Origin of the sequence: Sphingobium sp. JAI105 (genome assembly GCF_015752145.1) — a bacterium.
Classification (GTDB): domain Bacteria; phylum Pseudomonadota; class Alphaproteobacteria; order Sphingomonadales; family Sphingomonadaceae; genus Sphingobium; species Sphingobium xenophagum.
Map to the genome: position 1 here is coordinate 1,590,568 of NZ_JADOUC010000001.1, position 54,622 is coordinate 1,645,189.

Sequence of the window (54,622 nt, forward strand, 5' to 3'; positions counted from 1 at the left end):
CGATCATCCGCACGGAACTAGGGGGCTATCGACTGGAGCCGGCCACGCTGATCCTGCCGCAGGGCAAGGTCGATCTGGCCGGGCGGTCTGGCGACAGCACGGCCATGCAGATGCGGTTCAAGGATTTTGACCTGGCGATCATCAACATGGCCTCGCCAGGACTGGGTATTGGCGGCAAGGCGACCGGGACGATCGACTATGTGCAGACCGGCAATGCTTTCCCGACCGCGACCACGCGGCTCGCCATCGCCGATTTCCGGCGCTCCAGCCTGACCGCCGTGTCCGATCCCGTGTCGATGAGCATGGAGGGCAAGCTGTCCAGCGCGGGCGGCGACCTGCGCGGGCTGATCCGGCGCGGTTCGTCGACGCTGGGACGATTCGTGGCGACGCTCGCCCCGCCCGGCCCCGGCAACAGCTGGAGCGAGCAGTTGCAGGCGGCGCCCTTGGGCGGTGGCATCCGCTATGCCGGACCGGCCGACATTCTCTTTTCCTTCGCGGGTCTTGCCGACCAGCAACTGACCGGCGGGCTGGCGGTAGCAGCCGATTTCAGCGGGCGACTGGCCGATCCGCGTATCAACGGCGTCGCCCGCGCCAATGCGCTGACCTATGAAAATGAGACGTTCGGCACGCGGGTCACCCAGATGAAGCTCGATGGCCGCTTCACCAACGATCGGCTGGAGTTGCGCGACTTTTCCGGCCGGGCCGGCGACGGCACGGTCCAGGCGTCCGGCACGGTGGGCCTTGCCGCCGACAGCGGGTTCCCGATGAATATCGCCATCAAACTCGACCGCGCCCGGCTGGCCCGAAGCGAAGCAATCACCAGCGTCGTCAGCGGGACGCTGGCCATCACCAACAGCGCGGCCAATGGCGGCCTGATCAAGGGCGACCTGAGCCTGCCCGAAACCCGCTACAGGGTCGCCTGGCAGGGTGGCACCGAGATTCGCCAATTGCAGGGCGTGCGGCGCAAGGGCGAAGGCGCGGACATTCTGGACCAGCGCCAGGCCGCGCGTCAGGCGGCGGCAAAGCCCGCTGACTGGAAGCTCGACATCCGGGTGCGGGCCGACAATGAAATCTATGTCACCGGCATGGGGCTGGATTCGGAATGGAAGACAGCGATGCGGGTGACCGGCACCACCGCCAATCCGCGTGTGGTCGGCAAGCTGGAAGTGCTGCGCGGACGCTATAGTTTTTCGGGCAAGCAGTTCGACCTGGAACAGGGCGTCATCACCTTTAACGGACCGATGCTGAACCCGGTGCTGGCGATCAAGGCGCAGACGCGAATCGACACGGTGACGGCGGGCATACAGGTGACCGGATCGGCGCAGCAGCCCGACATCGCGTTCATTTCCAATCCCACCCTGCCGCAGGACGAAATCCTGTCGCGCATATTGTTCGGCGATAATGTCGCCAACCTGTCGGCGATGCAGGCGGTGCAGCTGGCGGCGGCGCTCAACGGCTTGCGCGGCGGCAGCGGCGGGTTGAACCCGATGGGCAAGTTGCAGGGCGCGTCGGGAATCGACCGCATCGGCATTGTCGGCGGCGATGAAACGACCGGGCGCGGCACGAGCCTGGCGGTGGGGCAGCATATCTCCAACAATGTCTATGTGGAGGTGATCACCGATTCCAAGGGCTTTACCGCCACCCAGCTGGAGATTGCGCTGTCCAGGACGCTGAGCCTGTTGTCGAAGACCGGGACCAATGCCGGATCGTCGGCGAACCTGCGCTATTCCAAGGATTATTGAGCGGAGCGCGGGCATCGCGCTCTTGAGATTGTCGGTTCGGGCCGAACCTGTCGAGGCCCTGTCCTTACATCAAGCAGGACGACGCTTCGACAGGCGCAGGGCGAACGGGGATGGGCTGCCTATCCCTCGTCCACGCGCGAGACGAGGATCGACTGGGCGTTCATCATGGCGTTGCCAAAGGCGGTCATGAAGGCGATGTCGGTGGCGTCGCGGCCGACGGCGATGCGGACCATGGTTTCGACCGGGGCGAGGCCGGTCGAATCGACGATGTGCCACGCGCCGTCGAGCCAGACTTCGACAACGGCATGGAAATCCGGCGGATCAAGGTCGAGGGCATAGACCGAGACGAGCCGGGCCGGAATATCGCGGGAGCGGATCAACGCGGCGGTCAGATGGGCATAGTCGCGGCAGACACCCTGCTGGGCAACGAAGGTATCGGCGGCGGTGGTCGTGCCGTCGGAACTGCCGGGCACATAGATGAGATTGTCGTGCACCCAGTCGCGCAGCGCCGTGACCAGCGCGCCGCCCTCCAGATCGGGGAAATGGCCGCAGACGAAGCTGACGAAGCGGTCAGCCTCGCAATAGCGGCTGGGCCAGATGAAGGGCAGCACATCCTCCGGCAGGCTGGGCAGCGGGCTTTTGGCGAGGCTGGCAAGGTCGATCGCGGGGCGGTCGACATCGACAGTGGCACGGTAGGTGCTGAGCATCCGTCCGGTGCCGGTGCGGGTCCAGGTGCGCCGGCCAACGCCGCTGCCGCCCACCTTGTTGGTCAATGGCCCGGCATTGTTGATGATGTGGGACTGGCTGACGATGCGCTGATCCGGCAGCGCGGCGGCTTCCACCGCCAGCAGCACATCGGTCGGTTCGGCGAAGTCATAATCCAGTATCGCCTCGATCGCGACGCGCATGATGGGAGCCTTTCAAAAGCGGGAAGGAGACGCGGTAACGCGCCAGCCGCCATTAGGGTGCAGAGCATTGCGAGGGCGCAGGCAGGGCGCAAGTGCCAGATCCGCTGAACCGCTTAACTTCGCATATTTCCCGGCAAATCGGACATTATCTTGCGCTGGCCCGATCCTATCGGAAAGTCGGCGTTGATGGAGCCGGACGGTAAAAGGCCCGCTGCGCAGGGGGTGCGCGGCGGGCCTTTTCAGTGCGTGAAGCGAGGGGCGGACGAGTTGCGCCAGAGATCGTTCCGGCTGATCGGGCCGGACGAGCATCTGCGCTTATTCGTCATCATCCTCCGCTTCGGGTCCGGCCATCAACGCTTCGGCAACCTCTTCGGTCTTGCCCCGGATCGCCTTTTCCAGACGATCCGCCATCTCAGGATGCGTTTTCAGAAATGTCTTGGCGTTTTCACGACCCTGGCCGATGCGGACAGAGTCGTAGGAGAACCAGGCGCCCGATTTCTCCACGATCCCGGCCTTGACGCCCAGATCGAGGATCTCGCCGATCTTGGAGATGCCTTCGCCATACATGATGTCGAATTCGACCTGCTTGAACGGCGGGGCGACCTTGTTCTTGACCACTTTCACGCGGGTCGCATTGCCGACAATATCTTCGCGATCCTTGATCTGGCCGGTGCGGCGAATGTCGAGGCGGACCGAGGCGTAGAATTTGAGCGCATTGCCGCCAGTCGTGGTTTCCGGATTGCCGTACATCACGCCGATCTTCATCCGCACCTGGTTGATGAAGATCACCATGCATTTGGAGCGCGAGATCGAGCCGGTCAGCTTGCGCAGCGCCTGGCTCATGAGGCGCGCCTGAAGGCCGACATGGCTGTCGCCCATTTCGCCTTCGATTTCCGCCCGCGGCACCAGCGCGGCGACCGAGTCGACCACCAGCACGTCGATGGCGTTGGAGCGCACCAGCGTATCGACGATTTCCAGCGCCTGTTCGCCCGTGTCAGGCTGCGACACGATCAGTTCGTCAATGTCGACGCCCAGTTTCTTGGCATAGCCCGGATCGAGTGCATGTTCCGCATCCACAAAGGCGGCGGTACCGCCATTCTTCTGCGCTTCGGCGATGGCGTGCAGCGCCAGCGTGGTCTTGCCCGAACTTTCCGGGCCGTAAATCTCGATAATTCGCCCCTTGGGCAGGCCGCCAATGCCAAGAGCGATGTCGAGGCCGAGCGAGCCGGTCGAGATGGCTTCAATCTCGATCTTTTCCCGGCTGCCCAGCTTCATCGCAGAGCCTTTGCCAAAGGCCCGGTCGATCTGGGCAAGCGCGGCGTCCAATGCTTTTTGTCTGTCCATAGTCCCGTTCTTCTTGGAATCGATGAGTGTGAGCATAGCGGACATCGGCCTAATCCCTGTCAAGCGGACTGCGTCGATTCTCTCGGCGCCTGGCGATGATGTATCCTGTTTGTTCTAATAGAACAAGAGGGGAACGGAAATTTCCTATTCGCCCAATATTTTTCCCAACGCCCGCTCGACCGCGCCGATGGTGAAGGGCTTGGCAAGCGTGGGGCGGTCGGCATGATGGGTCGGCAGATCGTCGGCCATGCCGCCCGTCGCAAAGACGAAAGGCACGCCTTTCTGGACCAATATGTCAGCGACGGGCCAGCTTTTCTCACCCTGCAAATTGCAGTCGAGCAAAGCCGCGTCAAAGCCGCCGTCGCGCGCATGGGCGCAGGCTTCGTCGACCGAAGCGGCGACCGCATGCAAGCGATAACCCAGCGCGTCGAGATAATCTTCCAGCATCATGCCGATCATCGCTTCATCCTCGACGATCAAAATGCTCTTGCCGTCCGACATGCCGTGGCGATCCCCTGTTGATACGCGCATGCGCTAACCCATCGGTGCGGGAATGGACAGGATAATTACCTTGATCAAGCACAACTTATTCGAGGGTCATTCCGCCACGGGTCGCGTCGCCAGTGCGTCCCGCGCCGCTTCGGCCAGTTGATTGACCGAGAAGGGCTTGGGGAGGAAAGCGACGTTGGCGATGTCGATCGACTTGCGCAATTGCTCCTCGGCATAGCCCGACATGAACAATACCGGCAGGTCGGGGAAAGCGCGACGCGCCTGCGCCACCATGGCGGGGCCGTCCATATTGGGCATCACCACGTCGGAGATCAAAAGGTCGATCGCGACATCGCCCGCCAACACTTCCAGCCCCTGTTCGCCGTCGCTGGCGGTCAGCACGGTATAGCCCTGCCGCACCAATGCCCGTTCCGCGACGGCACGGACCATGTCCTCATCCTCCACCAGCAGGATGGTGCCGGTGCCCCATGTCTCGCTGCGTCTGACCGGCGGCTTGACCGGCGCGACGTCATTCGCATCGGAGCCGGCATAGACAGGCAGGTAGATGACGAAGCTGGCGCCGCGCCCCAGTTCGGATTCGGCAAAGATGTAGCCGCCCGACTGCTTGACGATGCCATAGACGGTGGACAGGCCAAGGCCGGTCCCCTTGCCCAGTTCCTTGGTGGTGAAGAACGGCTCGAAAATCTTGGCCAATATGTCGGGCGGGATGCCAAGCCCGGTGTCCGATACGCGCAGCGCGGTATAGTCCCCCGCCGGCAGGATTTGCTGGCGCATTTCGCGCACCTTGATCGCGGGCACGGCATAGGTCTGGATATTGAGCGTGCCGCCTTCGGGCATGGCATCGCGGGCATTGACCGCCAGATTGACGATCACCTGTTCCAGCTGGCCGGGATCGGCGCGCACCGCGCCCAGATTGCGCCCATGGCTGACGTCCAGCTTCACATTTTCGCCCAGCAGGCGCTTCAAAAGATTGGAGACGTCCGCCACGATGTCAGGCAGTTGCAGGATCTGGGGCCGCAGCGTCTGCTGGCGCGAAAAGGCGAGCAATTGCCGGGTCAGGCCAGCGGCGCGATTGCTGTTCGACTTGATCTGCTGAATATCGTCATAGTCGCTGTCGCCGGGCGTGTGGCGCATCAGCATCAGGTCGCAATGGCCGATGATCGCGGTCAGGATGTTGTTGAAATCATGCGCGACGCCGCCCGCCAACTGGCCGATCGCCTGCATCTTGGTCGCCTGCGCCACCTGCCGCTTGAGCTTGGATTCCTCGCTATTATCCTTGAGCGAGAGGAGCACCGCCGCCTCGCCCAGCCCGCGCACGCCAGCCAGGCTCAATGCGATCGGCTCGTCAGGCTGGTCCCGCATACGCACGGCTATGTCGCCCGACATTTGCGGCCCCACGGCAAAGCGCCGCACCGCGTCGGCCACCGCCGCCTGATCCTCGCGCACCACCAGATCGCCGGGATAGCTGGGCTTGTCGCCGGGTTTAAGGCCCGCGACCCGCGCAAAGGCATTGTTGAGGAACAGCACCCGCCCGTCGCGGTCGGCCATGGCCAGGCCAAAGGGCAGCAGCGACAGCAGGGTTTCGATGTAGGAAAGCGCCGACGTGCCACCGCCGCCCGCCGGTTCGTCGATCAACAGCAGCAGCATCGGCCCGTCCTGCGCGCTGACCTGCGCCGACATGCCGTTGCCCTGCGTCACCCGCTTCAACGGCACCTGTAGCAGGCGCAGCGGCAGGCCGCCCTGCTCTTCGCGCGCCAGGAACAGCCGCCCCTTGTCATCCACGCGCATATGGCCGGCGAAATCGCGCCCGGTGATATTGGCGTCGATCCGCCCGGCGGCGCGCAGCAGGAAGGCACCATTGGCGGCGCGGATGCGGCCTTCGCCACCGATCATCACGGCCATCACGCCTGCCTCGCCCAGCTGGCGGCCCGCTTCGCCGGTCAGGAAGCGGTTGACGTCGTCCAGCGCGCTGGGCTGGCGCACCGGGGCAAAGCGCCAGAGCAGATAATCCTCGGCCCGGCCGGTACGCACCACCTCCGCATCCAGCCGCAGCGCGCCTTGCGCGATCCCGCCGACCTTCGCCTCCCCATCGCGCCAGGCGGCACGGGCAGCGACCGACAGGCTTTCGGTGAGCGCCGGATCGCCGGTGATGCCGGGCGGGGTGGGATAACCGGCGAACCATTCGCCAAACAGGTCGCTGGCGCAAACCAGCCGCCCGGCGCGATCGGTAACGGCGATCGCCATGCTGGATGCGTCAGCGGCGGCGCGGGCGACCGTCCAGTCGGGGATCGCTTCCTTGTCGGAAAGTTGCGGCGGATAAAGGCGGCGATACCAGGCCATGAGCGCCGCGATGGTGAGGACGGTGGCCGCAAATCCGCCGGCCAGCAGCCAATTGTCGATCGCATAGAAAATCAGCCCGGCCGAAAGCGCCGCCGCCAGCAGCAACAGCGGCAGGGCAAAACCCGATCGCGACTGGGTCAGCCACGCATCCCCATTGCTGTTCACCCGCGCGGCCATGGGCGGCCCTTCCCTTGCATCGACACTGTCAAACCCGCTTGCCCATCCTAGAGGACAGGAGCTGGTTTCTCCAATGCGCTGCTTTTATGGGCCTTGCCAATCCTCAATTTGCGCGCCTTCCATTTGCGGCCCATGCGATGACGCCAGACCCAGTCGGCGATGACATAGCCGATGGCGGCCGCAACGATCGAGATGATCGAGAGACCCAGCAGCAAGGCGGGCGCTGCTTCGGACACCAGCCAGGCGGCCCATTGGCCAATCGTGGCATGATGATCCACCAGCGTCATGAAGCCCGATGCGTCCGCGCTGCGGCCCAGCATCCAGTTGCCGATATAGACCGACAGCCACAGGATCAGCGGCGTGGTCGCGGGATTGGACAGGAAGGTCATGGCCGCCGCGACAGGAATATTGGCGCGGAAGGGCAGCGCCAGCAGCGCCGCGCCTGCAATCTGCACGCCAGGGATCAGCAGGAAGATGCCGACCAGCAGTCCCAGTGCCACGCCGCGGGGCACCGAGCGGCGCGTGAAGCGCCACAGCGAGGGTTCCAGCACGCGGTGCGCGACGGGCGCGAGGAACCTGTTATGCTCCAGGCTTTCGCGCGTCGGCGCATTGTCGTGCCACCAGCGGCTGAGGCGGTTGTCCATGGCTCAGCCCTTGTCCCGCATGATGCGCTGCTGGTCGCGCTTCCAGTCGCGGTCCTTGATCGTTTCGCGCTTGTCGTGGTTCTGCTTGCCCTTGGCCAGCGCCAGCTCGATCTTTGCGCGGCCCTGGCTGTTGAAATAGACCATCAGCGGCACCAGCGTCATGCCCTGCCGCGACACGGCGCTGTGCATCTTGTGGATCTCCCGCTCGTGCAGCAACAGCTTGCGGGGGCGTTTGGGTTCGTGATTCTGGCGATTGCCGTGGCTGTATTCAGGGATGTTGCTGTTCACCAGAAACACCTGATTGCCCTTCACCTCGGCATAGCTTTCGGCGATCGACCCTTCGCCGCCGCGCAGCGCCTTCACCTCTGTCCCCTGCAGGGCGATGCCCGCTTCGAACACATCTTCGATGAAATAGTCAAAGCGCGCGCGCCGGTTTTCGGCGACGATCTTTTTCTTGTCGAAGGTAACGGGACGGGGGCGGGCCATTAATCTACTTTTTCATCCGTTCGGTTCGAGAATCCTGAGCCTGTCGAAGGGCGAGAAGCCTTCCCGCGCAGTTCTCGACAAGCTCGAACCGAACGGAGATGGGCCTTCTATACCAGCCCCGCAATTTCCAGCGCGCGGTCGACCGCGGCCCGGCTGGATTCCGACGGCCAGGTGATTGGCAGGCGGACGTCGCCGGGCATGTCGGGCCGCACGCGCGTAAGGGCATATTTAACAGGCCCGGGTGAAGAATCGCTGAACAGGGCATCATGCAAGGGGTAAAGACGATCCTGCAACGCCAAGGCACCATCCCAGTCATGCGCGGCGCAGGCCGCCTGGAAATCGGCGGTAAGACGCGGCGCGACATTGGCGGTGACGGAGATGCACCCCTTGCCACCCATGGCGTTGAATCCCAATGCGGTTTCGTCATTGCCGGAAAGCTGGCAGAAATCCGGGCGGCAGGCGAGACGCTGTGCGCTGACCCGCCCCAGATTCCCGGTGGCGTCCTTGATCCCCACGATCGTCTGAAATTCTTCCGACAGGCGGTGGATCACCGGCACGCCGATGTCGGTGATGGTGCGGCTGGGGACGTTGTAGAGGACGATCGGCAGCGAGCAGCGTTCGGCGAGATAGGCGAAATGCTGATAGACGCCGTCCTGATTGGGCTTGTTGTAATAGGGCGCGACCACCAGTGCGGCATCCGCCCCGGCCCCTTGCGCGGCATACATATGATCGAGCGCGATCCGCGTGTCGTTGGAGCCGCAGCCCGCGATCACGGGCACGCGCCCGGCAGCCTGATCGACGCAGATGGCGATGACGCGATTATGCTCCTCGACCGTCATGGTCGCGCTTTCGCCGGTGGTGCCGCAGGGGACGAGCGCGCTTGATCCTTCGGCGATCTGCCAGTCGACCAGCGCGCGAAACGCCGCCTCATCCACCGATCCGTCGCGAAACGGGGTCACCAGAGCCGGAATCGAGCCGGAAAACATGATTAAACTCCTTCAATTCTCCGGCCGGCCGGGGCATGATCAGTCAAGCGGCGCGCTATAGCGCGTCATTCAGGCGCTGATAAGGATGCATTTGCGATAATGTCCAGCATGGCGACGCCCCGAATGATTGAAAGTTACATTATCCGTATGCCCCTTGTTGCACTGTTGCTGTTTACCGCCGGCGCAAGCGCCCAGACCGAAGGCCCAGCCCCCGCGTCAGCGCCCGCCGACCCGCCCGGTGCCGTGGTCCAGCCGCTGCCCGCGCAGGATACGCCGGGCGCGCAATGGAACAGGGTGGCGTCCCGCGTCGGCATGGCCAGCGACGGCACGATCGGCGCGACGATCGACCAGTGGCGCGCGCTGCAGCAAAGCGACGGGCTGGGCTTTTCCACCTATGCAAGCTTCATCACCGCCAATCCGGGCTGGCCGGGTGAGGACAGGATGCGGCGGCTGGCCGAAACCGGCATCAATCCCGACAGCTACGATCCCCGGCAGGTCACGGCCTTCTTCGCCCGTTTCCCGCCGCGCACCGCGACCGGCCACGCCCGCAACGCCACCGCGCTGATGCAGATGGGGCGGATGGACGAAGCGCGGGTCGCCGCGCGCAATGCCTGGATCGGCGGCAGCCTGAGCGCTGCGGACGAAGCGCGATTGCTGTCCCTCTTCGGGGCCGGCCTGACGCCTGCCGATCACGACCTGCGCGCCGACATGCTGCTGTGGGCCAACGACACGGTCGGGGCGACGCGCATGCTGGCCTATGTCTCGCCGGGCAGGCGCGCTGTCTATCAGGCGCGCATCGCCTTCCGCCGCAAGTCGGCCGACGCTGCGATGCTGATGCAGGCCGCCGAACCGGTCGGCGCAAGCGATGCAGGCTTTGTCGCCGACAAGGCATTGTGGCTGCGCGACAGCGGCAACTGGGTCGCGGCACGCCAATATCTCGCCAATCGCGGCCCGCTCAGCTATCGCCCGACCAACGTCGAGAAATTCTACGAAATATTGCTGGGACAGGCGCGCGCCGCGGCCAATGACAGCCAGTGGAGCTTTGCCTGGGGCATCGCCAGCAAGATTGACGATGCCGTGCCGCCGGGCGTCGACCTGTCCGACCAGCCGATCGGGGTACGGGACGATTATACCAGCCTGGCCTGGCTGGCCGGGACGACCGCCTTTTACAATCTCAATCGTCCGACCGACGCGGTGGCGATGTTCCGCCGCTATGCCGATGCGGCCAAATCGCCCCAGACCAGGTCGAAAGGCTATTATTGGGCCGGTCGCGCCGCGCTTCAGGCGGGCGACGCCGCCAGCGCCAACGGCTATTTCACACAGGCGGGCGTCTATCCCGACCAGTTTTACGGTCAACTGGCGCTCGAACGGCTGGGCCGCCCGATCCCCGCACCCGCCACGGTCGAGCGCCCGGTGCCGATTTCCGCCGCCGAACGCGCCGCGTTCGACCAGCGATCCGTCGTGCGCGCGGTCAAGGCGCTGGGGCAGATGGGCTATTGGCAGGATCAGGGCAAATTCGCCCGCGCCATCGCCAACAATGCCGACAGCGACACCGATCATTATCTCGCGGCGGAACTGGCCGAAAAGATCGGCCGCACCGACATGAGCGTCATGGTCGGCCGTCGCGCCGTTTCCAGCGGCCTGACCGGCTATGGCGAAAGCGCCTTCCCGCGCGTGCCCGTGCCGCCCACGGCGCAATATAACTGGACCATGGTGCATGCCATCGCCCGGCAGGAAAGCCAGTTCGACAAGCAGATCGTCAGCCATGCAGGCGCGCGCGGGCTGATGCAGCTGATGCCCGGCACCGCGCGCGAACAGGCAGGCAAGCTGGGGCTTGGCTACAACCCCGCCTCGCTCAACGATCCCAGCTACAACATCATGCTGGGTTCGGGCTATTTCCAGCGGATGCTGGACTATTATGGCGGCAGCTATCCGCTGGCCGTCGCGGCCTATAATGCCGGGCCGGGCAATGTGAACAAATGGATCGCCGCCAATGGCGACCCGCGCCTGCCCGGCGCGGACATGCTTCGCTGGATCGAGCAGATCCCTATCTTCGAGACCCGCAACTATGTGCAGCGCGTGCTGGAAAATGCGGTCGTCTATGAAGCAATGAACCCGGAACGGGCGAAATTCCGCGGGACCAGCGCGGTGCTGAGCCGCTATCTGGGGAAACAGACGCCGGGGTAATAGCCCTATCGCCGCCCCCTTCGCCCTGAGCGAAGCGCAAGGCTTCGACAAGGTCCGCCCGAACGGTTATGGGATCGAGGGATGACGACCCCCTATCCCAATTATATCTCGCCCGAAGGCTTTGCCAAATTGCGCGCGGAATATGACCATTTGCTGGGAGTCGAGCGCCCCGCCATCGTCGAAGTCGTGAGCTGGGCGGCGGGCAATGGCGACCGCAGCGAAAATGGCGACTATCTCTATGGTCGCAAGCGGATGCGCGAGATCGACTTTCAGCTGAAGCGCCTGTCCAAGAAGATGAAGGACGCCAAGGTCGTCGACGCGCGGCAGCAGGGCGACAAGAGCCGCGTCTATTTCGGCGCGACCGTCACCATCGCCGATGAGGATGACAATCACCGCATCGTCACGCTGGTCGGCAATGACGAAACCGACATCGAGGCTGGCCGGATCGGCTGGTCCTCCCCCATCGCCCGCGCCCTGCGCGGCGCGGCCATCGGCGACTTGCGCCGCGTGATGCTGCCTTCGGGCGAGAAGGAATATGAGGTGATGGCGATCCGCTATCCGGACTGAGCCGCGCTTGCGCGGTGCAAGGCGCGCGCCCGCTGCCCGATAGCAAGCCACCCATGGCGGGCGTCACGACAGGATGCCGCGCCGCCCGGTCATGGCGAACAGAAGCGAGACGGCGTCTAGTCGTGCGGGCGCAGCGAGCGGTTGAGGCTTTCGAGCACTTCAGCGATTGGTTCGGTCACGGTCACGCTGCGGCCTTCGCCAAAGCGGATGCGCGTGCCGTCATTGACCGACGAGACGAAGGTGACTTGCGACGCGTTGACGGCGGTTTCAGTGCGGTCAGTGCCCACGAACATGACGAGCATGGCTTCCTCTCCTTTTTATGGACGCACAGCCTATCGCCATTTGCGCGCGACGCCAGAGGGATTTCTACGGATCGTCAGGTCGCGCCGATCGCCATGATGAAGCCGCCCGCGCGCGCTTCCAGCCGATGAGCCTCCCCGGCCAGTCTTTGCGCCACCGACTGCATCGCGCGCGCACCCAGCACGGTCGCGTCCGCATTGCCGCTGATCGCCTGCGCGCCGGAGCGGATATGGTCGCTCGACGACCCTGCCTCCGCCACACTTTCGGCGATGGCGCGGCTGAAAGCGGCCTGGCGGGCGACCGCGTCGAACAGCGAAGCCGACAGACGGTCGGCGCGGGCCATGGCCGCATCCATATGCATATGACCCGCCGCCACATCAGCGACCGTCGCGCGGACATGTGCGATCCGCCCGGCTATGCCCGCCGCGGCATCGCGCGTCTGTTGGGCCAGCGACTTTACCTCGCGCGCGACCACGGCAAAGCCCTTGCCCGCATCACCCGCCCGCGCTGCCTCTATACTGGCATTGAGCGCCAGCATCGCCGTCGCGCCCGCGATGCTGTCGATCAGGGCGACGACTTCGCCGATATTTTCCGTCTCGCTCCGCAGCGCCTCGCCCTGCGCCATGCCTGCGCGGCTGCGCGCGGCGGCATCACGCATCGCTGCACCCGCATCGCGCGCCTCGCTCTCCATCGCCTGGAAAATCTGACCCAGTTCGACGCCGCCCGCCGCGATGCTCGCCAGCCGATCGGCCGTCTGCGCCGCGGCGACCGCCATCGCCGCACTGTCCGCGCCATCGCCCGCTGCGCGCTCCGCCGCCTGCGTTGCGAGCGCCGACAACTGGTCGGCCATGGCCACCATGTCCGCGATCAGCAGCGCGACATCGCCCTGAAAGCCAGCACTTTCGCGCCGTATCTGCTCGACCCGTTCCGATCGCGCCAGCGCCACCTGCGCGTCGCGCTGCGCCGTGAGGCGCAGTAGCAGGGTGCCGTCCAGTACGCCTGCATAGCGCCCCTCGTCCGTGACGATCAGCCCTTCGCACCCGGTCCCCTGCGCGGCATAGAGATCGACCAGCCGATCGAGCCCCGCACCCCGGTCCACAAGGGCACAGGGGCGGACATGATCGTCCAGCCGCCCGCCGAAACTGGGGTTGCGCAGCAAGGCATGGCCGAAGGGGTTGAACAGGATGCGGCGCATGTCGCGCTCATAGATCGCGCCGACGGGCCGGTCGCGCGCGTCCAGCACCGGCAGCAGGCGCAGGGTGGAATCCCGCTGGAAGCAATCGACCGCCTCACTGAGCGGACGCCCCAACCAGATAACCGGCTTGTCCTGCGCTAGGGGCAGGCTGACCAAGCCGGGCGCGTCCGGCGGGATTATGGGGGCATGAAACATGGCCAGAGCCTTAGCCGCCCAATGGTAAACGAGCCGTTAGAATTTCATGACAATTTTGTTACAAGTGACTGTTTTCACTGAATTTTATGCGGATTTGGCGGGGCTATAGCCAAAGGCGTCCTGCGCGAGCTTGACGACCGCCGGGTCCGCCGCCGGGAAATCCATCGGGACGAGTGCTTCCAGTCGTTCCGCCACATAGGTCAGCGCAGCGATGCGACCGCTCTTGCGGTGATTATTGTCAATGACATGCCAGGGCGCATGTTTCGTGTCGGTCTTTTTGAACATGGCGTGCATCGCATCCAGATAGTCCGCGCGCCTGGCCCGGTTGCGATAGTCGTCCGCGCCGGTTTTCCAGCGCTTCCACGGGACGTCCAGCCGCTCGGCCAACTGCTTGTCCTGCGTTTCCTGAGTGATGTGGACGAAGAGTTTGACGATGTTCATGCCAGCGTCGATCTGCTGCTTTTCGAACGCGTTGATTTCGTCATAGCCGCGCTTCCAGTCGGCCTTGCTGCAAAATCCCTCGACCCGCTCCACCAGCACCCGGCCATACCAGCTACGGTCAAAGACCGCGATGTTGCCGCTGGCCGGCAGGCGCGTCCAGAAGCGCCAGAGGAAATGATGGTCGCGCTCTACTTCATTGGGGGCAGCGATGGGATGGACATGATAGTAGCGTGGATCCCAGTCGGCCGACATCCGCTTGATGATGCCGCCCTTGCCCGCTGCGTCCCAGCCCTCCAGCAGGATGACGCTGCGGCGCTTGTGCAGGATATGGGCGACCTGAATCTTGGCGAGGCGTTGCTGAAGCGCAGCCAGCGCCGCATCATAATCGCCGTCATATTTCGGCGCATCTTCGTAAGTCGCGAGGTCGATGGTCATGGGCAGCTATCCTCAATCGTCATGCCGGACCTGATCCAGCATCCAGGGCGACAGGGACAGTGTCCGACACCCTGGATGCTGAAGCAAGTTCAGCATGACGAAAAAGGAAAACTCAACCCTTCGCCTGTGGCTCCACGACGCGCACATGCAATTCGCGCAGCTGCTTGAATTCGGCGGCGCTGGGTGCGCCCATCAGCAGGTCTTCCGCCTTCTGGTTCATCGGGAAGAGCGTGATTTCGCGCAAATTCTGCGCCCCGCACAGCAGCATCACGATGCGATCGACGCCCGCGGCCATGCCGCCATGGGGCGGCGCGCCATATTGGAAGGCGCGATAGAGGCCGCCAAAGCGATCCTCTACATCCTGCTGGGACAGGCCGACCAGTTCGAACGCCTTGACCATCAGTTCGGGCGACTGGTTGCGGATCGACCCCGACGCAATTTCGAACCCGTTGCAGACCATGTCATATTGATAGGCGTTGATCGTCAGCGGGTCTTGCGTGTTCAGCGCCTCCAGACCGCCCTGCGGCATGGAGAAGGGGTTGTGCGCGAAATCGACCGACTTTGTGTCCTCATCATATTCGTAGAAGGGGAAGTCGACGATCCAGCACAGGGCGAACCGATCCTTGTCGATGAGGTCGAGCGTTTCGCCCACGCGGGTGCGGGCAAGGCCAGCCAGCTTGGCGGCCTGCGCTTCCTTGCCAGCGGCGAAGAACACGCCGTCATTGTCGCCAAGACCCAGCGCCGCGATCAGCTTTGCGGTCGCTTCCTCGCCATGATTTTTGGCGATCGGGCCGCCGGGCACGCCATCCTTGATGTTGATATAGCCAAGGCCCGAATAGCCCTCGCCCCGCGCCCAATTGTTCATTTCGTCGAAGAATTTGCGGCTGCCCGCGCCAGCACCGGGTGCCGGGATCGCGCGAATCCGGGCGCCGCTTTCGACCAGCGACGCGAAGATGCCAAAGCCGGAGCCGACGAAATGGTCGGTCACATCGACGATTTCGATAGGGTTGCGCAGGTCTGGCTTGTCGCTGCCATATTTCAGCAGCGCTTCGGCATGCGGAATGCGCGGGAAGCTGCCGGCCGGGGTGACGGGCTTGCCGTCGGCAAATTGTTCGAACACCTGGGCGATCACCGGCTCCATCGTGTCCCACACTTCTTCCTGGGTCACGAAGCTCATTTCCAGGTCGAGCTGGTAGAATTCGCCCGGCAGCCGGTCGGCGCGCGGGTCTTCGTCACGGAAGCAGGGGGCGATCTGGAAATAGCGGTCGAAGCCTGCGACCATCAGCAGCTGCTTATATTGCTGGGGCGCCTGCGGCAGGGCGTAGAATTTGCCGGGATGGATACGGCTGGGCACCAGAAAGTCGCGCGCGCCTTCCGGGCTGGACGCAGTCAGGATCGGCGTCGAATATTCGGTGAAGCCCGCGCCTTCCATCCGGCGGCGCATGTCCGAAATGATCTTCGTGCGCTTGACGATATTGGCGTGCAGCGTTTCGCGCCGCAGGTCGAGGAAGCGGTAGCGCAGCCGGATGTCTTCGGGATAGTCCTGCTCGCCCGCCACCGGCAGCGGCAGTTCCGCGGCAGTCGACAGGACGGTGACGGCATCGGCCACCACTTCGATCGTGCCGGTTTCCATCTTGGGATTGGTCGCTTCGGGACCGCGCGCCACGACCGTGCCGTCGATCGTCACCACCGATTCGAGACGCAGCCCCTCCAGCACGCGCAGCGCTTCGCTATCCGCCTTCGCCACCATCTGGGTGATGCCATAATGGTCGCGCAGGTCGACGAACAGCACGCCGCCATGGTCGCGCTTGCGATGCACCCAGCCGGACAGGCGCACGGCCGTGCCGACATCGGCTTCACGAAGGGCGCCGCAAGTATGGGTGCGATAGGCGTGCATGGCGTTTTGGTCTTTCAGCTTCGTTTTACGGAAATGACAAAGCCCTGACGGCAGGCTATGGGCATAAGGTCACTACGACCAGCCCGCCAGGGAGCGGGCCTGCCCATAATAAGATCGATGACCATATGCAAATCCATCCGCTGATTACCGACAGCAAGACACTTTCCGATTTCTGCGCCCGCATCGCCAAATCCCCCTATGTCGCCATCGACACGGAATTCATGCGCGAAAACAGCTATTGGCCCGAACTCTGCCTGATCCAGGTGGCCGACGCGGACGAAGCTGCCGCCATCGACCCCAAGGCGCCGGGCATCGACCTGAAGCCCCTGCTCGACCTGATGGTCGACAATGAGGATGTGCTGAAAATCTTTCATGCCGGCGGACAGGACATAGAGATTGTCTATAATCTGACCGGCAAGACCCCGCACCCGATGTTCGATACCCAGATCGCGGCGATGGCATTGGGCCTTGGCGAGCAGATCGGCTATGGCAATCTGGTCGAGGCGTGGCTTGGCGTACAGCTGGACAAGGGCGCGCGCTTTACCGACTGGGCGCGCCGCCCGCTCGACAAGCGCCAGATCGACTATGCCATCGGCGACGTCACCTATCTGATCCAGATTTTCCCCAAGATGCTGGAAGAATTGCGCAAGACCGGGCGTGGCGACTGGCTGGACCAGGAAATGGAGCGGATCAGCGATCCCAGCCATTATGAAACGCTGCCCGAAGATGCGTGGAAGCGCGTTCGCATCGCCAGCAAGAAAGCCGATGTGCTGGGTCGCCTGAAAGCGCTGGCGGCGTGGCGCGAGATCGAGGCGCAGGACAAGAATCTGCCGCGCGGCCGCATCGTCAAGGATGAGACGCTGGCCGACATTGCCAGCCATCCGCCGCGCACGCAGGATGATCTGGGCAAGGTGCGGGGCCTGTCCGCGACCTGGCGCACCAATGACATCGGCGCGCGGTTGATGGCGGCGCTGGGCAAGCAGCAGCCGCTCAGCAAGGATGAAATGCCCGACCGGGAGCCGCGGCGTCCGGGGCTGGGCAAGGATGGCGCGCTCGTCGCGGACCTGCTCAAGCTGCTGCTCAAGATCCGGTCGCGCGACATCAATGTCGCATCGCGCCTGCTGGCGCGCAGCGATGACATTGAAGCGCTGGCGGCGGGCGTGCGGAACGACCTGTCGATCCTGGAGGGGTGGCGTTACGAACAATATGGCCGCGACGCGGTCGATCTGGTCGAGGGGCGGCTGGCCTTTGCGGTCAAGGGCGGTCGGCTGAAGATGACGCGGACGGAGTGATTTCCTACTCTTGTTCGAGCTGAGCCTGTCGAAGGGTCAGGCTGAGCGAAGAATGGAATTTGGGTAAGGAGAATAACCCCATGCACCGCATCCTGTCCCTGACCGGCGCGCTTGCGCTGACCGCCTGCGCCACTACCGCGCCGCCGCCAGTGGCGGCTGGCCCGTGCAATCATGACGCCCTTGCAGGTTTTACCGGGCAAAAGGCGAGCGCGGAAACCGGCGCGGCGCTGCTGGCTGCATCGGGGGCCAGAACGCTGCGCTGGGGCGGCCCCGGCATGGCGATGACGATGGACTTTCGCCCCGACCGGCTGACCGTCAGCTATGACGAAGCGATGACGATTACCTCGGCGCGTTGCGGTTGAACCCATCCCTGTTCCCGCGCAGGCGGGAATCCAGTCCCACCGCCTGAACTGGGCTCCCGCCTGCGCGGGAGCACACCGTGATGACATTGAAAGCCCTGCCATGAGCGCCACCGCAGACATCGCCATCCGCATGGCCCGCGCGACCTTCAATCGCGCGCTGGCCGACGCGAATCTGGCCGCGATCGGCCCGCTGCTCGCGCCCGACGCCGTGCTGGTCACGGGCACCGACAGCGCGCTCATCACCGGGCGCAAGGCGCAACTGATTGCCTGGAAACGCGAATTCGCGGCAGCCGAGCGACTGATCTACACCCGCACGCCCGACACGATCCTTGTTTCCCCGGTAGAACCGATCGCCATGGAGCAGGGCCATTGGCAGGGCGTGGCGATCGGCAGCGGCGAGACGCTGGCGTCAGGCACCTATAGCGCCAAATGGCGAAACAGGGGCGGCGCGTGGATGATCGAGGCGGAGATTTTCCTGACCCTAGCCTGACCGGCATGGAGCGCGAATTGCCTGTTGGCCGCCCGCAATAGGGGCGAGGCATGGCGTCGGCTTCCGGTCACGCCATCAACCCGCCCTCCCCTGATCATGCCCCTTTGCGCTGTTGCGCCCGGCGGGCAAAGATGTTGAGGCACTCCACCAGCGTCGAGAAGGCCATCGCCGCGTAGATATACCCCTTTGGCACATGCACGCCGAAGCCATCGGCGATCAGCACCGCGCCGATCATCAGCAAAAAGCCCAGCGCCAGCATCACAACGGTCGGGTTCCTGGCGATGAAATTGGCGAGCGGATCGGCGGCCAGCACCATCGCGCCCACGGCGACCAGCACGGCAATGACCATGACCGCAAGATTATCGGTCATGCCCACGGCAGTCAGGATCGAATCGAGCGAGAAGATCATGTCGAGCAGGATGATCTGCACGATCGCGCTGCCGAAGGTCAGCGTCGCCACGCTCTTCTTGTCCAGCATATCGTCGCCGCGTGCGGGATCGACATTATGATGGATTTCCTTGGTCGCCTTCCAGATCAGGAACAGCCCGCCCGCGATCAGGATCAGGTCACGCCAGGAAAATTCGGTTTCAAAGGTCGGCGCGCCATATTGATTGGGCGGGCCGATGATCCCCAGGTCGAACACGGGCGCGGTCAGGCCGACGATCCAGGCGATCATCGACAGCAGCACCAGCCGCATCCCCAGCGCCAGGCCAATGCCGATACGGCGCGCCTTTTGCCGCTGATGTTCGGGCAGCTTGTTGGTCAGGATCGAAATGAACACCAGATTGTCGATGCCCAGCACCACTTCCATCACCACCAGCGCGACGAGCGCGGCCAGGGCGGCGGGATCGGTAAAGGCGGTAAGCAGGCTGTCCATCATGATCCTTCCGTCCGGTCTTTCGGCACGCCAGCGCAACGACAGGAAGGCCCGCGGGTTCCAACTGACACACTTTGTCACATGGGTGCGCTATCATCGGCAAAAGCGCGGTCCAAGCGACTGGACTGGACGAGACCAGTCGCATAGCGAAGGCGCGTTCTCCTTTTCAAGCGGCAGCCCCCGGCTGCGGCGCACCAGTCCCAAGCGAAAGGCAGCCCATGGCCAGAACCACCCTCACCCGTTTCCTGATCGAACAACAGCGGCTGGCCAATGCGCTGCCCGCCGAATTGCGCCTGTTGATCGAAACCGTGGCGCGCGCGTGCAAGACGATCAGCCATTCGGTGAGCAAGGGTGCGCTGGGCGAAGTGCTGGGCAGCCTGGACAGTGAAAATGTGCAGGGCGAAGTGCAGAAGAAGCTGGACGTGATCGCCAACGAACTGCTGCTCGACGCCAATGAATGGGGCGGACATCTGGCGGCGATGGCGTCGGAAGAGATGGAAACGATCCACCGCATCCCCAACCGCTACCCCAAGGGTGAATATCTGCTGCTGTTCGATCCGATCGACGGGTCCAGCAATATCGACGTCGACCTGTCGGTCGGGACGATCTTTTCGGTGCTGAAAGCGCCCGACGAATGTGCCGGTCGCGAAGTGACGGAAGAGGATTTCCTTCAGAATGGCCGGGCGCAGGTCGCAGCGGGCTATGCCATTTATGGCCCGCAGACGCTGCTGGTGCTGAGCGTCGGGACCGGCGTATATGAATTCACGCTGGACCGCGAAGTCGGCAGCTGGGTCATGACCGATCCCGACATGAAGATGCCGCAGGGCAAGTGCGAATTCGCCATCAACATGTCCAATCGCCGCCAATGGTCGCCCGGCATCGCCCGCTATATCGAAGAACGGGTGATGGGCGCGCAGGGGCCGTGCGGGGTGGATTACAATATGCGCTGGACCGCTTCCATGGTCGCGGACGTCCACCGGATCCTGAAGCGCGGCGGCATCTTCATGTATCCCGCCGACCATCGTACGCCCGGAAAGGCCAAGCTGCGCCTGATGTATGAAGCCAATCCGATGAGCTATCTGATCGAGCAGGCCGGCGGCGCGGCCACCGACGGCTTCATCCCGATCATGGATGTCGACGCCACCAGCCTGCACCAGCGCGTCGGCGTGATTCTGGGTGACAAGGCGGAAGTGGAAATGGTCACGGCCTATGGACGGGAATAGCCGATCGGCGGCGTTCCTGTTCCGCGATAGTCAGAGATAGGAAAAGTGGGGGAGAGCGGAGCGCCGCTCAATCCCCCTTGCTATGGCCTCGCCTTGCCGGTCTTACCGGCGGCCCCTCTCCAGAAACATTTTATATGGCGCGGCTGTAGCGCAATTCGCCTAGACCAAGCCGGAGCCAAAAAAAGGGCCGATCCGCAGACCAGCCCAAAAAGTTTAGGAGAGGATGCCTGAAAGGCACAGTTCTTTTGCCGCCGGGGCAGAATTTTCGCAAATGCGAAGGATGAAAGCGCGGTTGCGCCAAACGCAATCGCTTGCTGCAATTTTAACCATCCCCACGTCCGTTCGAGTCGCCGGTAAAGCAAATGTCAGGGCTTTGCCCCTAAGCGGGGCCGATGCATTATCGCCGCGATATCGACGGACTGCGCGCCCTGGCGATTCTGCCGGTGCTGCTGTTCCACGCCCATGTGCCGGGATTTGATGGCGGCTATGTCGGCGTCGATATATTCTTCGTCATTTCAGGCTATCTGATCACCGGCATCATCGCCCGCGAAGTCGATGATGGCCGCTTCTCACTCGCGCGCTTTTACGAGCGGCGATTCCGGCGGATCGTCCCGGCGCTGGGGCTGATGATATTGGTGGTGCTGGGGCTGAGCGCCTGGCTCTATCTGCCCGGAGACCTGGAGGGGGTGCCACGGTCCGCGCTGGCCGCCACGCTGTTTGCATCGAACCTGTGGTTCTTTACCGACACCGGCTATTTCGCGGGGGGCGCGGACGTCAAGCCGCTGCTCCACACATGGTCGCTGGCGGTGGAGGAACAATATTATATCGGCTTCCCCATCCTGCTGATGCTGATCGCCCGCTTCGCTCCGCGCTGGCGAACGGCGGTGGTGATGGCGATTGCGCCAGGATCGCTGCTGCTGTCGATCGCGATGCAGCGCGATACCAGTGGTTTCGCCTTCTATCTGTTGCCGACGCGCGCCTGGGAATTGCTGGCGGGGGCGTCATTGGCGCTGGGCGTCGTGCCCGCGCTAAAGGCGCGCTGGTTGCGCGAGCTGGTAGCATGGGGCGGGATCGCCGGAATCGCGTTCGCGGTCGGCTGTTATGATCGCGACACGCTGTTCCCCGGCATCGCCGCCCTCGCCCCGGTGCTGGGCGCGGCAGCGCTGATCCACAGCGCGCCGGGGACGAGCGCGGGACGGTTGCTTGGCTGGGCGCCACTGGTGGGCGTGGGTCTTGTCTCCTACTCGCTCTATCTGTGGCACTGGCCGCTGATCGTGTTCACCGAATATGCGACCGATATGGCCGTTACGGGCTGGACGCGAATCGCGGTCATTGCCGGATCATTTGTCGCAGCGATCCTGTCCTGGCGCTTTGTCGAGCGCCCTTTCCGCGATTCGCAGGCGATGCCCGCGCGCACCATCTTCCGCTTCACCGGCGCGACCATGGCGCTGCTGTGCAGCCTGTCGCTGGCCTTGATGGCGGCGGGTCCATGGCCATCGCGTTTCGCGCCGACGGTGTTGGCGCAGGCCGCCGGGCGCGACGACATCAGCCCCGAACGCAAGCGCTGCCACGACATATTCGCCCGTGGCGCGACGCCATGCGTGCTGGGCGCGGCGGTCCCGCCCGATGCGATGCTATGGGGTGACAGTCATGGGGTCGAACTGGCCTATGCGCTGGCGCTGGAGGCCAGGGCGCAAGGATGGGCGCTGGTGCAGCGCACGACATCGAGTTGCCCGCCGGTGCTGGGCTATGATGCGCCCAGGGATGCGCGGTGCGCGGCGGCCAATCGCGCCGCCTTTGCCGCATTGCGCGCAAACCCCGCCATCCGCCGCGTCTATCTGGCCGCCTTCTGGGCCAATGGCGCGTTTGACGATCCGGCATTCGTGGCGAAGCTGGACCGCAGCATCACCGCGATCCGGGCAGAAGGGCGGGAGGTCGTGCTGATCGGCGCGGTGCCTCCGCAACCCTTTGACGTGCCGCGCCGCCTTGCCCACCTCGCACGCGCCGGGCGACTGGCAGAGGCGCAAGGCGTCGCGCGGTCCTGGCTGGATGCGCGGACTGTCCATTTGCGCGCGCTATTTGCGCGATGGCAGGCACGGGGCGTCAGGCTGATCGATCCGGCAGTCGCGCTGTGCGATGCCCGGCACTGCGCGATCGAGCAGGACGGCAAGCCGCTCTATTTCGATTCGCACCATCTGAGCGTAACGGGCGCGCGGTTGGTCATCGCGCGCGGCGGCTGACGCCTATTCGGCCGCCAGCGCATAATCGGCGCGCGGCAATTCATTCGCCAACGCCTGGGCGATGGCCATGATGATCCCCTGTATCCGGGCGAGGCCCGGCCCCGGCTGATCCAGCACGTCATCCAGATAGAGGCTGCGATCCACCTCTATCTGGATCGCGTGCATGCCGCTTTCGGGACGACCATGGCGTTCGATCAGATGATCGCCGGCATAGGGATGGTTTTGCGCCGCGACGATGCCATGGCCCGCGGCGACATCGGCCGCGAGCGTCATCAGCCGGGTGGAGGCGCTGCGCCCGAACCGATCGCCCAGCACGATTTTGGGCGCTTCCTGCCCGGCGGCGGGCGGCGGCAGCGGCGGCATGGAATGAAGGTCGATCAGGATCGCATGGCCAAAGGCGTCGCGCGCTGCCCTCATCAGGCGGGTCAGTTCGGCATGATAGGGCCGGTGAATCGTTTCGATCCGGCGCTGCGCCTCGCTCCACGCCACAGGCTTGTGCCATAATTCATGCGCGCCGACCATGCGGCGGGGGAAAAGGCCCAGCCCGCCGCGCAGCTTGACGCTGCTCTGAAGCGCGGCGTCGCGCGGCGCGCCGACGAGCATGGCAGGGTCGATTTCGCGCTCGTGACGGTTGAGGTCGATCAGCGCGCGCGGCGCGCGGGCAAGGATGACGGTGAAGCCGCGCGCGATGAGCGGATGGACCAGCAGGTCGGCCCAGCGATCTTCCAGCCGTTGCAATTGTTGCCGCCGTACCCGCGCTTGCGCCAGCAGTTCGGGCGGATAATCGCGCCCGGCATGGGGTACGGAAAGGATGATGGGCCGGTCGGGATTGACGGGGCCGAATTGGTCGAAACCCGCCTCGGTCCGGGCGGGAGGACATGGCGCGGGACGATCCAATAAGGCTCCTTTCACCGGCCATATGAGTGGCCGCACCAAAAATGGTTACTTGGCTGGATAATGTTTACACCTTGTCGCATATATCGGACAGGGACGCCACCCTGACGGGGGCATGGGGGACAGGCCGGAAACGGCAATGAGAGTAGCTGGCGCAATGGTTCGCATATTATTGGCGGAAGATGACGAGAGTATGCGGGTCTATCTGGCCCGTGCGCTGGAACGGTCCGGCTATGAGGTCGTGGCCGTCGCGACCGGCACCGAAGCCCTGCCCCATATCGCGTCCGACCGATTCGACCTGTTGCTGACCGATATCGTGATGCCCGAAATGGACGGGATCGAACTGGCGCAGCACGCGGCGTCCGTGGCCCCGGACATGCGGATCATGTTCATTACCGGCTTTGCCGCGGTGACGCTGAAGGCCGGGAAGGCAGTGCCGCAGGCCAAGGTATTGTCCAAGCCCTTCCACCTGCGCGACCTGGTGCTGGAGGTTGAACGGATGTTCGGCAGCGAAAGCCTGACCGGGCTGAACTGACCCCGCCCGTCAATCCTCGATCACTTCTTCCATATCGGCCGTGGGGTTGAGCGGGATGCCGGCCATTGCGGCGGTGAGCCTTTCGCGGTCCAGCCCCTTTTCCCACGCCGATACGACGATGGTGGCGACGGCGTTGCCGACAAAGTTGGTGAGTGCCCGAACCTCGCTCATGAAGCGGTCGACCCCCAAAATCAGCGCCATGCCCGCGACGGGCACCGACGGCACGATCGACAGCGTCGCCGCCAGCGTGATGAACCCCGCGCCCGTCACGCCCGCCGCGCCCTTGGACGAAATCATCGCGACGAGCAGCAGCAACACCTGCTGTTGCAGGGTCAGGTCGACATTGCATGCCTGCGCGATGAACAGCGCCGCCAGCGTCATGTAGATGTTCGTGCCGTCGAGGTTGAAGCTGTAGCCGGTCGGCACGACCAGCCCGACCACCGACTTGCGGCAGCCCGCCCGCTCCATCTTCTCGATCAGGCTGGGCAGCGCGGCTTCGGACGAGGATGTTCCCAGCACGAGCAGCAGTTCCGCCTTCAGGTAACGGATGAGGTGCAGGATGTTGAAGCCGGCCAGCCGCGCGACCGTGCCCAGCACCACCAGCACGAATAGCAGCGAGGTCAGGTAGAAGGTCGCGACCAGACCGACCAGATTGGCAAGCGTGCCCACGCCATATTCGCCGATGGTGAAGGCCATCGCCCCGAACGCCCCGACCGGCGCCGCCTTCATCAGGAAGGCGACCAGTTTGAATACGGCATGGCTGGCCGATTCGAGGACCGCCATCAACGGCGCCGCCTTGTCGCCGATCATGGTCAACGCGATGCCGAACAGGATGGCGACGAACAGGACTTGCAGGATGTTGCCGTCCGCGACCGCCGACACCATGGTCGACGGGATGATGCTCATCAGAAAGCCCGTCAGCGTGGTTTCATGCGCCTTGTGCGCGAAGTCCGCGACCTTGCCCGCGTCGAGGCTGGCCGGATCGATATTCAGGCCAGCACCCGGCTGGACCAGATTGGCGACAATCAGCCCGACAATGAGCGCGAGCGTCGAAAAGGTCAGGAAATAGGCAAAAGCCTTGGCCGCGACCCGGCCGATCGCGCCCAATTCCTTCATTCCGGCAATGCCGGTGACGATGGTGAGGAAAATGACGGGGGCGATGATCATCTTCACCAGTTTGATGAATGCGTCCCCCAGCGGCTTCAGCTGCACGCCCATGTCGGGAAAGAAATGGCCGATGCTGACGCCCAGCGCGATCGCGATCAGTACCTGAACATAGAGTTGGCGATACCATGGCAGACGCGGCGTCGTCTGGATCGGCGAAGATGGCGATGGCAGCATAGGTCTGGCGTCCCCCTGTTTGCACCGCAGCATATGGGCCGTCCCTGCCCTGTCCAGAAGAATGTCGCACCCCTGCAATTTCCCGCTTGCGCAGGTCCGGTCCCCCGGCTATTGGCCCAACTCCCGTGGGCGTATAGCTCAGTGGTAGAGCACTGTGTTGACATCGCAGGGGTCGCAAGTTCAATCCTTGCTACGCCCACCATGACAAAGCCCGTCGCCTGGTTTCAGGTGGCGGGCTTTCTCTTTTGCTACAGGCGGAGGATGATATGATCCCGGTTTGCGAGACGATTTCGGGGCAGCGCCTGTTGTTCGTGATGGCGGCCGACGCGGAATATGGGCCGCAACTGCGTGCCCGATTCGCGCCGTTGATGACCGGGGTTGGCCCGATCGAGGCGGCATTGGCGACCGGCATTGCCCTGCACGACATGGCGCGCGCAAACGCCCTGCCCGATCTGGTCGTCTGCCTGGGATCGGCCGGATCGCGGATCTGCGGGCTGGGCGAAGTGGTGCAGGTGGCCAGCGTATCGTGGCGCGACATGGATGCGTCGCGGCTGGGGTTCGTAAAGGGGGTGACGCCGTTCGCCGATCATCCGGTCGATCTGCCGCTGGTCACGCCCCTCGCTTTGCCGAGCGCGCGGCTGTCGACCGGCGCCAATATCGTGGGCGGCGATGACTATGCGGCGATCGACGCCGACATGGTGGACATGGAGACATTCGCAGTGGCGCGCGCCTGCGCCCGTTTTGGCGTCCCGCTGATGGGGCTGCGCGGCATTTCCGACGGGCCGGGCGAACTGGCCCATATCCATGGCTGGACGGCGTTGCTGGGCCTGCTGGACGAGCGGCTGGCACTGGCGGTCGACGGGTTGGCGGCCGCGCTGGCAAAATAGCGACGTGCGAGGGTCGGCTACTCGCCCGCAAATGCCATGATGGCCCGCGCGGCGACGCCTTCGGCGGCGAGCGCCGCCATGCCGCCGAGATCGGGCAGGTCGATCGCGAACAGGGCCATCAGCACGCTTGCCCCCTGTTCGCGCAGCAATTGCGCCGCAGCCACAGCCGTCCCGCCAGTGGCAATCAGATCATCGACCAGCACCACGCGCGCGCCCTTGGGCACCTGGCCTTCATGCAGTTCCAGCCGGTCGGTGCCATATTCCAGAACATAATCGATGCCCACGGTCTTGCCGGGGAGCTTGCCCTTCTTGCGCACCGGCACGAAGCCCTTGCCGAGCGTGAACGCCAGCGCCGCGCCCAGGATGAAGCCCCGCGCCTCGACACCCACGATCAGGTCCGGGTCCAGCGGACGGGCAATGTCGGCCAGGCGCGCGGTCAGGTCGCGCAGCCCTTCCCCATCGGCCAGCAGCGTCGTGATGTCGCGAAACTGGATGCCCGGCTTGGGAAAGTCGGGAATGGTGCGAATGAGGTCGGTCAGGTCGCTGGTCATCGCGCCCCTATAGAGAAAGGGCGCGGCTTCCTCAAGAAACCGCGCCCTTTGCTATGCTTGTCCTGTCGGACCGGACGGTCAGGCCGCCTTTTTCTTGTCAGCCCAGATATTCTGATAGGACATATAAGCCAGGCCCGTCGCGATCAGCAGGAAGATCAGCGTCGCCAGACCCGCGCGCCGACGGTTTTCCAGCTTGGGTTCGGCGGTCCAGGTCAGGAAGGCCGAAACGTCCTGCGCCATCTGGTCGACGGTCGGCTTGGGCTGGCCGGGACCATAGGTCACCTGGCCATCAGCCGTCAGCGGCGGCGCCATGGCAAGGTTGAGGTTCGGGAAATAGGGGTTGTAGTGCAGCCCTTCCGGCGTCTTGGCGTCCGGGAACTCCTTGAGCAGTTCAGCCGGCTGCGCCTGGAAGCCCGTCAGCAGCGAATAGACATAGGCGCTGCCATGGTGGCGGGCCTTGGTCATCAGCGACAGGTCTGGCGGGATCGCATTGTTGTTCGCCGCCGCCGCCGCGACATTGTTCGCGAAAGGCAGGGGGAAATGATCCGCGGGCACGGGATCGCGGCTCGACGCCTCACCAGTGGCCGGGTCGACCGACGGGGTCTTGATCGCCCACTGCTTGGCGATCGCCTTCACTTCGGCTTCGTTATAGCCGAGCGCCTGAAGATCGCGGAAAGCGACGAATTTCAGGCTGTGGCAAGCCGAGCAGACTTCCTTGAACACCTGGAAGCCGCGTTGCAGCTGCGCCTGGTCATATTTGCCAAGCGGCCCGTCAAACGAGAAGGACACATGCTTTACCGGCTTGTGGAATTCATGCTCCACGGTCGGCTGCGGCGGTTCGGAGACATAAGCCACCGCACCAACCAGGAAGGAGATGAACAGCCAGCCTGCAAAAAAGAGGCCGACGAGGAATGCGCCAATGCGAACCATGGTCTTATCTACCCCTTATTCGGCCGGAACCGCGACGGTTTCGCCGTCGGTCTTGCCATATTTGGCCAGCACAGCCTCGGTAATCGAGCCGGGCAGCGGGAGCGGCTTTTCAAAACGCGAGATCAGCGGAAGGATGATCAGGAAGTGGGCGAAATAATAGGCACCCGCCAACTGGCTCATCATGACATAGGGTTCTTCGGCCGGCGCGCCGCCCAACCAGCCCAGGATCAGCACGTCGAGGCACAGGATCCAGAAGAACTTGTTGAAGGTCGGCCGATACTTGCCCGACCGCACCGGCGAGGTGTCAAGCCAGGGCAGGAAGAAGAGCAGCAGGATCGACGCGAACATCGCCAGCACGCCCAGCAGCTTTGCGGGCACGAAGAAGAAGTCCACGGTGAACGCGCGCAGGATGGCGTAGAAGGGCCAGAAATACCATTCCGGCACGATGTGCGCGGGGGTCGAGAGCGGGTTCGCCTCGATATAGTTATCCGGGTGGCCCAGGAAGTTGGGGGCGAAGAACAGCAGCGCGCAGAAGGCGATGAGGAACACTCCCGCGCCGAAGCCATCCTTTGCGGTATAATAGGGGTGGAACGGCACAGTGTCCTGCGGCCCCTTCACTTCCACGCCGGTCGGGTTCGAGGAACCGGGAATATGCAGCGCCCAGATGTGCAGGATGATGACACCGGCAATCACGAAGGGCAGCAGGAAGTGGAGCGAGAAGAAGCGGTTGAGCGAAGCGTTACCAGGGGCAAAGCCGCCCAGCAGCCAGGTCTGGATCGGTTCGCCCACGACCGGGATCGCGCCGAACAGGCCGGTGATCACCTTTGCGCCCCAGTAGGACATCTGGCCCCAGGGGAGGACGTAGCCCATGAAAGCGGTCGCCATCATCAGCAGAAAGATGACGAGGCCGAGCAGCCACACCATTTCGCGCGGCGCCTTGTAGGAACCGAAATAGAGGCCGCGGAAAATGTGGAGATAGACGACGATGAAGAAGAAGCTTGCCCCGTTGGCGTGAGCATAGCGCATCAGCCAGCCCGCGTTCACGTCACGCATCGTCTGTTCGACGGTGCTGAACGCGACGAGATCATTGGCGCCGTAATGCATCGCCATGATCACGCCGGTGACGATCTGGATCACCAGCGCAAGACCGGCGAGAACACCGAAGTTCCAGAAATAGTTGAGGTTGCGCGGCACGGGATAGCCCGCGCCAACGGCGTTATAGGCGAGACGCGGAAGCGGCAGCTTCTCGTCGATCCACACCATGACCGGATTTTTCGGCGTATATTGCTCAGCCCAGGGAAAGCTCATCGTTTCTTACCTCAGCCTACGAGAATGGCGGTGTCGGAAGTGAAGGCGAACTTCGGCACTTCCAGGTTCTTGGGCGCGGGGCCTTTGCGGATGCGCGCGGCGGTATCGTAGGACGAACCATGGCATGGGCAGAAATAGCCGCCATATTCACCCCGATTTTCACCTTCGCCCGCGCCCAGCGGCACGCAGCCCAGATGGGTGCAGACACCCATGGTCACCAGCCACTGCTTCTTGCCATCCACGGTGCGCTCTTCCAGCGTCTGCGGATCGCGCAGCGTGGAAGGGTCCACCTTGTCGGCTTCGGCGATTTCCTTTTCCGTCAGCTGGCGCACGAAAAGCGGCTGGCTGCGGAAGGTGGTCTTGATCGCCTGACCCGGCTGGATGGCCGAAAGATCAACTTCGGTCGATGCAAGCGCCAGCACGTCGGCGCTGGGGTTCATCTGGTCGATCAACGGCAGGACGACGGCAACAGCGCCGACCCCCGCGAAACTCACCGCAGCGATGTTGATGAAATCGCGACGACGCACCCCATCATCGCCGGATAGACCCGTGCTGTCTGTATGTTCAACGATCGCCATGCACCTTAACCCTTGCAAGAACGTCCCTGATCCCGCCGGAGCGCCGTTTCCGGCGCCATTATGTCAAGGAATTCGGATGGCCATGCGAAACGGCCCCGCCTTCCCCCCGGCGTGGTTCGCGGGCCTGATAACCTCAGTGCGCGCTCTTTGCCAACAGCAAAGTCACTGACCCTATGACAATTTGCCCCGCTGCATTATGGCGCGGGTCATGCGTACAGCCCTTTATCAACCCGAAATAGCGGGCAATGTCGGCGCGATCCTGCGCCTGGCCGCCTGTTTCGCCGTGCCGGTGGACATCATCATGCCAACCGGATTCGCCTTTTCCGACGCGCGGCTGAAGCGCGCGGCCATGGACTATGGCGCGTCGGCCGATGTCACACGCCATGCCAATTTCGCGGCCTTCGACGCCGAACGCCGCGCGCAGGGCCGCCGCCTGCTGCTGATGAGCGCCCATGCGTCGGAGCGGCTGCCCGACGTTGCCTTCCACGCCGACGACGTGTTGCTGATGGGATCGGAAAGCGCCGGCGTACCGGAGACGGTGCGCGATATGGCCGACATCCGCATCCGCATTCCGATGGCGGCGGGGTTTCGATCCTTGAACATCGCCGTTTCCACGGGCATCGCCGTCGCCGAAGCCCTGCGCCAGACCGGAAAGTTCCCGCAATGACCCCTGCCCCGATAACCCCAGCCCCTGTGCCCACTGTTCCCTTTGCCCTCGATTCCCGGCAGCAGGCCGCGCGCGCCTGGTTCGAATCGCTGCGCGACCGAATCTGCGCCGCGTTCGAGGCGATCGAGCGGGAGGCCGGCAGCGACGCCCGCTTTGCCTACACCCATTGGGACCGCGAAGCCGAAGGGCAGGCGCCCGGCGAAGGCGGCGGCGGCGTGCGCGGGGTGATGAAGGGCAAGATTTTCGAGAAGGTCGGCGTCAACGTCTCCACCGTCGGCGGGGAATTCGCCCCCGGATTCGCGCAGACGATCCATGGCGCGGCCGAAAACCCCGCCTTCTTCGCCACCGGCATCAGCCTGGTCGCGCATATGGCCAATCCCCACGTTCCCGCCGTGCATATGAACACGCGCTATCTGGTGACGACCAAAAGCTGGTTCGGCGGCGGCGCGGACCTGAACCCGCCCTTGCCGCGCGAGGAGGATACGGCCCATTTCCACGATGTGCTGAAACGCGCCTGCGATGCGCATGACGGGGACTATTATCCCCGCTTCAAGGCGTGGGCCGACGAGTATTTCTACATTCCCCATCGCAGCGTGCATCGCGGGGTCGGCGGGATTTTCTACGATCATCTGGAATGTGCCGACGATGCCGGGTTCGACGCCAACTTCGCCTTTACCCGCGCGATCGGCGAGGCTTTTCTGGAGGCGTATCCGCCGATCGTAAGGCGGCGCATGAGCGACGAATGGAGCGAGGCGGACTATGCCCAAATGCTGGAATGGCGCGGCCGCTATGCCGAATTCAATCTGGTGCATGACCGGGGGACGCTGTTCGGCCTCAAGACCGGGGGCAATATCGAGGCGATCCTGATGAGCCTGCCGCCCATGGCCAGCTGGAGCTAAGGCGCGATGGGGTCTATCCCGGTCGAGCCCGGGATGGTGGCGGCGGTCGTCACTCATCTGGAAATGCGGGCGCGCCCCCGCCCCGCGCCGATTCCACCCGCCCCGCTGCAACTGGTGCGATGGAAGGCGCCGAAGATCGACACCTATCGCGCCCTGTTTCGTCGGGTGGGCGAGCCATGGCTGTGGTTTTCACGGCTGGTGATGAGCGACGAATCGCTCGCTGCGATCATCCATGATCCGATGGTCGAGATTTACGCCGTTGCTGATCCACGCGGGATCGAGGTCGGATTGCTGGAGCTGGACTTCCGCGCGATGCCCGATTGCGAACTGGCCTTTTTCGGGCTGGTGCCGCAACTGAACGGCAAGGGCCATGGCAAATGGCTGATGGCGCAGGCCAGGGCGCTGGCATGGCGCAAGGGGGTGGAGCGATTCTGGGTCCACACCTGCACGCTCGATAGTCCCGCAGCGCTGGGATTCTATATGAAGGCCGGGTTCGTGCCGACCAGGCGCGAGATCGAGACATTCGCCGACCCGCGCCTCGCCGGTATTTTACCGCGCGACTGTGCGCCGCATGTGCCGTTGCTGGATCAGTCCGCCAACGCCTGACGATAGAGGCGGGCGATCATGACCAGCATATAGACCTGGATGGCTGTCGAAATGACAGCGCCAGCGACTCCGCCGATCAGCCGCGCCGCTTCCGCGCCGCCGATGAGGCCGCCGATCAGACCGAAGATCGCCTGCGCCGCCGTGCTGGCGATCGCCGATACAATCAGGGTGATGAGGATGAAGGCCAGCAGCCGCCAGAAATGGCCGCGCGTGAGTGACCATGACTGACGCAGCGAGGGCATGACGCCAGCGCTGCCGTCAATCACGACCGGATTGAGCAGCATCAGCCGGATACTGGCGAAGAGCGCCAGCCCGACCAGCCCGAATCCCAACAGAACCCCGCCGCCCGCTGCCAGCGGCTTCGACACCAGTGACAGCAGGATCATGACGGTGACCAGCACCATCGCAGCCGCCATCAGCGCCCCGATCACCACCAGGGCCGTACCGATCAATACGGGCAGGCGATTGAGGCCCAGGCGCAGCGCTTCGCCGACGCTGATACCGGGACGCAGGGCCAGCGCGAACAGGGTGAGCGATCCGAACCAGACCAGAAGGACCGCCACTATCAGTCCCAGCCAGTAGCTGAGGGGAACCGCAGGCATGGTCGATGCGGTGGGCGAGAGCGACCAGGCGGCGAGTTCCGGCGGGGTCATTTCCTGCAGGATCAGGCCCGGCAGCGCCACGAACAGCAGCGCGACGGGGAAAAGCAGCGTGGCTTCGCGCGCGACGAAGGCCACGGCCTCCTCCCATGCCTTGCCAATGGACATCGTTGCCATATCTTGAACTGCCTGCCTGATCGCTGCGTAAAACCGGGTCGAGACTTGATCGCTCGCCCGGCCCAAGTCAAGGAAGGGTCATGAGCCAAATTTTGCCCTTTCCCCCTGACGTCGAATGGCGCGTGGACAGATCACCTGTCGCTTACCCGCAAGCGCTGGCGGACATGGAGGCGCGCGCCGCTGCGATCCATGCGGGCGAAGCGGGCGAGCGGGTCTGGCTGATCGAGCATCCGCCGCTCTACACCGCCGGGACGAGCGCCGATCAGGCGGAACTGATCGACCCGCGCTTTCCGGTCCATGATGCCGGGCGCGGCGGGCGTTATACCTATCATGGGCCGGGGCAGCGGATCGGCTATCTCAACATCGACCTTGGCAAACGCGGCAAGGATGTCCGCAATTTCGTCCATCATCTCGAAGGCTGGATGATCGCGGCATTGAGCGATCAGGGCATTGCTGCGCGGCGGGCGGAAGGGCGGATCGGCATCTGGACCGACGACCGCGACGGGCGGGAAGCGAAGATCGGCGCGCTGGGCATTCGGGTGCGGCGCTGGGTGACGCTCCACGGCTTTTCGATCAATGTCGATCCAGACCTGACCCATTTTACCGGCATCGTGCCATGCGGGATCAGCGAATATCCCGTCACCAGCATTGCGGCGCTAGGCGGCAACGCCTCCATGGCCGCGCTGGACGATGCTTTACGGGCGCATTTCCCTGCTTTTCTCAATCGCTTGGGCCGATGCGGCACGGGGGTTGAGCAATGCGGAACGGACCGCTAGGGTCTGGCCTTTCGCCGGGCGAGGCTGCCGGGCCTGAAGGAGACCCGGATGCGCCGTAACGCAATGACCGTAGCTTTCGCCATGCTGTTTGCGCTTGCCGCCTGTGGCAGTGCCGACAAGGGCGGCAACAAGGTCGAGATGAAGGATATGGAAGTGGTGGACGGCACCGCGACCGATGCCATGACCGATCTGGACGGGGTGCAGAGCGAAGGCACGGCGGTCGCGATGCCGAATAGCAATGCAGCCGACAATGCGGCGGCCGCTCGTCCCAAGCCAGCCGAGCAAAAGGCGCAGGCCGAAGATGCGGAGGTTCTGGCCGATCAGTGACGGTTCAGCCCTGATATAGTTTGTCGAGAGAATAGGTGGGGGACGCAGGACGTCCCGTTGGAGAATATCGTTTCATGAGCTTCCGTTCCTCGTTGCGCCCTATCCTTGCGGGTTTCGTGCTGGCCGCCGCGCCGATGATGGCGCAGCCTGCCGCCGCGCAGTTTTTCTGGTCGCCCCCCGACCTGTCGGCCCCGCCGCTGACCGATGCGGCCGCCGCGACCGCGATGGGCCTGCCCGGCGCAACGGCGGCGGAGATCAAGGCCGGGCTGGTGTGGAACCTGCGCGCGGCGCTCAACATCGCCGCATTGCAATGCCAGTTCGAGCCGACGCTGCTGGCGATCAGCAATTATAACGCGATGATCGCCCATCATGATGCGGAACTCGATTCGGCGCAGTCGGTACTATTGGGCTATTTCCAGCGGACCGTGGGCAAGGGACGGCCCGGACAGGCCGCGTCGGACCAATATGGCACGCGCATCTATTCGGGCTATTCGACGGTGCAGGCGCAAAAGGGCTTTTGCCAGGCAGCCACTGTGGTCGGGCGGCAGGCGATCTTCGCCGATCGCGGCACTCTGCATGAAGTGGCGCGCAATGGGCTGGCCTCGATCAAGAAGTCGCTCGTGGTCGCGGGCGAGCAATATTATGGATCGCCCGGCTACGACTATAGGGTCGCCATGCCCTCCCTGGCCGCCAATTGCTGGAAGAAGGGCGTTTTGCAGCCCGAGTGCCAGCAGCAATGGAATGCGCAGAAGGGCGAGGCGCAGCCCTGACCGGCGTTACCGCAGGCCCAGATATTTATGGGCCTGCACCGTCAGCCGCCAGCGTGGGCGATCCATGACCACCGCGATCGCAGCGCGGGCATTATCCTGTGCATGGGGATCATCGAGCGGCTGAAGCAGATGATGGGCGAAGGCCCATTGCTCCATCGCCGCCACATCGGCAATGCTGTGTCCGCCACCGGGCTGGGGCCAGACCAGCTTCAATTCATGGCCTTCGCGCTGAACGACATCGCTGCCAGCCTTGGGACTGATGCAGATCCAGTCGATGCCGGGATGGACGGCCAGCGTGCCGTTGCTTTCGATCGCGATGGCGAAGCCGCGGGCGTGGAGCGCGTCGACCAGCGCATCATCGACCTGCAACATCGGCTCGCCACCGGTCAGGACGATATAGCGGCCAGCATCGCCCGCACCCCAGAAAGCCAGGGCCGCATCAGCCAGTGCATCAGCATCGGCGAATTTGCCGCCACCATCGCCGTCGGTCCCGACGAAATCGGTGTCGCAAAAGCGGCAGATCGCCTGCGCGCGATCCTGTTCGCGCCCGCTCCACAGGTTGCAGCCGGCAAAGCGCAGGAATACCGCACGCCGACCGGCCTGCACCCCTTCCCCCTGCAGGGTCAGGAACATTTCCTTGACGGCATAGCTCATCGTCCGCCGCCGTTCAGGGCCGGGCGGCGTAGATGGTGGGATCGGGCAGGCCGGCTTCCTCAAACCCCTTGGACCGCAGACGGCAACTGTCGCACAGGCCGCAATGCTTGCCGTCCGGGGTGGGATCATAGCAGGACCAGCTGACCCCGGCATCCAGTCCCAGACGATGCGCTTCACGCACGATGTCCGCCTTGCTCATATGTTGCAGCGGCGCGTTGATGCGAATCGGATGGCCCTCCACCCCCGCCTTGGTCGCGAGGGCCGCCATGGTCTGGAAGGCGTCGATAAATTCGGGGCGGCAATCGGGATAGCCCGAATAGTCGAGCGCGTTGACGCCGATGAAAATGTCGCTGGCCCCGGCCACTTCGGCCAGCCCCAGCGTCAGCGACAGGAAGATGGTGTTGCGGGCGGGTACGTAAGTAACGGGAATATCGTCACCCACCCCGCCCTTTGGCACAGCGATGTCGGCCGTCAGCGCCGACCCGCCAAACGCCGTCAGATCGAGCGGGAGGACGATGTGGCGCATGGCGTTGAGCGCCTGCGCGACCCGTCCGGCTGCGCGCAGTTCGACGCGATGGCGCTGGTTATAGTCGATCGACAGGGCCAGCAGATGATAGCCGGCTTCCCGCGCCAGGCCGCCCGCGACCATCGAATCAAGGCCGCCCGATAGCAGGACGACGGCGAATTTTCGTTCATTGGAACCCATGGCCCCGCGCTACCGCCCGTGACGCGCCAGTGCAAGCGGCGCAATCATGGTCCGATTATTGGCAGTCGCCGATGCGCCGGGCTTCCATTGCAAAGGCGAAGGGTGCGCCATCGGCAATCCCCTGCGAATTGATCTGGACCAGCCGGGGCGTTTCGACGCGCAGGTCGGTGCGGCCATTGCCCGCAGCGGCGCAATCATAGGTGATGGTCGCCATGGTCGGGGCGTCGCTGACCACGAAGCTGCGGCACAGCGTGCGGCCATGGCGGACCTGAAGCAACTGGCGCAGATCGGTGATGCACAGCTTGCGGGTCTGGCCGTCTTCGCTGCCCTCCCCGCGTTCGTGCAATTCCCATTGGCCAGGCTGCAACGGACGCAGCGCCGCGAGCGACGGGCGCTGGGCAGCCCCGGCCCAACTCCCCGTCATCATCGCCGCCGCGACGGCCAGCGTCCGCAGTCCGTTCCTTGCCATGATATTACCTATGTCCCGCCATGGATTACGCGCCCGATGGGCCGCAATCCGCCTAACCGACAGATGAAGCCCAATTGCGGCATTTTGATAGCGCGCGCGGGCGAGTTTGCCCAAATTACAAATGTCGTTAGCGTAACGATCCGCTCAATGCGCCGTGAAACTGTCGAGCGCGAGCGGGAAAATGCGCGAGCAAAAAGCGCAATCGACCCCGATAATGCCATCGCTGCCAGCCATTTCAACCCGCTCTTCCGCCGGAAAGCGGCCGATCACGTCACGGATATGGGCGATGTCGCAGCGACAACCCTTGGCCAGCGGCGACGGCTCCATGACCCGCACTTCGGGCTCCTCATGGAACAGGCGCCAGACGATGTCGGTCAGCGGCAGCGTCTCGTCGGTCAGTTCCGCCTGGCCCAACGTGATGCCCAATGCCTGGACATGCTCCCATTCCGGGTGATCGTGACGGACATGCAGCCGTTCCCGCCCCACTTCGCCTTCGGGCAGATGCTGGATCAGCATGCCCCCGGCGATGCAGCCCTGCCCCGCGTCGTGGCGGGTGCCCATGCGAATGATGCTGGGGATCTGTTCGGACTGGAAGAAATATTGCTCCGCCGCATCGGCCAGCGTTTCGCCGTCGAGGGGGACGATGCCCTGATAGCGTTCGCCGGTGAGCGCCTGATCGAACGTGATGGCGAGATACCCCTTGCCGAACAGGCCGAACAGCGTCGGGTCCGGGCCAAGCTCGGCCAGCCGGTCGGCGTCGAACTTGGCATAGCCGCGCAGTTCGCCATTCTTATAGTCAGCGACCAGCAGCCGGACGACGCCGGTTTCGGTCTGCGCCTGTAGCGTCAGCTGCCCGCCCGCCTGCTTGAGCGTGCTGCCCAGCAACGCGGCAAGCACCAGCGCCGACGCCAGCAGCCGCTCGATCGGCGGGGGATAGGCGTGGGCGGCCAGAACCTGATCCAGCACCGGCCCCAGCCGCACGATTCGCCCGCGCGCATGACGCGACGGAATGGTGAAGCCGATGGCATGGTCGATATGAGGAGGCAGAATGACGATTCCTTGTGATCCGCCCGACTCCGGTTGCGGGATCGGGCGGCAATGCATTCACCCGAATATAGGGCGGCTCTAAAGCTTTCCAAGCGCCCAGAGCAGGACCGACTTCTGGCCATGGATGCGGTTTTCCGCTTCGTCCCAGATCAGCGACTGGGGGCCGTCGATCACGTCTGCGACGACTTCCTCGCCGCGATGGGCGGGCAGGCAGTGGAGAAAGCGGGCCTGCGGCTTCGCCCCAGCCATCAGCGCGGGCGTAACCTGATAGGGCATCATCGCCGCCAGCTTTTCTTCCGCATGGGACTGGCCCATCGAAATCCAGGTGTCGGTCACGACCACGTCCGCGCCGGCCACCGCCGCCACGGGATCGCGGGTCAGGGTGATGCTGGCCCCCAGCGCCTGCGCCGCTGCCGCAAAAGCGGGATCGGGATCATAGCCATGCGGCACGCCGATGCGGACGTCGAACTTCAGCAGGCCCGCCGCCTCGATAATCGAATGGAGGACGTTATTGCCGTCGCCCAGCCAGGCCCACTGGCTGCCCGGAAGCGCCAGCCCATGTTCCACCACGGTCAGCAGGTCCGCTACGATCTGGCACGGATGCGACAGGTCGGTCAGGCCGTTGATGACCGGGACGGTGGCGTAATGGGCCATTTCCTCGATCTTGGCATGATCATCGGTGCGGATCATGATCGCGTCGCACATGCGGCTGAGCACGCGGGCGGTGTCCGCCACCGTCTCGCCGCGGCCGAGCTGGCTGGTCGCGCCGTCGAGGATCAGCGACGTGCCGCCCAACTGGCGGATCGCCATGTCGAACGAAACGCGCGTGCGGGTCGAGTTTTTTTCGAAGATCATCGCCAGCGTGTGGCCCGTCAGCGGCGCGTCAGCATCGGCGCGGCCCTTGGGCCAGCTGGCCCGCGCGGCCTTGCGGTCGATGGCATCGGCAATCATCGCGGCAATGGCATCGCCGCCTGCGTCGGACAGGTTCAGAAAATGTCTGGTCATTGGTAACAACCCCCTCGACCGTTCGGGCTGAGCGAAGTCGAAGCCGCTTCCTTTCTTGCGGAAGAAAGACGACCCTTCGACTTCGCTCAGCGCGAACGAAGGTAAAATCAGGCCGCCTGGGCCTCCGCATAGCTGCGCGCGCCCGCGGACAGCTTTTCGACACATTCGGCGATATGGCTTTCGTCAATCACCAGCGGCGGCAGGATTCGGACAACATTCTGCCCCGCCGACACGGTCAGCAGACCATGATTGTCGCGCAGATGGGCGACAAAGCCGCGCGCTTCGACACTGTCGTTGAGCTTCACGCCCAGCATCAGCCCCATGCCGCGCACGTCCTGGAACAGACCGTCATGATTGGGGATAAGCTGTTCCAGCGCAGCGCGCAGGCGCGCGCCGATCGCTTTCACATGATCCATGAAACCGTCGGCCATGACCTCTTCCAGCACGGCCAGCCCCGCCGCCATGGCGAGGGGATTGCCGCCATAGGTGGTGCCATGAGTGCCAAATACCATGCCTTTGGCGGCTTCCTCCGTCGCCAGGCAGGCGCCCAGCGGGAAGCCTGCGCCGATGCCCTTGGCCACCGACATGATGTCGGGCGTAATGCCATATTGTTCATGCGCGAAGAAGGTGCCGGTCCGGGCATAGCCGCACTGGACCTCATCCAGGATGAGCAGCAGGCCATGTTCGTCGCATGCCTTGCGCAGGCCGGTCAGGAATTCGTGCGTCGCTGGCGTCACGCCGCCTTCGCCCTGCACCGGCTCCAGCAGGAAACCGGCGGTATTGTCGTCGATCTGCGCCAGCGCGGCGTCCAGATCGTTGAACGGCACCACGGCAAAGCCGGGCAGCAACGGTTCGAACCCGTCGCGCATCTTGGGCTGGCTGGTGGCCGAGATTGTCCCCAGCGTCCGCCCGTGAAACGCGTTGTCGAAGCTGATGATCTTGTGCCGGTTCGGCTGGCCATTGACATAATGATAGCGGCGCGCGGTCTTGATCGCGCATTCGACCGCTTCCGCGCCCGAATTGGTGAAGAACACGGTATCGGCAAAGGTCGTATCGACCAGCTTCTGCGCGAATTTTTCCCCCAGCGGCATGCCATAGAGGTTGGACACATGCATCAGCGTCGCGGCCTGATCGGCAATGGCCTTCACCAGCCTGGGATGGCCATGCCCCAGCAGGTTCACCGCAATGCCGCTGGCAAAGTCGAGATAGCGCTCACCGCGCTCACCGATCAGATAGCAACCTTCGCCTCGCACCGGACGAACATCGCACCGGGGGTAAACGGGCATGAGCGGCGTAATCGACATGAGCCTTCCCTTTCTGGGCTTGATGCGCGTCCTTGCACGAAGGACTGGTGGTACAACGCAAAAAGGCGGCCCCCGCCGGGCCGCCCTTTGCGAGCATCGCCTATACAGACGCCATGTTTGGGGTGCAACCCCGCAACACGGGCCAGTCAGACCATGCTGGCATTCTTGAAAATGCGCGAAAGCGCGCATGTCATAGGCCGCATCTTATCCGATCTGATTCCAGGCGTCGGCGATTTCCGCAATCAGTTCACGCGCCTGATCGACCGGCTCCGCCGACCTTTCCTTGGCGCCGACGAGCAGCAGGCGGCGCGCTTCGCGATAGATTTGCGCCAGCCCGACGGAAATGTCGCCGCCCTTGTCGAAGTCCAGGCTCGATTCGAGCGCGAACAGGATCGACATCGCCCGCGCCTGCTTGTCGGATACTTTCATCCGGTCGCCCTGGCGCTCCGCCAGCGCCGCCGCTTCCATCGCGATCAGCAGTTCGTCGAACAAGATCTTGACCAGCGCATGAGGGGTCGCGCCTTCCGTCCGGCTGCCCGAATGGACCGCTGCATAGCGCCGCGCCGCCATATTGCCTGCATAACCCTGATTGTAGAACATCGTCCTGCCGTCCCCGATTAATTCTTGCTGTTGTTCCAGATTTCAATCTGCTGATCGAGATAGCTCTGCGTCGCCTTAAGCGCGGTCAGTCGCGTTTCCATCTTGGAATAGACGCTGGTGAGTTGCGCTTCGTAGCTGGCCATCTGTGTGTCGAGCTTTTCCAGCTGCTTGGTCAGCGTTTCGCCCAGGGTCTTATATTTGGCCTGGGATTGCGCGAAGGAGCCGTCCTTCAACTGGATCTTGTCCCGTACGCTGTCCATCAGCCCAGCCAGCCCCGGATTGGTCGCCGACGCGACTGCGGGGTTGAGCAATTGCGTGATCGCGGAAGGATCGGCCGCGATGGCTTTGTCCAGCGTGTCGGTATCAAGTTTGAGCGTGCCATCGCGATTGGTGGCGACGCCAATGTCCGACAGCGTCCTGTAGGTGCCCGTGTCGGACAAGGGCGTGGAGGTCATCGCCGACAGTTGGCGGCGCATGTCGCGGATCGAGGCTTCGCCGTTCAGCACCCCTGCGGACGATGAGTCCGCGCCGGTTGCCGTGGCTGTGTTCAGCGCCTTGACCAGCGTATTATAGGCATCGACAAATTCGACCATCAGGTCGCGCATCGACGTGGTCGGCTCGGTCGTCGCCAGCGTGACGGTGGTGCCGGGCGCGGCCTTGTTCAGGTCGATGCGCAGATTGGCGATCGCGGTGTCGATGGTGTTGGTGGCGTAATGCTGCTCCACCCCGTCGAGCTTGATGATGGCATTTTGCGGGCTGGCCTTGGACTCCATAGTCAGGCTGTCGGCGCCATTCCAGGCGAAGGCAGCCAGATCATCGCCGCTGACCGATGTCAGCGAAAAATCATTGGCCGCGCCGGTCGCGCCCTTCATCACCAGCCGCGTGCCCTGCACGTCGGTCACGACCGATGCGGTGACGCCCAGTCCCGACGCGTTGATGGCGGCGGCAAGGCCGGTATAGCTGTTGTTGCTGGCGTCGATCGTGATGGCAGCGGAAGAGCCGCCGACCGTCAGCGTCAGTTCCCCTTCGCCGACCGCGCTGGCAGCGGTCGCGCCCGATACCGGGATCGACGCCAAAGTGCGGCCCGAAGCAAGTTGCTGCACTTCCAGCTGGGCGGGCAATCCCTTGGGCACGCCCCCCGGCAGCGGGCTGACCGAGGCAATGCTGGTGTCGTTGGATGCGGGCACGCCCGCATAGCCAGTGCCCGACAACAAGGTGGTCAGCGCGTCGGCAAAAGTGTCCAGCGAACTGGAGGCGGACGCCAGTGCGGAAATCCGTGCGCTGTTGAGGCTCTGGCGATCGGTGATCACCTTTTCCTTCGGATCGCGCGTGGCGGCGACCAGGCTCGATACGAGCGACCTGGTGTCGATACCCGATCCAATGCCGAGTGCGGTGGTGATATTGGAGGTGACCGATGCCATTGCGCCGTCCTTTCAGAGGAAAGAACGGCGCTAGCGGCAAGACCTTTAGGAATGATTTTCGCGCGATGCCCCGCGCGGATTATCCGTTGGCGGACGCCAGCACCTGATCGACCGTGGCGCGGCTGATCGCGCCCTGGGCAGCCTTGGCATAGGCGGCCTGTTCCACCATGCGCCGGGCGATGACGGTGGCGTGTTCGACCGCTTCCTTGCTGGCGGGCGGCAACGGCACAAGAATGATCGGCACCGGCATCAGCGCCTGGATCGCGCCCGCAGCCGCTTCGACGCTGGGCGGGTTGGTCGCTGATCGCAGGTCGGCCAATATGTCGGCAATTTCGACATGAACCTTGGCATATTCGGCAACGCTGGCGACATCCTCGTCAATCGAGGCAAGGTCGACCTGCGACGCGGCGCCACGCGCGCCGGGCGCTGCGCGACCCGACCGGCCGAGCGACGCAGGCGGGACGGCCTGCACCGGGGACAGCGCGCGCGTTGCGGCCCTGTCTATCGGCGATACTTCGCTGCGTGAACCATAGTCGTTCATGACGCACCATCATAATGCGTCCCCGTGAAGAGATTACGGACGAGTGCGGCTAAACTTTAATTCACCACGATGTTTTTTTGCTGGCCCGACAGATGGAGGGCGAGAAGGATGGGGATGAGGCCCGGCCCCGGCAGCCCGGCCATGCCAGCGACGATCTGAAGCAGGGGGAGGAAGAAGGCGAGCGATGGCGCGATTCGCCCCTCCCCCGCCGCCAGAGCCAGCACCGCCACGGCAGCCAGCGCCAGCGTGTCGTAGGAGAGCATATAGGGCGTGGCCGAAACGGCGCAGGCAAGGAACAGGAGGTTGGCACGCAGGTCGTCAGGCGCAGGGCGCTGCCGGAAACGCAGCCAGACCAGAATAGCGGCGAGCAGCGCCAGCGCCGTCTGGAGCGCGCTCGCGGCCGGGACGGGCACGCCGATGACGCGCAGGTTCATGAACAGGGTGGGCATGAACGGCCCGGCGAGATGATCGGGATCACTGAGCACCAGCGACTGGTTGGCGATGCCGGTGGCGATATAGATGTGCCAGATGTCGATGCCCCAGATCAGCGCGACGACGCCCGCCAGCGTGACGCTGGACAGGGCAGCGGCGACAAAGGCGCGCCAGTTGCCGGTCGCGACGAACAGCAGGGGGATCAACAGGGCAAGCTGGGGCTTTACCAGCAGCAGGCCGACCAGCGCACCAGCCAGCCAGGGGCGGCTTTCGCGCCAGCGCAGCACGGCCAGCAGGATGGCGGCGGCCAGCAGCGCGAACTGGCCCGACATGAGGCCGATCAGCGCGGCGGGCGCGGCCAGAAGCAGCGCGATGATGCGCCAGTCGCGGGTCCATAGGCGCAGGGCGACAGTGAAGCCGACAATGCCGCACGCCGTCCACAGCAACAGGGCGGGGAGATAGGGAAGCAAGCCGAAAGGGGCAGCGATCAGCAGGGCAACGGGCGGATAGGACCAGAGCTGGCCGGGATAGCCCGCGCCGACCACGGGGCCGAGCGCGGCAAGATAGGTCGGCATGTCATAATAGCGGGCCGGGTCGGCCTGCCACGCGGCGCGGCCATACATCCAGATGTTGAGGAAATCGCGCCCGACGACCAGCGATGTGCCATCGCGGGGGATGGCTGGACCCAAGGACAGGGTCAGGCAATAGGCCGGAACGAATATCAGCAGCGTAAGGCCCGCGCCGATCCATAGCAGGCGGAGCCTGTCCATGGAGGCGTTAATGCTTCTTGCCGTCGGCGTCGAAGCGCAGGTCTTCAGGAACCGTGATGAACGGCCGGTCCATCTCGCTCGCCATGCGGTTTTCGACCCGGAATACGAACGCCAGCACGGTCGCGACCGCCATGTAGAGGCCTTCATTGACGATCTGCCCGGTGCGCGAGGTGAAATAGATGGCGCGGGCGAGTTCGGGATATTGGAGGACGGTCACGCCATTCTGGTCGGCCAGTTCACGGATGGCCGCGGCGATCGCGTCGCTGCCGCGCGCGACCACGACCGGGGCGGCGTCGACGCCGGGCTTGTAGCGCAGCGCGACGGCGAAATGGGTCGGGTTGGTGATGATGACGCTGGCTTCGGCCACGGCCTGCCGGGTGGAGCCATTGAGCGTTTCATACTGGCGGCGGCGGATCTGGCCCTTGAGTTCAGGCGAACCTTCGCTTTCCTTATGCTCATCCTTGATTTCCTGCTTGGACATGCCGAGCCGCTTGGCCCGCTGCATGATCTGCGCCGGCACGTCGATGCCCGCGATCAGGAACAGACCGCCCGCCATCACCAGGCAGGTCAGGATGAACATATTGCCAAGGTCGGCCATGGCGGGTGCGATACCCTGCTTGCCAAGACCGATGATCGCGGTCAGCCGGTCCCAGATCATCCACACGCCGATGCTGCCGAGCAGCCCGACCTTGGCGATGGACTTGAGCAGTTCGATAAGCCCCTGAGTGCCGAAGATTCGCTTGAGGCCAGCGCCGGGATTCAATTTCGACGCCTTGGGCGCGAAGGCGCCGGGGCGGAACCCAAGCGACCCCAGCAAGGCGGGCGCGGCGATGGCGGCGAGGAAGGTTGCCAGCATGACGCCAGCCACCGGCAGGGCGATGCCGGTCAGCAGGTCCAGCCCGCGCTCGGCGGGCGAAAAATCGACAATATCGTCCCGCCTGAAGCGCAGCGCCTGTGTCAGCATGTCCGACAAGGCGTCGATCATCGAGGGGCCGGTCACCGCCAGCCAGCCGATACCCGCCATCACCACCAGCGCCGTGCCCAGTTCGCGCGACTGGAGAATGTCGCCCTTCTTGGCGGCGTCCTGCAATTTTTTGGGTGTCGGTTTTTCGGTCTTTTCGCCGCCGCCGGGACTGTCCGCCATGGTCTAGCGCCCTTCCGCGATCGACTGGGCATGATCCAGCCCTGCCTTGAGCGCGACCGTCAGCCCTTCGCCCATGATCGGCGCGGCAATCGCCAGCAGGACAAGGCCCGCCATCATCGCCATCGGCATGCCGACCGCGAACAGGTTGAGCGAGGGCGCGGCGCGCGCCAGCATGCCCATGACGATCTGCACCAGCACCAGCGCGAAGCCAACCGGCAGCGCGACGGTGACGCCAGCGCCCAGCAACGCGCCGCCAAATTCGACCAGATGCCAGACCGCATCGTTGGACAGCATCGCCGCGCCGGGGGGCAGCGCCTGATAGCTTTTGACGACAAAGGCCGCGAGCAGCAGATGCCCGTCCATGCCGAGCAGCAGGAAGGTGGCCAGGATGGAGAGGAACTGCCCCACCACCTGCGTCCCCTGCCCTGACGACGGATCGACCATCGCCGCGAAATTGAGGCCCATGGCGTTGCCGATCGTTTCCCCCGCGACGAAAGCGGCGGCATAGCCGATCTGGACCGCAAACCCCATGGCGAGACCAGCCAGCACTTCGCCCGCGACCATCATCACGCCTTCAAAACTGGCGATGCCATCGGGCGGCAGGACGATGGTGACGGTGTTGAGCGCGGCAAGGCCGAGCGCGAGGCTGAGGATCAGGCGCAATTGCAGCGGCACGGCGGGCGCGCCGAATACCGGGGCCGCGATGAAGGCCGCGCCGGGGCGGATCATGGCGATCAGCCAGACCCACAACTGGGCCTCCACGCCAGCGAAGCCCGGTGCGATCATTGCAGCAGGTCCGGTATCCGCTCGAAAATCTCGCGGGTGAAGTCAGCGATCAGCACCATGATCGAACCGCCGAACAAAGCCAGCATGCCGCCGACGACGATGATCTTGGGAATGAAGCTCAACGTCTGTTCGTTGATCGAGGTCGCGGCCTGCACCATGCCGATGACAAGTCCGGCGACCAGCGCGGGCAGCAGGATGGGGGCGGCAGCCAGCGCCGTGATCCAGAGCGCCTGCTGGGCCAGGCCCATGAAGAAATCGGCATTTTCCATCAGCCGGGCAACCCAACGCCGTTCGTTTCGAGCGAAGTCGAGAAACGGTTGTGCGCAGGTTTCTCGACTTCGCTCGAAACGAACGGAAGGGGAGTAAGCACGCCAATCATGTCGCGAACGACCCCGCCAAGCTGCCCATGGTCAGCGCCCAGCCATCGACCAGCACGAACAAGAGCAGCTTGAAGGGCATGGAGATGATGGTTGGGGACAGCATCATCATGCCCAGCGCCATCAGCGTGGAGGCGACGACAAGGTCGATGATGAGGAAGGGCAGAAAGATCATGAAGCCGATCTGAAAGGCGGTCTTGAGTTCGCTGGTGACGAAAGCGGGCAGCAGGATGGTGAAGGGGATGTCGGCGGACGTGCGGAAGGGCGGGGCTTCGGCCAGACCGGCAAACAGCTTGAGGTCGCTTTCGCGCGTCTGCTTGGCCATGAAACCGTGCAGCACCTTGCCCGACCGACCGACCGCTTCCTCTATGCTGATCTGCCCCTTGCCATAGGGGTCGAACGCCAGCTGGTTGATCTGGTCGATGGCGGGCCGCATGACGAACAGGGACAGGAACAGGGACAGGCCAAGCAGCACCTGGTTGGGCGGGGTCTGTTGCAGGCCCAGCGCCTGCCGCAGCAGCGACAGGACGATGATGATGCGGGTGAAGCTGGTCATCATGAGGATCAGCGACGGCAGCACCGTCAGCAGGCTCATGAGGATCAGGATTTGCAGGCTGAGCGAGAGCGAGCGGCCGTCGCCCGAAATCTGACCCATGGCGCGGCTCAATGCGCCGCCATTGTCGACCGGCGCAGCGGGTGCAGCCTGGGCGAAGGCGGGGGTGGAAAGGAGCAGGATCACAAGAATGGCGGCCGTCAGCGCCAGCGCAATTCTGATCCCGTCATTCCGGCGCAGGCCGGAATCCGGGGTGGCATAAGCTGCGCGCCAACGCCCTGAACCCTGACCTTCGCCGGGGTGACGATTGTCAGGTAGCAGGAGCAAGTCAGCGAACACGGACATGATCGCCTTCCGCGATTTTTTCGATGCGGCCGCGGGTGACCGAGAGGAGGATTTTCTTGCCCTCAAACTCCACGACGGCAAGCTTGCCGAACGCCCCCATCGGCAGGGCTTCGAGCAATTTGAGCGAACGGTCGCCCTGCGCGCCGATCATGCCCGGCTGATATTTGCGCCACAGCCACAGCGCGCCAAAAGCCATGCCGCCGACCAGCGGCAGGAGGATCAGCAATTTGACGAAATACCAGACCATCATGAAGCCGCCCGCAGATTATGGTTAATGCCCTGCGTTCCGCAGTTTCGGCCGTCAAGGCAAGCGTAAAATCCGACGCGTGCGATCAACCGCGCCGTTCGATGCCGGCCAGCCGGTTTTCGGTCGCGGCAATGTCGATGATGCGGATGCCATAACGGCCATTGACCGTCACCACCTCACCCTTGGCGATCAGCGCGCCGTTGACCATGATGTCGAGCAGATCGTCGGCCTGCCGGTCCAGTTCGACAATCGAGCCTTCGGCCAGATCCATGACTTCGGCAAGGCGCAGCGAGGTGGAGCCGACCTCCACCGACATGCGCACGGGAATGTCGGCCAGCAGTTTGAACTGATGGTTATTGCTCATCCGCCCGACCGGATCATCTCCACGCTCCATGCGGGGGGCTTCGCTCATGTCACTCATTGGTCGGGTCCTTGTACAATCTTTTCAATCTGGAAGGCGGCGCGGCCATCCTGTTCGCCGATGCTGCCGCGCGCGACGATGCGGTTACCCACGATCAGCGGCAGGCTGCGGCTGATGGTGACGGGAATGACGTCCCCGACCTTGAGCTGCATCAGTTCGGCGAGCGACAGGTTGGGACGGGCCAGCACGGTCCGGGCGGGAAGGCGGATGTCGCGCATGCGGCGGGCAATGCGCGCCTGCCAGACGGGATCCTTCTGATCATCGTCGGCGGGCAATCTGGTGCCCATCAGCGGTTCGACGGCACGCAGGGCGGCCAGCGGAAAGACGAGATCGACCGGCCAGAGCTGATCGCGGGTGATGCCGATCATGAAGCGCTGGACAACCATCTGGTCGCCCGGCTGGGCGGAGGCAGCAAAACCAACGCCCGTTTCGCGCACGATCAGCGCCGGTTCCAGCGGCAGGATGTCGGACCATGTCTCGACCAGGCGGGAAAGAAGGGCTTCAGACAGCCGGGCGATCAGCCGGTCCTCTGTCGGCGTGAATTCGCCGCGCGGGGGCAAGGGACGATTGCCGATACCGCCATAGAAACAGTCAACCAGGGTGGAAATCATCGCTGCGTCCATGCGCAACAGCACCTGCCCCTTGAGCGGGGCCACACGGTAGATGGAAATGCTGGTAAAGGCGGGCACCTGGGCGGACCAGGCGGAAAAATCGAGCAGTTGCGCGTCCTGCGCCTCCACTTGCGGGCGCACGCCGCAGATCGGTTCCACCAGCGCACGGATGCGCCGGCCGAGCTTTTCGCCCAGCCGGTCCAGCCCCGACAGCATCATTGGTGCCTGCGATTCCCCGCGCCCGAAGGCGTAGGTTTGAACGTCGTCCATCTTGGTCCCCTGCCCTTCGGGTCAGGGGATTTCCCGACCTTTCAGACAGGCCTATTGAATAACGAAATTGGTAAAATAAACGTTATCAACGCCGCCATAACCCGTTTTTTGCTTCAATATATCGTTGATAATGCCCTTGATCTTCCCCTGGAGCGCCCGCTTGCCTTCGGGGGTGGACAACATCTCCTCCGGCTGCTGCGCAAGCATCATGAGCACCTGGCTGCGGATCGCCATTTCGTGCGTCTTGATCGCGTCGATCACGCGCAGGTCGTAATAGGTGGATACCGCGACCGAAATCTGGGCGAAGGCGTCCGTATCGGACATGTTGGAGGTGAAGGGGGTCTGAAGCTGGAAATAGGTCGCCTGATAGGCGGCCGGGTTGGCAGGCGCGGGCAGGTCAATGCCCTTGCCATGCGCGCCATGGGCCGCCGCTGCGGCTTCACCATGCGGCGCGGCATGGGCCTTGGCGATCTCCTCGGCGCTTTCGCCGGCCAGCACCAGCACGGGCTTGTTGGGATCTTCCTTGGGCCCTTCTTCCTTGGGGCTGAAGAAACCGGCGGCGTAAAGACCACCGGCCGCCCCGGCGCCGCCGACCACCATGGCGACGACGATCAGCAGGATCATTTTCATGCCCCCGCCCTTTTTCTTCTTCTTGGCCTTAGGATCGTCGCTCATCGTTCATATCCCCCAGGATAGCGCTGGTCACGCATAGCGCGCGCGAATGGCTTGGCTGGCGGTATCACCAGTCTGCTCATGGTTAAGAACGGCCGGATCGCCGCCCGCTTTATGGGCGAGTGCGATATTTTCACGCTGTTGCCAGCGGCCCTGCTGCTGCGACTGGCCCATGCCCTGTCCGGCGCCCTGCCAGTTGGCGGACGGGCCGTTGTGCTGGCCCTGTTGCTGTTGCGAGGGTTGCTGCTGCGACGACGGGTCGGATCGCGCCGCATCGCCGACATGCGGCGCGCGTTCGATCTTCACCTCGCTGATGCGCACGGCAGACAGACCCGCGTCCAGGCGCAGCCGGTCGCTGTCCTGTCGCAGGGCGGCTTCGGCGATGTCGCTGGAGACGGTCAGGCTGACCGCTGCGCCGTCAATGCCCTGGCGGATGCTGACATCGATCGGGCCGAGCTGGTCGCTGCTGATCTGGAACCGGCCCTGCGCGCCATTGGCGGACAGGCCCGCAATGTCGCGCGCCAGCGAATCGATCCACTGGCCCGACACGCCCATGTCGACGACCTGCGCGCCAAGCGTGGCGGAGAGATCGACCGCGGGAAGCGCGGGGGCGACGGTCGGGATCGTCAGCGGCGGCGCGGCGGGCGCGGGGACGGCGGGGTCAATGGCTCCGGGCATCGCGTCCGTTATCGCGGCGACGGGTGCATCAGCGGGTGCCGTATCACCCCCGGCAGCAGGCGATGGTGCGGACTGACGGGCCATATGCTGACGCGCAAGCTGGAGCAGCGACAGGGCTTCTGCCCTGGCCGACGGTGAGCTGGACATATTGGCGGCGTTTATGATGGGTGCTGCGTCCGAAGCGGGTTCGGGAAGCGTCGGCGCAGGATCGGGCGCAAGAATGGGGCTGGGCACGGTCACCGTTCCGGTCGCTGTGGCGTCAAGCGGCCTGGGCAGGATCGCGAGCGGAGCGGCCTGTCCCGGCACTGGCGCGATCGCAGGTGGCACGGCAGCAGGATTAGCGCCATTTCCGGTCGGCGTCGCTGCCGCGATGGGGGCAACCGGCTGCTCCGCGATCAAATCAGCAATCGATTGCGGTTGATCGCCGACAGGCTGGATTGTTACGGCTGGCGCGACGGCGGGCTGGACCGTGGCGGGAGAGGAAGCCGACGGCGCGTCAGGGGATTGTTGCGGGGGCGTAGCGGGTAGCGGCGCAGCAGGCGGCGGCATCATCACCATGGTGGACGGTTGCGGCGGGGCGTCGGGCTGTTCCGGACGCTCCGTTTCGATGTCGGATGGCTCCGCGTCCGCGTCTGTCACCGGCGTTGCGTCGGACGGCGCGATGGCGGGCGCGGGCGCAGGCATTGGCACGCCTTGTTCCGGGATCGCGTGATGCTCGGCCTTGGGGGCCGGTTTGGCGGGCGTATCCGACACGGGCGTAGCGGGCAGCGGCGGCGCAGGCGGCGGCATCGTCGCCATGGCGGGCGGTTGCGGCGGGGCATCGGGCTGTTCCGGACGCGCCGCGTCGATGTCGGATGGCTCCGCGTCCGTGTCTGTCACCGGCATTGCGTCGGACGGCGCGATGGCGGGCGCGGGCGTTTGCTGGGGGGCGATAACGGCCGCCTCGGTAGGCGCGACGTGCGCCGCGACCAGCAGCTGCGCCACCGACTGCATGGGCGCAGCCGGTGCAGCCGGGACCGTATGGGGATCGTCGAATTGCTGGGAGATGGGCAGCGGGCCTGGCGCGTGCGGCTTTGGCGCGGCGGCGATCGGCGCGCTGGGGCTGGGCGGCACCGCCGGGGCGGCGGCTGGAAGCGGCAAGGCGTCGCCATCTGTCGGAACCGGCGTGTTTACGGCGGGGGCATCGGGCAGAGGCGCATTGTCGCCAGGGTCGGGCATGCTGGCCTGGGGCATCGCCAAAGGCTGCGCGCCATGGCCTTGCGGATCACTGGCGGCGGCTGGCGATCCGTTTGGCGCGAGCCTGGCGGCGTCGATCATCGCGGCAAAGTCGGCCGTGCCGTCCGGCACCGCTGAGGTATCGGCCTTGCCGGTCGCGCCAACGGGCGTGCTGGCGAAGAGTAGCGCCTTGAGGCTGGCGATCATATTCATGTCAGACTTCCCCGTTTCGCTGCATCCGACGATAGCTCGGCAGTGCCGCCAGCTTGTTTTCGCGCCATTCCTCCAGGGTCGCGCGGGCGCGGTCCTTGAGGCGGGTGGCGATTTCCTTCTCGCGGTTCGCTGCAAGAGTCATGCCTTCCTTGGCCTCCACCTTGCGCCGGGCGTCATAAAGGGCGCCGTCCAGCTGTCGCCCGGCCTGTTCCAGCCGGGTGGCGAGTTCCTGCATCGCGGCGAAGGACGCGCCGGTCGCCGCCCCTTCGGTCTCGAACAATTCGCCGCGCACCTTGTTGAGGCGCTCGATATTGCGGGCGAGCCCGTCCGCTTCGTCACGCGCGCGGGCGGTTTCCGCGACGGCCATGGCATGCTGGACGTGGCGTACGCGCAGCACGCGCTGGCGGCGGGAAACAAGCCCCTTCATGCGCTAAAGCTCGCGACGAGCGCGTTGGCGCTGGTATCGAGATCGATACGGCTCTTCTGGTCCTGCCGGATGAAGTCGAGAATTTCCTGACGGCGCTGGACCGCTTCGTCGATCACCGGATCATTGCCGGGGCGATAGGCGCCCATCAGGATGAGATCGCGATTTTCCTCATAAGCGGCCCACAGGCGGCGATAATTGGCGGCGGCCATGCGATGGTCGTCAGGCACCACGTCGGCCATGACGCGCGACAGGGACTTGCCAATGTCGATGGCCGGGAAGATCGCCTGTTCGGACAGATGGCGCGACAGGACGAAATGGCCGTCCACAATGGCGCGAGCGGCGTCGACGATCGGATCGTCGGTATCATCGCCATCGGCCAGCACGGTGTAGAGCGCGGTGATCGACCCGCCGGTGCGGGAATCCACCCCTGCCCGTTCGACCAGACGGGGGATGAGCGCAAGCGCGGAGGGCGGATAGCCCTTCATCGCGGGGGGTTCGCCAAGGGCAAGGCCGATTTCGCGCTGGGCGTGGGCGCAGCGGGTCAGGCTGTCGATCAGCAGCAGCACCTTCTTGCCACGGGCGCGGAAATATTCGGCGATGGCAGTGGCGCGCGCAGCGGCGCGCAGGCGCAGCACCGGGGGATGATCGGCAGGAACAGCAACGACGATGCTCTTGTGCATCATGTGCTTCAATTTGGTTTCGAGAAAATCGCTGACTTCGCGGCCCCGTTCGCCGATCAGACCGACAACGACCACATCGGCTTCGGCCCCGGCGATCATCTGGCCCATCAGCACCGATTTGCCGACGCCCGACCCGGCGATGATGGCGATGCGCTGGCCGCGCCCGGCGGTCAGCAGGGCATTGACGGCGCGGACGCCAAGGTCGAACGGTTCAGTGACGCGGCCACGATCCAGAACATTGCCCTTGACCCCGTTCAGCGGCCAGACGCCGCCCGCAATGATCGGCCCCTTGCGGTCGAGCGGCTGGCCCATGGCGTCGACCACGCGGCCGATCAGCCCTTCCCCGACCTGCACCATATTGGCCTGGCTATCGGGTTCGACCCGGATGCCATTTTCCAGCGGCGCGTCGGCGTCGAGCGGCACCAGCAATGTGCGATCGCCGCGAAAGCCGACGACTTCGGCGCGGCAGATGGACCCGTCGCTGGCCATGACGCGCGCGCCGGAGCCGATCGGACGGCGAAAGCCGGTGACTTCGAGCATGCCCGCGTCATGGCTGACCAGACGGCCCACGCGGCGGGGCGTGCGATTCTGGACCTGAAGATGATCGAACAGGGTTTCGGCCTGCGCCAGCGCGGCGCGGATCATGACTTGCCTTCCATATCGTCCATCAGCGCGCGCAGGCGGGACAGGCGAACGTCCGGGCCATCCTCCACCCAGCCGTCGGCGGTTTCGAGCCGGACGCAGCCGCGGTGCAACGCCTTGTCGGGAACCAGCGACACGCCGATCGATTCGCCTTCGAGCAGGGCGATGTCGTCGGGATGGAGATGAAGGGCGCTCTTGCCCTGATTATCTTCGATAAAGGCGGCAACGGTGTCGCAGCGCTGCACCAGCCGTTCGATGTCGATCTCCACTTCGCCGACAATCTGTTCGACCAGCCGCACGACAGTGGCCGAGAGCATGGTGGACAACATGCCGCTGGGCGCGGGGCTAAGCATTTCGAGCGCCTGCGTCAGCCGTTCATGCGCCTCAGACGCATCGGCATGGGTCTGGGCGGTGACGCGACAGCCTTCGTCGAAACCCATGGTGAAGGCTTCCAGCCGGGCCTCCTCCAGCGGATCGGCCTCCGGCTCCATTTCGATGACGCCATGGCGCATCATGGCGGTATGCTGACCGGGGATCGAGGTATAGAGGCTGCGAAAGCCGCCGCTTTCGACCTGGCGCACGCCCGTCATCGAGACCGGCGCGACATCCTGCACTGCCTCTGCGCCCCAGATTCTGGAGCCGCTTCCGCTGGCGCGGCGCGGCTCCAGAGTCCTGGTTGCCGCATTTTCCGAGCCGTCGGCAAAGGGTCGACTTGAAAATGCTTCAGACAAAGTCATTCCCCTTGCCACCCAGCATGATGGTGCCCGCGTCCGCCATGCGGCGCGCGGTGGCGATGATGAGTTTTTGCGCGTCGATCACTTCGGCAAGGCGGATCGGGCCACGTTCCTCGATCTCGTCGGCGATCGATTGCGCCGCGCGGGCCGACATGCAGCCAAAGATCTTGGCCTTGAGCAGGTCGTTGACGCCCTTGAGCGCCACAACCAGCACAGCGCTGTCGACGGTGCGCATCAGCGTGCCGAGATTCTTGTCGTCCATGTCGATAAGGTTATCGAACACGAACATCTCTTCCTCGATGGTCTGGGCGATCATCTTGTCGCGCTTGGCCACCGCCTTCATGATCCGCTGCTCATTGTCCTTGCGGACATTGTTCATGATCGCAGCCGCCTCGATCGTGCCGCCGCGCTGCGATGCCGCGCCCTGCTTCTTGGCCGGGCCGCGCAGCAGCAACTGCTCCAGATCGTCCAGCGCCTCGTTCGACACCGGGCCGAGCGTGGCGATGCGGTAGACAATCTCTTCCTGATATTCGACCGGCAGCAATTGCAGCACGTCGGCGGCAATCGGCGCTTCGAGATGGGCCAGCACGATCGCCATGATCTGCGGATGCTCCGCCTCAATGAGCGCGGCGATTTCCTTGGCGTCCATCCATTTGAGCATTTCAAGCTGGGTGGAGCGGGTCGGCGGGGTGATGCGCGCGAGGATGGTTTCGGCCCGCTCCTCGCCCAGTGCCTTGGTCATCGCGCCGCGAATATGGCGGGTCGCGCCATAGCCGATGGTGGTGCGCTTCTTCGCCTTGGTCACGAAATGATCGAGCGCCTCGTTCACCTCTTCAGGATCGACATCGGCGACGTCATACATGGCATAGCCCAGCTGGCGTACTTCTTCAGGCTCCAGGCGCGCAAGGATCTGCGCGGCCTCATCCTCGTCGAACAGCATCAGCAGGACGGCGGCGGCGGCGCTGCCCTTGAGCG

58 protein-coding genes and 1 tRNA gene (2 of these 59 running past the window's edge) are annotated in these 54,622 nt (G+C 64.4%); 17 read left to right on the forward strand and 42 right to left on the reverse strand.

Going from position 1 to position 54,622, the window contains the following annotated elements:
* Positions 1-1,742, forward strand: the final stretch of a protein-coding gene (locus IWY39_RS07580) for a translocation/assembly module TamB domain-containing protein (protein WP_107124450.1). Its footprint begins 2,476 nt before the window's first position; the window shows 1,742 of its 4,218 coding nt (coding positions 2,477-4,218); the start codon falls outside the window, past its left edge; its stop codon occupies positions 1,740-1,742.
* A 119-nt stretch (positions 1,743-1,861) separates the two neighbouring features.
* Here the strand turns inward: IWY39_RS07580 and IWY39_RS07585 are convergent, their stop codons facing one another.
* The 7 genes from IWY39_RS07585 to dapA all read right to left on the reverse strand — a co-directional run bounded on the left by IWY39_RS07585 (position 1,862) and on the right by dapA (position 9,137).
* The gene (locus IWY39_RS07585; protein ID WP_107124449.1) at positions 1,862-2,650 is read right to left on the reverse strand and encodes a transglutaminase-like domain-containing protein; all 789 of its coding nucleotides are present in this window, start codon (positions 2,648-2,650) and stop codon (positions 1,862-1,864) included.
* 315 nt (positions 2,651-2,965) lie between these two features.
* Positions 2,966-4,039 (reverse strand): recombinase RecA, encoded by a 1,074-nt coding sequence (gene recA / locus IWY39_RS07590; protein WP_026002329.1) that lies wholly within the window; start codon positions 4,037-4,039, stop codon positions 2,966-2,968.
* A 99-nt stretch (positions 4,040-4,138) separates the two neighbouring features.
* Entirely contained in the window at positions 4,139-4,495 is a 357-nt protein-coding gene (locus IWY39_RS07595; RefSeq protein WP_017182830.1) for a response regulator, read from the reverse strand.
* A 96-nt stretch (positions 4,496-4,591) separates the two neighbouring features.
* Complete coding sequence (locus tag IWY39_RS07600) at positions 4,592-7,021, reverse strand: hybrid sensor histidine kinase/response regulator (protein ID WP_107124448.1); 2,430 nt, start codon at positions 7,019-7,021, stop codon at positions 4,592-4,594.
* 47 nt (positions 7,022-7,068) lie between these two features.
* Entirely contained in the window at positions 7,069-7,665 is a 597-nt protein-coding gene (locus IWY39_RS07605) for a DUF2062 domain-containing protein (RefSeq protein WP_107124447.1), read from the reverse strand.
* Between the two features lie 3 nt (positions 7,666-7,668).
* On the reverse strand, positions 7,669-8,151 hold the full coding sequence (gene smpB / locus IWY39_RS07610) for an SsrA-binding protein SmpB (RefSeq protein WP_017182833.1): 483 nt from the start codon (positions 8,149-8,151) through the stop codon (positions 7,669-7,671).
* 107 nt (positions 8,152-8,258) lie between these two features.
* On the reverse strand, positions 8,259-9,137 hold the full coding sequence (dapA, locus tag IWY39_RS07615; protein ID WP_017182834.1) for a 4-hydroxy-tetrahydrodipicolinate synthase: 879 nt from the start codon (positions 9,135-9,137) through the stop codon (positions 8,259-8,261).
* Positions 9,138-9,236: 99 nt separating this feature from the next.
* Here dapA and IWY39_RS07620 point away from each other — a divergent pair, with 99 nt between their 5' ends.
* Entirely contained in the window at positions 9,237-11,324 is a 2,088-nt protein-coding gene (locus tag IWY39_RS07620) for a lytic transglycosylase domain-containing protein (RefSeq protein ID WP_107124446.1), read from the forward strand.
* Positions 11,325-11,405: 81 nt separating this feature from the next.
* On the forward strand, positions 11,406-11,891 hold the full coding sequence (greB, locus tag IWY39_RS07625; RefSeq protein ID WP_019052976.1) for a transcription elongation factor GreB: 486 nt from the start codon (positions 11,406-11,408) through the stop codon (positions 11,889-11,891).
* Positions 11,892-12,007: 116 nt separating this feature from the next.
* On the opposite strand, the gene IWY39_RS07630 is transcribed toward greB, so the two are convergent.
* The 4 genes from IWY39_RS07630 to aspS form a co-directional block, all read right to left on the reverse strand.
* Positions 12,008-12,193, reverse strand: a complete 186-nt coding sequence (locus IWY39_RS07630; protein WP_017182837.1) for a hypothetical protein — start codon at positions 12,191-12,193, stop codon at positions 12,008-12,010.
* A gap of 74 nt (positions 12,194-12,267) precedes the next feature.
* Complete coding sequence (locus IWY39_RS07635; protein WP_107124445.1) at positions 12,268-13,581, reverse strand: methyl-accepting chemotaxis protein; 1,314 nt, start codon at positions 13,579-13,581, stop codon at positions 12,268-12,270.
* A gap of 84 nt (positions 13,582-13,665) precedes the next feature.
* Entirely contained in the window at positions 13,666-14,457 is a 792-nt protein-coding gene (locus IWY39_RS07640) for a polyphosphate kinase 2 family protein (protein WP_107124444.1), read from the reverse strand.
* Positions 14,458-14,569: 112 nt separating this feature from the next.
* Positions 14,570-16,354: an aspartate--tRNA ligase gene (gene aspS, locus IWY39_RS07645; RefSeq protein WP_019052980.1), complete on the reverse strand. Its 1,785-nt coding sequence runs from the start codon at positions 16,352-16,354 to the stop codon at positions 14,570-14,572.
* A gap of 125 nt (positions 16,355-16,479) precedes the next feature.
* On the opposite strand from aspS, the gene rnd reads away from it, so the two are divergent.
* From rnd to IWY39_RS07660, 3 genes are all read left to right on the forward strand, one after another.
* Complete coding sequence (rnd, locus tag IWY39_RS07650; RefSeq protein WP_017182841.1) at positions 16,480-17,646, forward strand: ribonuclease D; 1,167 nt, start codon at positions 16,480-16,482, stop codon at positions 17,644-17,646.
* A gap of 80 nt (positions 17,647-17,726) precedes the next feature.
* On the forward strand, positions 17,727-18,008 hold the full coding sequence (locus IWY39_RS07655) for an I78 family peptidase inhibitor (RefSeq protein ID WP_107124443.1): 282 nt from the start codon (positions 17,727-17,729) through the stop codon (positions 18,006-18,008).
* Between the two features lie 100 nt (positions 18,009-18,108).
* Positions 18,109-18,498: a nuclear transport factor 2 family protein gene (locus IWY39_RS07660; protein WP_107124442.1), complete on the forward strand. Its 390-nt coding sequence runs from the start codon at positions 18,109-18,111 to the stop codon at positions 18,496-18,498.
* Between the two features lie 94 nt (positions 18,499-18,592).
* Here IWY39_RS07660 and IWY39_RS07665 read toward each other — a convergent pair whose 3' ends face one another.
* On the reverse strand, positions 18,593-19,378 hold the full coding sequence (locus IWY39_RS07665) for a TerC family protein (protein WP_017182844.1): 786 nt from the start codon (positions 19,376-19,378) through the stop codon (positions 18,593-18,595).
* Positions 19,379-19,593: 215 nt separating this feature from the next.
* On the opposite strand from IWY39_RS07665, the gene IWY39_RS07670 reads away from it, so the two are divergent.
* Together IWY39_RS07670 and IWY39_RS07675 are read left to right on the forward strand one after the other, a co-directional pair.
* Positions 19,594-20,598 carry a class 1 fructose-bisphosphatase gene (locus IWY39_RS07670; RefSeq protein WP_017182845.1) on the forward strand — a complete coding sequence of 335 codons (1,005 nt, stop codon included), beginning with the start codon at positions 19,594-19,596 and terminating at the stop codon, positions 20,596-20,598.
* Positions 20,599-20,990: 392 nt separating this feature from the next.
* Positions 20,991-22,838 carry an acyltransferase family protein gene (locus IWY39_RS07675; protein WP_107124441.1) on the forward strand — a complete coding sequence of 616 codons (1,848 nt, stop codon included), beginning with the start codon at positions 20,991-20,993 and terminating at the stop codon, positions 22,836-22,838.
* Between the two features lie 3 nt (positions 22,839-22,841).
* Here IWY39_RS07675 and IWY39_RS07680 read toward each other — a convergent pair whose 3' ends face one another.
* Complete coding sequence (locus tag IWY39_RS07680; RefSeq protein WP_107124440.1) at positions 22,842-23,735, reverse strand: N-formylglutamate amidohydrolase; 894 nt, start codon at positions 23,733-23,735, stop codon at positions 22,842-22,844.
* Between the two features lie 154 nt (positions 23,736-23,889).
* Between IWY39_RS07680 and cpdR the strand changes: the two genes are divergently transcribed.
* Positions 23,890-24,267, forward strand: coding sequence for a cell cycle two-component system response regulator CpdR (gene cpdR / locus IWY39_RS07685; RefSeq protein WP_017182848.1), 378 nt, complete (start codon positions 23,890-23,892; stop codon positions 24,265-24,267).
* Positions 24,268-24,276: 9 nt separating this feature from the next.
* On the opposite strand, the gene IWY39_RS07690 is transcribed toward cpdR, so the two are convergent.
* Positions 24,277-25,608, reverse strand: a complete 1,332-nt coding sequence (locus IWY39_RS07690; RefSeq protein ID WP_095686789.1) for a dicarboxylate/amino acid:cation symporter — start codon at positions 25,606-25,608, stop codon at positions 24,277-24,279.
* A gap of 127 nt (positions 25,609-25,735) precedes the next feature.
* On the opposite strand from IWY39_RS07690, the gene IWY39_RS07695 reads away from it, so the two are divergent.
* Positions 25,736-25,810, forward strand: a tRNA-Val gene (locus IWY39_RS07695).
* Between the two features lie 64 nt (positions 25,811-25,874).
* Positions 25,875-26,495 carry a 5'-methylthioadenosine/S-adenosylhomocysteine nucleosidase gene (locus IWY39_RS07700; RefSeq protein ID WP_107124439.1) on the forward strand — a complete coding sequence of 207 codons (621 nt, stop codon included), beginning with the start codon at positions 25,875-25,877 and terminating at the stop codon, positions 26,493-26,495.
* 17 nt (positions 26,496-26,512) lie between these two features.
* Here IWY39_RS07700 and IWY39_RS07705 read toward each other — a convergent pair whose 3' ends face one another.
* The 4 genes from IWY39_RS07705 to petA form a co-directional block, all read right to left on the reverse strand.
* Positions 26,513-27,046, reverse strand: a complete 534-nt coding sequence (locus IWY39_RS07705; protein WP_107124438.1) for an adenine phosphoribosyltransferase — start codon at positions 27,044-27,046, stop codon at positions 26,513-26,515.
* A gap of 78 nt (positions 27,047-27,124) precedes the next feature.
* Complete coding sequence (locus tag IWY39_RS07710; protein WP_017182852.1) at positions 27,125-27,976, reverse strand: cytochrome c1; 852 nt, start codon at positions 27,974-27,976, stop codon at positions 27,125-27,127.
* A 15-nt stretch (positions 27,977-27,991) separates the two neighbouring features.
* A complete protein-coding gene (locus IWY39_RS07715) occupies positions 27,992-29,284 on the reverse strand; it encodes a cytochrome b (RefSeq protein WP_017182853.1) in 1,293 nt (430 codons plus the stop codon).
* An 11-nt stretch (positions 29,285-29,295) separates the two neighbouring features.
* Positions 29,296-29,862, reverse strand: coding sequence for a ubiquinol-cytochrome c reductase iron-sulfur subunit (gene petA / locus IWY39_RS07720; RefSeq protein WP_017182854.1), 567 nt, complete (start codon positions 29,860-29,862; stop codon positions 29,296-29,298).
* A 196-nt stretch (positions 29,863-30,058) separates the two neighbouring features.
* Between petA and IWY39_RS07725 the strand changes: the two genes are divergently transcribed.
* The 3 genes from IWY39_RS07725 to IWY39_RS07735 are packed head-to-tail and all read left to right on the forward strand — an operon-like array spanning position 30,059 to position 32,034.
* Positions 30,059-30,529, forward strand: a complete 471-nt coding sequence (locus IWY39_RS07725) for a tRNA (cytidine(34)-2'-O)-methyltransferase (protein ID WP_196871637.1) — start codon at positions 30,059-30,061, stop codon at positions 30,527-30,529.
* Positions 30,526-31,428, forward strand: coding sequence for an oxygen-dependent coproporphyrinogen oxidase (hemF, locus tag IWY39_RS07730; RefSeq protein WP_107124436.1), 903 nt, complete (start codon positions 30,526-30,528; stop codon positions 31,426-31,428). The genes IWY39_RS07725 and hemF overlap by 4 nt, the downstream gene beginning before the upstream one ends.
* Before the next feature lie 6 nt (positions 31,429-31,434).
* Positions 31,435-32,034 (forward strand): GNAT family N-acetyltransferase, encoded by a 600-nt coding sequence (locus tag IWY39_RS07735; RefSeq protein ID WP_107124435.1) that lies wholly within the window; start codon positions 31,435-31,437, stop codon positions 32,032-32,034.
* Here IWY39_RS07735 and IWY39_RS07740 read toward each other — a convergent pair.
* Positions 32,016-32,810 (reverse strand): hypothetical protein, encoded by a 795-nt coding sequence (locus IWY39_RS07740; protein WP_107124434.1) that lies wholly within the window; start codon positions 32,808-32,810, stop codon positions 32,016-32,018. The two genes, IWY39_RS07735 and IWY39_RS07740, sit on opposite strands and share 19 nt — an antisense overlap.
* 80 nt (positions 32,811-32,890) lie before the next feature.
* Here IWY39_RS07740 and lipB point away from each other — a divergent pair, with 80 nt between their 5' ends.
* The 3 genes from lipB to IWY39_RS07755 all read left to right on the forward strand — a co-directional run bounded on the left by lipB (position 32,891) and on the right by IWY39_RS07755 (position 34,683).
* Positions 32,891-33,586 (forward strand): lipoyl(octanoyl) transferase LipB, encoded by a 696-nt coding sequence (gene lipB, locus IWY39_RS07745; protein ID WP_107124433.1) that lies wholly within the window; start codon positions 32,891-32,893, stop codon positions 33,584-33,586.
* Between the two features lie 48 nt (positions 33,587-33,634).
* A complete protein-coding gene (locus IWY39_RS07750) occupies positions 33,635-33,913 on the forward strand; it encodes a hypothetical protein (RefSeq protein ID WP_026002334.1) in 279 nt (92 codons plus the stop codon).
* Positions 33,914-33,987: 74 nt separating this feature from the next.
* Positions 33,988-34,683, forward strand: coding sequence for a hypothetical protein (locus IWY39_RS07755; protein WP_017182861.1), 696 nt, complete (start codon positions 33,988-33,990; stop codon positions 34,681-34,683).
* A gap of 6 nt (positions 34,684-34,689) precedes the next feature.
* Here IWY39_RS07755 and queE read toward each other — a convergent pair whose 3' ends face one another.
* The 23 genes from queE to fliG form a co-directional block, all read right to left on the reverse strand.
* A complete protein-coding gene (gene queE, locus IWY39_RS07760; RefSeq protein WP_107124432.1) occupies positions 34,690-35,337 on the reverse strand; it encodes a 7-carboxy-7-deazaguanine synthase in 648 nt (215 codons plus the stop codon).
* A gap of 13 nt (positions 35,338-35,350) precedes the next feature.
* Positions 35,351-36,043, reverse strand: a complete 693-nt coding sequence (queC, locus tag IWY39_RS07765) for a 7-cyano-7-deazaguanine synthase QueC (protein ID WP_017182863.1) — start codon at positions 36,041-36,043, stop codon at positions 35,351-35,353.
* Positions 36,044-36,098: 55 nt separating this feature from the next.
* The gene (locus IWY39_RS07770; protein WP_107124476.1) at positions 36,099-36,512 is read right to left on the reverse strand and encodes a DUF3617 domain-containing protein; all 414 of its coding nucleotides are present in this window, start codon (positions 36,510-36,512) and stop codon (positions 36,099-36,101) included.
* Between the two features lie 144 nt (positions 36,513-36,656).
* Entirely contained in the window at positions 36,657-37,616 is a 960-nt protein-coding gene (gene hslO, locus IWY39_RS07775) for an Hsp33 family molecular chaperone HslO (protein WP_107124431.1), read from the reverse strand.
* A 21-nt stretch (positions 37,617-37,637) separates the two neighbouring features.
* Positions 37,638-38,564 carry an ornithine carbamoyltransferase gene (argF, locus tag IWY39_RS07780; protein ID WP_107124430.1) on the reverse strand — a complete coding sequence of 309 codons (927 nt, stop codon included), beginning with the start codon at positions 38,562-38,564 and terminating at the stop codon, positions 37,638-37,640.
* Between the two features lie 107 nt (positions 38,565-38,671).
* Positions 38,672-39,868, reverse strand: a complete 1,197-nt coding sequence (locus tag IWY39_RS07785) for an aspartate aminotransferase family protein (RefSeq protein ID WP_107124429.1) — start codon at positions 39,866-39,868, stop codon at positions 38,672-38,674.
* Between the two features lie 204 nt (positions 39,869-40,072).
* On the reverse strand, positions 40,073-40,468 hold the full coding sequence (locus tag IWY39_RS07790; RefSeq protein WP_017182868.1) for a flagellar export chaperone FliS: 396 nt from the start codon (positions 40,466-40,468) through the stop codon (positions 40,073-40,075).
* Positions 40,469-40,485: 17 nt separating this feature from the next.
* Entirely contained in the window at positions 40,486-41,889 is a 1,404-nt protein-coding gene (gene fliD / locus IWY39_RS07795) for a flagellar filament capping protein FliD (protein ID WP_107124428.1), read from the reverse strand.
* Between the two features lie 79 nt (positions 41,890-41,968).
* Positions 41,969-42,430, reverse strand: a complete 462-nt coding sequence (locus tag IWY39_RS07800) for a hypothetical protein (protein WP_107124427.1) — start codon at positions 42,428-42,430, stop codon at positions 41,969-41,971.
* A 56-nt stretch (positions 42,431-42,486) separates the two neighbouring features.
* Positions 42,487-43,632, reverse strand: coding sequence for a glycosyltransferase family 87 protein (locus IWY39_RS07805; RefSeq protein ID WP_107124426.1), 1,146 nt, complete (start codon positions 43,630-43,632; stop codon positions 42,487-42,489).
* Between the two features lie 7 nt (positions 43,633-43,639).
* Positions 43,640-44,776, reverse strand: a complete 1,137-nt coding sequence (flhB, locus tag IWY39_RS07810) for a flagellar type III secretion system protein FlhB (RefSeq protein ID WP_017182872.1) — start codon at positions 44,774-44,776, stop codon at positions 43,640-43,642.
* Between the two features lie 3 nt (positions 44,777-44,779).
* Positions 44,780-45,562, reverse strand: a complete 783-nt coding sequence (gene fliR, locus IWY39_RS07815) for a flagellar biosynthetic protein FliR (RefSeq protein ID WP_107124425.1) — start codon at positions 45,560-45,562, stop codon at positions 44,780-44,782.
* Positions 45,559-45,831 (reverse strand): flagellar biosynthesis protein FliQ, encoded by a 273-nt coding sequence (gene fliQ / locus IWY39_RS07820; RefSeq protein ID WP_017182874.1) that lies wholly within the window; start codon positions 45,829-45,831, stop codon positions 45,559-45,561. The genes fliR and fliQ overlap by 4 nt, the downstream gene beginning before the upstream one ends.
* Positions 45,832-45,937: 106 nt before the next feature.
* Positions 45,938-46,837 (reverse strand): flagellar type III secretion system pore protein FliP, encoded by a 900-nt coding sequence (fliP, locus tag IWY39_RS07825; protein ID WP_107124424.1) that lies wholly within the window; start codon positions 46,835-46,837, stop codon positions 45,938-45,940.
* On the reverse strand, positions 46,821-47,084 hold the full coding sequence (locus tag IWY39_RS07830; RefSeq protein ID WP_026002338.1) for a FliO/MopB family protein: 264 nt from the start codon (positions 47,082-47,084) through the stop codon (positions 46,821-46,823). Before IWY39_RS07830 ends, fliP begins: the two co-directional genes overlap by 17 nt.
* 85 nt (positions 47,085-47,169) lie before the next feature.
* Positions 47,170-47,505 (reverse strand): flagellar motor switch protein FliN, encoded by a 336-nt coding sequence (gene fliN, locus IWY39_RS07835; protein ID WP_026002339.1) that lies wholly within the window; start codon positions 47,503-47,505, stop codon positions 47,170-47,172.
* Positions 47,502-48,386 carry a flagellar motor switch protein FliM gene (locus IWY39_RS07840; protein ID WP_107124423.1) on the reverse strand — a complete coding sequence of 295 codons (885 nt, stop codon included), beginning with the start codon at positions 48,384-48,386 and terminating at the stop codon, positions 47,502-47,504. Before IWY39_RS07840 ends, fliN begins: the two co-directional genes overlap by 4 nt.
* A gap of 51 nt (positions 48,387-48,437) precedes the next feature.
* Positions 48,438-49,061, reverse strand: a complete 624-nt coding sequence (locus IWY39_RS07845; RefSeq protein WP_017182879.1) for a flagellar basal body-associated FliL family protein — start codon at positions 49,059-49,061, stop codon at positions 48,438-48,440.
* A gap of 27 nt (positions 49,062-49,088) precedes the next feature.
* Entirely contained in the window at positions 49,089-51,164 is a 2,076-nt protein-coding gene (locus tag IWY39_RS07850) for a flagellar hook-length control protein FliK (protein ID WP_196871418.1), read from the reverse strand.
* Between the two features lies 1 nt (position 51,165).
* Entirely contained in the window at positions 51,166-51,591 is a 426-nt protein-coding gene (locus tag IWY39_RS07855; protein WP_107124421.1) for a hypothetical protein, read from the reverse strand.
* Positions 51,588-52,916, reverse strand: a complete 1,329-nt coding sequence (locus IWY39_RS07860; RefSeq protein ID WP_019053011.1) for a FliI/YscN family ATPase — start codon at positions 52,914-52,916, stop codon at positions 51,588-51,590. The genes IWY39_RS07855 and IWY39_RS07860 overlap by 4 nt, the downstream gene beginning before the upstream one ends.
* Positions 52,913-53,503: a FliH/SctL family protein gene (locus tag IWY39_RS07865; protein WP_181316700.1), complete on the reverse strand. Its 591-nt coding sequence runs from the start codon at positions 53,501-53,503 to the stop codon at positions 52,913-52,915. Before IWY39_RS07865 ends, IWY39_RS07860 begins: the two co-directional genes overlap by 4 nt.
* A gap of 133 nt (positions 53,504-53,636) precedes the next feature.
* Positions 53,637-54,622: the 3' portion of a flagellar motor switch protein FliG gene (gene fliG, locus IWY39_RS07870; protein ID WP_017182883.1), read on the reverse strand. Its footprint extends 31 nt past the window's final position; only the last 986 of its 1,017 coding nucleotides appear in the window; its start codon lies beyond the right edge, outside the window; its stop codon occupies positions 53,637-53,639.

What these genes read in the sequence shown, in the direction of transcription:
- IWY39_RS07585 (WP_107124449.1), bottom strand. Translation starts at nt 2,650, where the DNA reads ATGCGCGTCGCGATCGAGGCGATACTGGATTATGACTTCGCCGAACCG.
- recA (WP_026002329.1), bottom strand. Translation starts at nt 4,039, where the DNA reads ATGTCCGCTATGCTCACACTCATCGATTCCAAGAAGAACGGGACTATG.
- IWY39_RS07595 (WP_017182830.1), bottom strand. Translation starts at nt 4,495, where the DNA reads ATGTCGGACGGCAAGAGCATTTTGATCGTCGAGGATGAAGCGATGATC.
- IWY39_RS07600 (WP_107124448.1), bottom strand. Translation starts at nt 7,021, where the DNA reads ATGGCCGCGCGGGTGAACAGCAATGGGGATGCGTGGCTGACCCAGTCG.
- IWY39_RS07605 (WP_107124447.1), bottom strand. Translation starts at nt 7,665, where the DNA reads ATGGACAACCGCCTCAGCCGCTGGTGGCACGACAATGCGCCGACGCGC.
- smpB (WP_017182833.1), bottom strand. Translation starts at nt 8,151, where the DNA reads ATGGCCCGCCCCCGTCCCGTTACCTTCGACAAGAAAAAGATCGTCGCC.
- dapA (WP_017182834.1), bottom strand. Translation starts at nt 9,137, where the DNA reads ATGTTTTCCGGCTCGATTCCGGCTCTGGTGACCCCGTTTCGCGACGGA.
- IWY39_RS07620 (WP_107124446.1), top strand. Translation starts at nt 9,237, where the DNA reads ATGTCCAGCATGGCGACGCCCCGAATGATTGAAAGTTACATTATCCGT.
- greB (WP_019052976.1), top strand. Translation starts at nt 11,406, where the DNA reads ATGACGACCCCCTATCCCAATTATATCTCGCCCGAAGGCTTTGCCAAA.
- IWY39_RS07630 (WP_017182837.1), bottom strand. Translation starts at nt 12,193, where the DNA reads ATGCTCGTCATGTTCGTGGGCACTGACCGCACTGAAACCGCCGTCAAC.
- IWY39_RS07635 (WP_107124445.1), bottom strand. Translation starts at nt 13,581, where the DNA reads ATGTTTCATGCCCCCATAATCCCGCCGGACGCGCCCGGCTTGGTCAGC.
- IWY39_RS07640 (WP_107124444.1), bottom strand. Translation starts at nt 14,457, where the DNA reads ATGACCATCGACCTCGCGACTTACGAAGATGCGCCGAAATATGACGGC.
- aspS (WP_019052980.1), bottom strand. Translation starts at nt 16,354, where the DNA reads ATGCACGCCTATCGCACCCATACTTGCGGCGCCCTTCGTGAAGCCGAT.
- rnd (WP_017182841.1), top strand. Translation starts at nt 16,480, where the DNA reads ATGCAAATCCATCCGCTGATTACCGACAGCAAGACACTTTCCGATTTC.
- IWY39_RS07655 (WP_107124443.1), top strand. Translation starts at nt 17,727, where the DNA reads ATGCACCGCATCCTGTCCCTGACCGGCGCGCTTGCGCTGACCGCCTGC.
- IWY39_RS07660 (WP_107124442.1), top strand. Translation starts at nt 18,109, where the DNA reads ATGAGCGCCACCGCAGACATCGCCATCCGCATGGCCCGCGCGACCTTC.
- IWY39_RS07665 (WP_017182844.1), bottom strand. Translation starts at nt 19,378, where the DNA reads ATGATGGACAGCCTGCTTACCGCCTTTACCGATCCCGCCGCCCTGGCC.
- IWY39_RS07670 (WP_017182845.1), top strand. Translation starts at nt 19,594, where the DNA reads ATGGCCAGAACCACCCTCACCCGTTTCCTGATCGAACAACAGCGGCTG.
- IWY39_RS07675 (WP_107124441.1), top strand. Translation starts at nt 20,991, where the DNA reads ATGCATTATCGCCGCGATATCGACGGACTGCGCGCCCTGGCGATTCTG.
- cpdR (WP_017182848.1), top strand. Translation starts at nt 23,890, where the DNA reads ATGGTTCGCATATTATTGGCGGAAGATGACGAGAGTATGCGGGTCTAT.
- IWY39_RS07690 (WP_095686789.1), bottom strand. Translation starts at nt 25,608, where the DNA reads ATGCTGCCATCGCCATCTTCGCCGATCCAGACGACGCCGCGTCTGCCA.
- IWY39_RS07700 (WP_107124439.1), top strand. Translation starts at nt 25,875, where the DNA reads ATGATCCCGGTTTGCGAGACGATTTCGGGGCAGCGCCTGTTGTTCGTG.
- IWY39_RS07705 (WP_107124438.1), bottom strand. Translation starts at nt 27,046, where the DNA reads ATGACCAGCGACCTGACCGACCTCATTCGCACCATTCCCGACTTTCCC.
- IWY39_RS07710 (WP_017182852.1), bottom strand. Translation starts at nt 27,976, where the DNA reads ATGGTTCGCATTGGCGCATTCCTCGTCGGCCTCTTTTTTGCAGGCTGG.
- IWY39_RS07715 (WP_017182853.1), bottom strand. Translation starts at nt 29,284, where the DNA reads ATGAGCTTTCCCTGGGCTGAGCAATATACGCCGAAAAATCCGGTCATG.
- petA (WP_017182854.1), bottom strand. Translation starts at nt 29,862, where the DNA reads ATGGCGATCGTTGAACATACAGACAGCACGGGTCTATCCGGCGATGAT.
- IWY39_RS07725 (WP_196871637.1), top strand. Translation starts at nt 30,059, where the DNA reads ATGGCGCGGGTCATGCGTACAGCCCTTTATCAACCCGAAATAGCGGGC.
- hemF (WP_107124436.1), top strand. Translation starts at nt 30,526, where the DNA reads ATGACCCCTGCCCCGATAACCCCAGCCCCTGTGCCCACTGTTCCCTTT.
- IWY39_RS07735 (WP_107124435.1), top strand. Translation starts at nt 31,435, where the DNA reads ATGGGGTCTATCCCGGTCGAGCCCGGGATGGTGGCGGCGGTCGTCACT.
- IWY39_RS07740 (WP_107124434.1), bottom strand. Translation starts at nt 32,810, where the DNA reads ATGGCAACGATGTCCATTGGCAAGGCATGGGAGGAGGCCGTGGCCTTC.
- lipB (WP_107124433.1), top strand. Translation starts at nt 32,891, where the DNA reads ATGAGCCAAATTTTGCCCTTTCCCCCTGACGTCGAATGGCGCGTGGAC.
- IWY39_RS07750 (WP_026002334.1), top strand. Translation starts at nt 33,635, where the DNA reads ATGCGCCGTAACGCAATGACCGTAGCTTTCGCCATGCTGTTTGCGCTT.
- IWY39_RS07755 (WP_017182861.1), top strand. Translation starts at nt 33,988, where the DNA reads ATGAGCTTCCGTTCCTCGTTGCGCCCTATCCTTGCGGGTTTCGTGCTG.
- queE (WP_107124432.1), bottom strand. Translation starts at nt 35,337, where the DNA reads ATGAGCTATGCCGTCAAGGAAATGTTCCTGACCCTGCAGGGGGAAGGG.
- queC (WP_017182863.1), bottom strand. Translation starts at nt 36,043, where the DNA reads ATGGGTTCCAATGAACGAAAATTCGCCGTCGTCCTGCTATCGGGCGGC.
- IWY39_RS07770 (WP_107124476.1), bottom strand. Translation starts at nt 36,512, where the DNA reads ATGGCAAGGAACGGACTGCGGACGCTGGCCGTCGCGGCGGCGATGATG.
- hslO (WP_107124431.1), bottom strand. Translation starts at nt 37,616, where the DNA reads ATGCATTGCCGCCCGATCCCGCAACCGGAGTCGGGCGGATCACAAGGA.
- argF (WP_107124430.1), bottom strand. Translation starts at nt 38,564, where the DNA reads ATGACCAGACATTTTCTGAACCTGTCCGACGCAGGCGGCGATGCCATT.
- IWY39_RS07785 (WP_107124429.1), bottom strand. Translation starts at nt 39,868, where the DNA reads ATGTCGATTACGCCGCTCATGCCCGTTTACCCCCGGTGCGATGTTCGT.
- IWY39_RS07790 (WP_017182868.1), bottom strand. Translation starts at nt 40,468, where the DNA reads ATGTTCTACAATCAGGGTTATGCAGGCAATATGGCGGCGCGGCGCTAT.
- fliD (WP_107124428.1), bottom strand. Translation starts at nt 41,889, where the DNA reads ATGGCATCGGTCACCTCCAATATCACCACCGCACTCGGCATTGGATCG.
- IWY39_RS07800 (WP_107124427.1), bottom strand. Translation starts at nt 42,430, where the DNA reads ATGAACGACTATGGTTCACGCAGCGAAGTATCGCCGATAGACAGGGCC.
- IWY39_RS07805 (WP_107124426.1), bottom strand. Translation starts at nt 43,632, where the DNA reads ATGGACAGGCTCCGCCTGCTATGGATCGGCGCGGGCCTTACGCTGCTG.
- flhB (WP_017182872.1), bottom strand. Translation starts at nt 44,776, where the DNA reads ATGGCGGACAGTCCCGGCGGCGGCGAAAAGACCGAAAAACCGACACCC.
- fliR (WP_107124425.1), bottom strand. Translation starts at nt 45,562, where the DNA reads ATGATCGCACCGGGCTTCGCTGGCGTGGAGGCCCAGTTGTGGGTCTGG.
- fliQ (WP_017182874.1), bottom strand. Translation starts at nt 45,831, where the DNA reads ATGGAAAATGCCGATTTCTTCATGGGCCTGGCCCAGCAGGCGCTCTGG.
- fliP (WP_107124424.1), bottom strand. Translation starts at nt 46,837, where the DNA reads ATGTCCGTGTTCGCTGACTTGCTCCTGCTACCTGACAATCGTCACCCC.
- IWY39_RS07830 (WP_026002338.1), bottom strand. Translation starts at nt 47,084, where the DNA reads ATGGTCTGGTATTTCGTCAAATTGCTGATCCTCCTGCCGCTGGTCGGC.
- fliN (WP_026002339.1), bottom strand. Translation starts at nt 47,505, where the DNA reads ATGAGTGACATGAGCGAAGCCCCCCGCATGGAGCGTGGAGATGATCCG.
- IWY39_RS07840 (WP_107124423.1), bottom strand. Translation starts at nt 48,386, where the DNA reads ATGGACGACGTTCAAACCTACGCCTTCGGGCGCGGGGAATCGCAGGCA.
- IWY39_RS07845 (WP_017182879.1), bottom strand. Translation starts at nt 49,061, where the DNA reads ATGAGCGACGATCCTAAGGCCAAGAAGAAGAAAAAGGGCGGGGGCATG.
- IWY39_RS07850 (WP_196871418.1), bottom strand. Translation starts at nt 51,164, where the DNA reads ATGAATATGATCGCCAGCCTCAAGGCGCTACTCTTCGCCAGCACGCCC.
- IWY39_RS07855 (WP_107124421.1), bottom strand. Translation starts at nt 51,591, where the DNA reads ATGAAGGGGCTTGTTTCCCGCCGCCAGCGCGTGCTGCGCGTACGCCAC.
- IWY39_RS07860 (WP_019053011.1), bottom strand. Translation starts at nt 52,916, where the DNA reads ATGATCCGCGCCGCGCTGGCGCAGGCCGAAACCCTGTTCGATCATCTT.
- IWY39_RS07865 (WP_181316700.1), bottom strand. Translation starts at nt 53,503, where the DNA reads ATGACGGGCGTGCGCCAGGTCGAAAGCGGCGGCTTTCGCAGCCTCTAT.